60 protein-coding genes, 1 tRNA gene and 2 pseudogenes (2 of these 63 only partly in view) are annotated in these 55,823 nt (G+C 69.3%); 24 read left to right on the top strand and 39 right to left on the bottom strand.

What is annotated here, in order from left to right; all coding sequences use genetic code 11:
* A protein-coding gene (locus QM714_RS11485) for an acyl-CoA dehydrogenase (RefSeq protein WP_415100532.1) crosses the window boundary here: on the bottom strand, positions 1-674 show its 5' end (the start). The gene continues 1,189 nt to the left of window position 1, outside the view; only the first 674 of its 1,863 coding nucleotides appear in the window; its start codon is at positions 672-674; its stop codon lies beyond the left edge, outside the window.
* Positions 675-935: 261 nt separating this feature from the next.
* On the opposite strand from QM714_RS11485, the gene QM714_RS11480 reads away from it, so the two are divergent.
* Entirely contained in the window at positions 936-1,394 is a 459-nt protein-coding gene (locus QM714_RS11480; protein ID WP_415100530.1) for an RrF2 family transcriptional regulator, read from the top strand.
* Here the strand turns inward: QM714_RS11480 and QM714_RS11475 are convergent.
* From QM714_RS11475 to QM714_RS11430, 10 genes are all read right to left on the bottom strand, one after another.
* A complete protein-coding gene (locus tag QM714_RS11475) occupies positions 1,329-1,802 on the bottom strand; it encodes a DUF4268 domain-containing protein (RefSeq protein ID WP_415101072.1) in 474 nt (157 codons plus the stop codon). The genes QM714_RS11480 and QM714_RS11475 overlap by 66 nt on opposite strands.
* A complete protein-coding gene (locus tag QM714_RS11470; protein WP_415100528.1) occupies positions 1,720-1,935 on the bottom strand; it encodes a hypothetical protein in 216 nt (71 codons plus the stop codon). The genes QM714_RS11475 and QM714_RS11470 overlap by 83 nt, the downstream gene beginning before the upstream one ends.
* Before the next feature lie 41 nt (positions 1,936-1,976).
* On the bottom strand, positions 1,977-2,393 hold the full coding sequence (locus tag QM714_RS11465; protein ID WP_415100526.1) for a hypothetical protein: 417 nt from the start codon (positions 2,391-2,393) through the stop codon (positions 1,977-1,979).
* Positions 2,394-2,715: 322 nt separating this feature from the next.
* The gene (locus tag QM714_RS11460) at positions 2,716-2,946 is read right to left on the bottom strand and encodes a hypothetical protein (protein ID WP_415100524.1); all 231 of its coding nucleotides are present in this window, start codon (positions 2,944-2,946) and stop codon (positions 2,716-2,718) included.
* Positions 2,943-3,644 carry a GNAT family N-acetyltransferase gene (locus QM714_RS11455; protein ID WP_415100522.1) on the bottom strand — a complete coding sequence of 234 codons (702 nt, stop codon included), beginning with the start codon at positions 3,642-3,644 and terminating at the stop codon, positions 2,943-2,945. Before QM714_RS11455 ends, QM714_RS11460 begins: the two co-directional genes overlap by 4 nt.
* Positions 3,637-4,263, bottom strand: a complete 627-nt coding sequence (locus QM714_RS11450) for a DUF2461 domain-containing protein (RefSeq protein ID WP_415100520.1) — start codon at positions 4,261-4,263, stop codon at positions 3,637-3,639. The genes QM714_RS11455 and QM714_RS11450 overlap by 8 nt, the downstream gene beginning before the upstream one ends.
* Positions 4,264-4,315: 52 nt before the next feature.
* Positions 4,316-5,443, bottom strand: a complete 1,128-nt coding sequence (locus tag QM714_RS11445) for a hypothetical protein (protein ID WP_415100518.1) — start codon at positions 5,441-5,443, stop codon at positions 4,316-4,318.
* Between the two features lie 2 nt (positions 5,444-5,445).
* The gene (locus tag QM714_RS11440) at positions 5,446-6,747 is read right to left on the bottom strand and encodes a C39 family peptidase (protein ID WP_415100516.1); all 1,302 of its coding nucleotides are present in this window, start codon (positions 6,745-6,747) and stop codon (positions 5,446-5,448) included.
* Between the two features lie 196 nt (positions 6,748-6,943).
* Positions 6,944-7,019: transfer RNA gene (locus QM714_RS11435), tRNA-Gly, on the bottom strand.
* Between the two features lie 67 nt (positions 7,020-7,086).
* A complete protein-coding gene (locus QM714_RS11430) occupies positions 7,087-7,860 on the bottom strand; it encodes an SGNH/GDSL hydrolase family protein (protein ID WP_415100514.1) in 774 nt (257 codons plus the stop codon).
* 19 nt (positions 7,861-7,879) lie between these two features.
* Here QM714_RS11430 and dcd point away from each other — a divergent pair, with 19 nt between their 5' ends.
* A complete protein-coding gene (gene dcd, locus QM714_RS11425; RefSeq protein WP_415100512.1) occupies positions 7,880-8,458 on the top strand; it encodes a dCTP deaminase in 579 nt (192 codons plus the stop codon).
* 48 nt (positions 8,459-8,506) lie between these two features.
* On the opposite strand, the gene QM714_RS11420 is transcribed toward dcd, so the two are convergent.
* Positions 8,507-9,148 carry a VTT domain-containing protein gene (locus QM714_RS11420; RefSeq protein ID WP_415100510.1) on the bottom strand — a complete coding sequence of 214 codons (642 nt, stop codon included), beginning with the start codon at positions 9,146-9,148 and terminating at the stop codon, positions 8,507-8,509.
* 50 nt (positions 9,149-9,198) lie between these two features.
* Here QM714_RS11420 and QM714_RS11415 point away from each other — a divergent pair, with 50 nt between their 5' ends.
* A complete protein-coding gene (locus QM714_RS11415; protein ID WP_415100508.1) occupies positions 9,199-9,894 on the top strand; it encodes a TrmH family RNA methyltransferase in 696 nt (231 codons plus the stop codon).
* 16 nt (positions 9,895-9,910) lie between these two features.
* Here the strand turns inward: QM714_RS11415 and QM714_RS11410 are convergent, their stop codons facing one another.
* Positions 9,911-10,660, bottom strand: a complete 750-nt coding sequence (locus QM714_RS11410) for a septum formation family protein (protein ID WP_415100506.1) — start codon at positions 10,658-10,660, stop codon at positions 9,911-9,913.
* Between the two features lie 240 nt (positions 10,661-10,900).
* Between QM714_RS11410 and fbaA the strand changes: the two genes are divergently transcribed.
* Positions 10,901-11,935, top strand: a complete 1,035-nt coding sequence (gene fbaA, locus QM714_RS11405; RefSeq protein ID WP_415100504.1) for a class II fructose-bisphosphate aldolase — start codon at positions 10,901-10,903, stop codon at positions 11,933-11,935.
* 264 nt (positions 11,936-12,199) lie between these two features.
* A complete protein-coding gene (locus tag QM714_RS11400) occupies positions 12,200-13,222 on the top strand; it encodes a hypothetical protein (protein ID WP_415100502.1) in 1,023 nt (340 codons plus the stop codon).
* 173 nt (positions 13,223-13,395) lie between these two features.
* On the opposite strand, the gene QM714_RS11395 is transcribed toward QM714_RS11400, so the two are convergent.
* Positions 13,396-13,809: a DUF3151 domain-containing protein gene (locus tag QM714_RS11395; protein ID WP_415100500.1), complete on the bottom strand. Its 414-nt coding sequence runs from the start codon at positions 13,807-13,809 to the stop codon at positions 13,396-13,398.
* A 118-nt stretch (positions 13,810-13,927) separates the two neighbouring features.
* Between QM714_RS11395 and QM714_RS11390 the strand changes: the two genes are divergently transcribed.
* Positions 13,928-15,442 carry a DHA2 family efflux MFS transporter permease subunit gene (locus tag QM714_RS11390; protein ID WP_415100498.1) on the top strand — a complete coding sequence of 505 codons (1,515 nt, stop codon included), beginning with the start codon at positions 13,928-13,930 and terminating at the stop codon, positions 15,440-15,442.
* A gap of 13 nt (positions 15,443-15,455) precedes the next feature.
* Here the strand turns inward: QM714_RS11390 and lysS are convergent, their stop codons facing one another.
* Entirely contained in the window at positions 15,456-17,171 is a 1,716-nt protein-coding gene (lysS, locus tag QM714_RS11385; protein WP_415100496.1) for a lysine--tRNA ligase, read from the bottom strand.
* 148 nt (positions 17,172-17,319) lie between these two features.
* On the bottom strand, positions 17,320-18,234 hold the full coding sequence (locus tag QM714_RS11380; RefSeq protein ID WP_415100494.1) for a diacylglycerol/lipid kinase family protein: 915 nt from the start codon (positions 18,232-18,234) through the stop codon (positions 17,320-17,322).
* A gap of 88 nt (positions 18,235-18,322) precedes the next feature.
* Here QM714_RS11380 and QM714_RS11375 point away from each other — a divergent pair, with 88 nt between their 5' ends.
* The 6 genes from QM714_RS11375 (at position 18,323) to QM714_RS11350 (ending at position 24,506) form a co-directional block, all read left to right on the top strand.
* Positions 18,323-19,606, top strand: a complete 1,284-nt coding sequence (locus QM714_RS11375) for an adenylosuccinate synthase (protein WP_415100492.1) — start codon at positions 18,323-18,325, stop codon at positions 19,604-19,606.
* Positions 19,607-19,630: 24 nt separating this feature from the next.
* Positions 19,631-20,869 (top strand): phosphoribosylamine--glycine ligase, encoded by a 1,239-nt coding sequence (purD, locus tag QM714_RS11370; protein ID WP_415100490.1) that lies wholly within the window; start codon positions 19,631-19,633, stop codon positions 20,867-20,869.
* Positions 20,859-21,092, top strand: a complete 234-nt coding sequence (locus QM714_RS11365; RefSeq protein ID WP_415100488.1) for a hypothetical protein — start codon at positions 20,859-20,861, stop codon at positions 21,090-21,092. Before purD ends, QM714_RS11365 begins: the two co-directional genes overlap by 11 nt.
* Positions 21,085-21,843, top strand: a complete 759-nt coding sequence (locus tag QM714_RS11360) for a DUF402 domain-containing protein (protein ID WP_415100486.1) — start codon at positions 21,085-21,087, stop codon at positions 21,841-21,843. The genes QM714_RS11365 and QM714_RS11360 overlap by 8 nt, the downstream gene beginning before the upstream one ends.
* A gap of 130 nt (positions 21,844-21,973) precedes the next feature.
* Entirely contained in the window at positions 21,974-23,392 is a 1,419-nt protein-coding gene (purB, locus tag QM714_RS11355; protein ID WP_415100484.1) for an adenylosuccinate lyase, read from the top strand.
* Positions 23,393-23,489: 97 nt separating this feature from the next.
* Entirely contained in the window at positions 23,490-24,506 is a 1,017-nt protein-coding gene (locus QM714_RS11350) for a pyridoxal-phosphate dependent enzyme (RefSeq protein ID WP_415100482.1), read from the top strand.
* A 158-nt stretch (positions 24,507-24,664) separates the two neighbouring features.
* Here QM714_RS11350 and QM714_RS11345 read toward each other — a convergent pair whose 3' ends face one another.
* Entirely contained in the window at positions 24,665-25,279 is a 615-nt protein-coding gene (locus QM714_RS11345) for a hypothetical protein (RefSeq protein ID WP_415100480.1), read from the bottom strand.
* A 75-nt stretch (positions 25,280-25,354) separates the two neighbouring features.
* Positions 25,355-25,903, bottom strand: coding sequence for a DUF421 domain-containing protein (locus QM714_RS11340; protein WP_415100478.1), 549 nt, complete (start codon positions 25,901-25,903; stop codon positions 25,355-25,357).
* 60 nt (positions 25,904-25,963) lie between these two features.
* On the opposite strand from QM714_RS11340, the gene QM714_RS11335 reads away from it, so the two are divergent.
* On the top strand, positions 25,964-26,860 hold the full coding sequence (locus QM714_RS11335; protein ID WP_415100476.1) for a phosphoribosylaminoimidazolesuccinocarboxamide synthase: 897 nt from the start codon (positions 25,964-25,966) through the stop codon (positions 26,858-26,860).
* A gap of 106 nt (positions 26,861-26,966) precedes the next feature.
* On the opposite strand, the gene QM714_RS11330 is transcribed toward QM714_RS11335, so the two are convergent.
* The 3 genes from QM714_RS11330 to QM714_RS11320 are packed head-to-tail and all read right to left on the bottom strand — an operon-like array spanning position 26,967 to position 28,633.
* Entirely contained in the window at positions 26,967-27,509 is a 543-nt protein-coding gene (locus QM714_RS11330) for an RNA polymerase sigma factor (RefSeq protein ID WP_415100474.1), read from the bottom strand.
* Between the two features lie 22 nt (positions 27,510-27,531).
* The gene (locus QM714_RS11325; protein ID WP_415100472.1) at positions 27,532-28,401 is read right to left on the bottom strand and encodes a hypothetical protein; all 870 of its coding nucleotides are present in this window, start codon (positions 28,399-28,401) and stop codon (positions 27,532-27,534) included.
* A 43-nt stretch (positions 28,402-28,444) separates the two neighbouring features.
* Complete coding sequence (locus tag QM714_RS11320) at positions 28,445-28,633, bottom strand: hypothetical protein (protein WP_415100470.1); 189 nt, start codon at positions 28,631-28,633, stop codon at positions 28,445-28,447.
* 39 nt (positions 28,634-28,672) lie between these two features.
* Here QM714_RS11320 and QM714_RS11315 point away from each other — a divergent pair, with 39 nt between their 5' ends.
* Positions 28,673-30,163 carry an amino acid permease gene (locus tag QM714_RS11315; protein ID WP_415100468.1) on the top strand — a complete coding sequence of 497 codons (1,491 nt, stop codon included), beginning with the start codon at positions 28,673-28,675 and terminating at the stop codon, positions 30,161-30,163.
* A 61-nt stretch (positions 30,164-30,224) separates the two neighbouring features.
* Positions 30,225-31,769, top strand: coding sequence for a long-chain-fatty-acid--CoA ligase (locus QM714_RS11310; RefSeq protein WP_415100466.1), 1,545 nt, complete (start codon positions 30,225-30,227; stop codon positions 31,767-31,769).
* Positions 31,770-32,627: 858 nt separating this feature from the next.
* Here the strand turns inward: QM714_RS11310 and QM714_RS11305 are convergent.
* On the bottom strand, positions 32,628-33,140 hold the full coding sequence (locus QM714_RS11305; protein ID WP_415100464.1) for a general stress protein: 513 nt from the start codon (positions 33,138-33,140) through the stop codon (positions 32,628-32,630).
* A 433-nt stretch (positions 33,141-33,573) separates the two neighbouring features.
* Here QM714_RS11305 and purS point away from each other — a divergent pair.
* Together purS and purQ are read left to right on the top strand one after the other, a co-directional pair.
* Positions 33,574-33,855, top strand: a pseudogene (gene purS, locus QM714_RS11300) (phosphoribosylformylglycinamidine synthase subunit PurS); the annotation flags it as partial.
* A 116-nt stretch (positions 33,856-33,971) separates the two neighbouring features.
* Complete coding sequence (gene purQ / locus QM714_RS11295) at positions 33,972-34,634, top strand: phosphoribosylformylglycinamidine synthase subunit PurQ (protein WP_415100462.1); 663 nt, start codon at positions 33,972-33,974, stop codon at positions 34,632-34,634.
* On the opposite strand, the gene QM714_RS11290 is transcribed toward purQ, so the two are convergent.
* On the bottom strand, positions 34,631-36,037 hold the full coding sequence (locus tag QM714_RS11290) for a glycoside hydrolase domain-containing protein (RefSeq protein WP_415100460.1): 1,407 nt from the start codon (positions 36,035-36,037) through the stop codon (positions 34,631-34,633). The genes purQ and QM714_RS11290 overlap by 4 nt on opposite strands.
* A gap of 247 nt (positions 36,038-36,284) precedes the next feature.
* Here QM714_RS11290 and purL point away from each other — a divergent pair.
* The 6 genes and pseudogenes from purL to QM714_RS11260 all read left to right on the top strand — a co-directional run bounded on the left by purL (position 36,285) and on the right by QM714_RS11260 (position 42,139).
* Positions 36,285-38,529, top strand: a pseudogene (gene purL, locus QM714_RS11285) (phosphoribosylformylglycinamidine synthase subunit PurL).
* Between the two features lie 14 nt (positions 38,530-38,543).
* Complete coding sequence (locus QM714_RS11280) at positions 38,544-39,290, top strand: alpha/beta hydrolase (RefSeq protein ID WP_415100458.1); 747 nt, start codon at positions 38,544-38,546, stop codon at positions 39,288-39,290.
* A gap of 97 nt (positions 39,291-39,387) precedes the next feature.
* Entirely contained in the window at positions 39,388-39,636 is a 249-nt protein-coding gene (locus tag QM714_RS11275; RefSeq protein ID WP_415100456.1) for a hypothetical protein, read from the top strand.
* A 22-nt stretch (positions 39,637-39,658) separates the two neighbouring features.
* On the top strand, positions 39,659-40,540 hold the full coding sequence (locus QM714_RS11270) for an AAA family ATPase (RefSeq protein WP_415100454.1): 882 nt from the start codon (positions 39,659-39,661) through the stop codon (positions 40,538-40,540).
* Entirely contained in the window at positions 40,533-41,693 is a 1,161-nt protein-coding gene (locus QM714_RS11265; protein WP_415100452.1) for a vWA domain-containing protein, read from the top strand. The genes QM714_RS11270 and QM714_RS11265 overlap by 8 nt, the downstream gene beginning before the upstream one ends.
* Positions 41,690-42,139: a hypothetical protein gene (locus QM714_RS11260; RefSeq protein ID WP_415100450.1), complete on the top strand. Its 450-nt coding sequence runs from the start codon at positions 41,690-41,692 to the stop codon at positions 42,137-42,139. The genes QM714_RS11265 and QM714_RS11260 overlap by 4 nt, the downstream gene beginning before the upstream one ends.
* A gap of 5 nt (positions 42,140-42,144) precedes the next feature.
* Here QM714_RS11260 and QM714_RS11255 read toward each other — a convergent pair whose 3' ends face one another.
* From QM714_RS11255 to QM714_RS11180, 16 genes are all read right to left on the bottom strand, one after another.
* Positions 42,145-42,507: a hypothetical protein gene (locus QM714_RS11255; RefSeq protein ID WP_415100448.1), complete on the bottom strand. Its 363-nt coding sequence runs from the start codon at positions 42,505-42,507 to the stop codon at positions 42,145-42,147.
* On the bottom strand, positions 42,504-42,800 hold the full coding sequence (locus tag QM714_RS11250) for a hypothetical protein (protein WP_415100446.1): 297 nt from the start codon (positions 42,798-42,800) through the stop codon (positions 42,504-42,506). Before QM714_RS11250 ends, QM714_RS11255 begins: the two co-directional genes overlap by 4 nt.
* A 1-nt stretch (position 42,801) precedes the next feature.
* A complete protein-coding gene (locus QM714_RS11245; RefSeq protein ID WP_415100444.1) occupies positions 42,802-43,068 on the bottom strand; it encodes a hypothetical protein in 267 nt (88 codons plus the stop codon).
* A 2-nt stretch (positions 43,069-43,070) separates the two neighbouring features.
* Positions 43,071-43,298 carry a hypothetical protein gene (locus QM714_RS11240; protein WP_415100442.1) on the bottom strand — a complete coding sequence of 76 codons (228 nt, stop codon included), beginning with the start codon at positions 43,296-43,298 and terminating at the stop codon, positions 43,071-43,073.
* Between the two features lie 11 nt (positions 43,299-43,309).
* Positions 43,310-43,561 (bottom strand): hypothetical protein, encoded by a 252-nt coding sequence (locus QM714_RS11235; RefSeq protein WP_415100440.1) that lies wholly within the window; start codon positions 43,559-43,561, stop codon positions 43,310-43,312.
* Positions 43,562-43,571: 10 nt separating this feature from the next.
* The gene (locus QM714_RS11230) at positions 43,572-44,153 is read right to left on the bottom strand and encodes an SRPBCC family protein (RefSeq protein ID WP_415100438.1); all 582 of its coding nucleotides are present in this window, start codon (positions 44,151-44,153) and stop codon (positions 43,572-43,574) included.
* Positions 44,153-45,166: an XdhC family protein gene (locus QM714_RS11225; protein WP_415100436.1), complete on the bottom strand. Its 1,014-nt coding sequence runs from the start codon at positions 45,164-45,166 to the stop codon at positions 44,153-44,155. Before QM714_RS11225 ends, QM714_RS11230 begins: the two co-directional genes overlap by 1 nt.
* Positions 45,166-47,583 carry an aerobic carbon-monoxide dehydrogenase large subunit gene (locus tag QM714_RS11220; RefSeq protein WP_415100434.1) on the bottom strand — a complete coding sequence of 806 codons (2,418 nt, stop codon included), beginning with the start codon at positions 47,581-47,583 and terminating at the stop codon, positions 45,166-45,168. The genes QM714_RS11225 and QM714_RS11220 overlap by 1 nt, the downstream gene beginning before the upstream one ends.
* Entirely contained in the window at positions 47,580-48,146 is a 567-nt protein-coding gene (locus QM714_RS11215; protein WP_415100432.1) for a (2Fe-2S)-binding protein, read from the bottom strand. Before QM714_RS11215 ends, QM714_RS11220 begins: the two co-directional genes overlap by 4 nt.
* Before the next feature lie 52 nt (positions 48,147-48,198).
* Positions 48,199-49,074 carry an FAD binding domain-containing protein gene (locus QM714_RS11210; protein ID WP_415100430.1) on the bottom strand — a complete coding sequence of 292 codons (876 nt, stop codon included), beginning with the start codon at positions 49,072-49,074 and terminating at the stop codon, positions 48,199-48,201.
* 3 nt (positions 49,075-49,077) lie between these two features.
* Positions 49,078-49,374, bottom strand: coding sequence for a hypothetical protein (locus tag QM714_RS11205; protein WP_415100428.1), 297 nt, complete (start codon positions 49,372-49,374; stop codon positions 49,078-49,080).
* A gap of 233 nt (positions 49,375-49,607) precedes the next feature.
* Positions 49,608-50,567 (bottom strand): LysR family transcriptional regulator, encoded by a 960-nt coding sequence (locus QM714_RS11200; protein ID WP_415100426.1) that lies wholly within the window; start codon positions 50,565-50,567, stop codon positions 49,608-49,610.
* A 15-nt stretch (positions 50,568-50,582) separates the two neighbouring features.
* Positions 50,583-52,958: an aerobic carbon-monoxide dehydrogenase large subunit gene (locus QM714_RS11195; RefSeq protein WP_415100424.1), complete on the bottom strand. Its 2,376-nt coding sequence runs from the start codon at positions 52,956-52,958 to the stop codon at positions 50,583-50,585.
* Positions 52,955-53,434, bottom strand: a complete 480-nt coding sequence (locus QM714_RS11190; RefSeq protein ID WP_415100422.1) for a (2Fe-2S)-binding protein — start codon at positions 53,432-53,434, stop codon at positions 52,955-52,957. Before QM714_RS11190 ends, QM714_RS11195 begins: the two co-directional genes overlap by 4 nt.
* A gap of 30 nt (positions 53,435-53,464) precedes the next feature.
* Positions 53,465-54,346: an FAD binding domain-containing protein gene (locus QM714_RS11185; RefSeq protein ID WP_415100420.1), complete on the bottom strand. Its 882-nt coding sequence runs from the start codon at positions 54,344-54,346 to the stop codon at positions 53,465-53,467.
* A 79-nt stretch (positions 54,347-54,425) separates the two neighbouring features.
* Entirely contained in the window at positions 54,426-55,691 is a 1,266-nt protein-coding gene (locus QM714_RS11180; RefSeq protein WP_415100418.1) for an MFS transporter, read from the bottom strand.
* A 68-nt stretch (positions 55,692-55,759) separates the two neighbouring features.
* Between QM714_RS11180 and QM714_RS11175 the strand changes: the two genes are divergently transcribed.
* A protein-coding gene (locus QM714_RS11175) for a helix-turn-helix domain-containing protein (protein WP_415100416.1) crosses the window boundary here: on the top strand, positions 55,760-55,823 show its 5' end (the start). 551 nt of this gene lie beyond the right edge of the window; the window shows 64 of its 615 coding nt (coding positions 1-64); it begins with the start codon at positions 55,760-55,762; the stop codon falls past the right edge of the window.

Below are 55,823 nucleotides of genomic sequence, written 5' to 3'. Positions count from 1 at the left end.
GGACCACCGGCGCCCTCGATGCCGACCGGACGCGCCAGCACCAGGTGGACGATGTTCTCGGCCATGTCGTGCTCACCTGAGGTGATGAAGCGCTTGACGCCCTCGATGTTCCACGAGCCGTCCTCGTTGAGCGTCGCCTTCGCACGGCCGGCGCCGACGTCGGAGCCGGCGTCCGGCTCGGTCAGCACCATGGTGGCGCCCCACTGACGCTCGACCATGATCTGGGCGATCCGCTTGTCGCGCTCGTTGCCGTTGGCGTGCACGATGCCGGCGAAGCTGGGGCCGCAGGCATACATCCACACCGGTGCGTTCGCGCCGAGCACCAACTCGCCGACGGCCCAGTTCAGGCTGGGTGGAGCCGGCGTGCCGCCGAGGTCCTCGACGATCCCGAGTCGCCAGTACTCCGCGTCCATCCAGGCCTGGTAGCTCGCCTTGAACGACTCCGGCATCGGTGCGGTCCCGGTCGCCGCGTCGAAGACAGGCGGGTGGCGGTCGGCTTCGACGTACGACGACGCAAGGTCCTCCCTGGCCAGCCGGTCGACCTCGGCCAGGATCTCCCGGGCGGTCTCCGGGTCGATCTCACCGAACGGCCCCTCGCCGAGGATCTCGTCGCGGCCGAGCACCTCGAAGAGGTTGAACTCGATGTCGCGCAGGTTGCTCTTGTAGTGGCTCACTGGTCTGCCCTCTCGGGATCGGTGTGCCGGCCGCGCGGCGGGCGGCGGTTACCGGCGGGTGTTACTAGTCAGTAACATAATTCTCTCTCGGCCACCGCCGTCTGGCAAGCCGAATGAGAAAGTTCACGCCGCGCGCTCGGCGGACGTCATGCTCTGGACTCGCCGGGGCGACCGATCGGTATGACGTCCCGCGGGACGCCGGGACGCCCCGCCACGTGTCTTGTGCACTTTCCCGATGCGATTACCTGACACACTGTCCTCATGCGCGTCTCCACCAAGTCCGACTACGCCTTGCGCGCGCTCATCGAGATGGCTGCGCAGGCGGACTCGGCACCGGTCTCCGCGGAGGAGCTCGGCCGGCGCCAGGAGATCCCGCACGGATTCCTCCAGGCGATCCTGGCCGACCTGCGCCGGGCGAGCATCGTGCTCTCCCAGCGCGGCCAGTCGGGCGGCTGGCGGTTGGCGCGCGACCCGGCCGAGGTGAGTGTCGCGGACGTGATCCGGGCGGTGGACGGTCCGCTGGTGTCGGTCTACGGGCTCCGGCCCGAGTCGGTCTCCTACAACGACTCCGCCCAGGTGCTCCAGCTGGTCTGGATTGCCGCCCGCTCCTCGCTGCGGGAGGTCTTCGAAGAGGTCTCGATCGCCAACCTCGCCTCAGGTCAGCTGCCGCCATCCGTCGCCGAGCGCACGGCCGACGACGACGCCTGGCAGCCCCACTGAAGTCCCACAGCTTTGGTCCCTGCTGAGCCCGGCGGGCAGCGGTATTCCGCCCCCGGCGGCGAGCGCGGTCCGCATCCGCTCGCCGGTGGTGATGAGCCACTCGATCCACCCGTCCCAGCGCTCTTCCTGGGCGACATCAGCAACGTCTGTGTACGCCGCGACTTTGCTTGACTTCAGGCCTTCTCGTGTCTCCCACGCCAGTGGCGCGCCGAAAGCGGCCTCGACCTCTGCCTTGCGAGTGGCAAGAGCCTCGAGGCGCGCGACGTTGAGGTCACGGTCGGACTTCTCGAAGACGAGTTGGACGCTGAGACCGGACTGGCTGAAGCTAGATCCAGTTGACGCCGGACAGGCCTGCGGACATCCCGAACCACGACGACTTCGTGGACATCGATGCTCGTGTCCAAGCAGGATGCTCGGCCAACACGCGGAGGCGGTACTTCTCCCAAAACTCCAGGTACAAGCGCTCGCGCTCGGAGACTCCGCCGGCGTTGGCGGCCGCCGTGGCCTTCACCTGCTTGGCCCAGTCATTTGGTTGTGCCACAAGCTTGAACGCGGGGGCTGGCTGTGAGGATCCAATCCGAATCACTTCAATTTGGACCGCGAAGAACCTGGTGTGCTCGTCGGTCCGATCGTTGAGCCATGCCAGTGCTTCACGGTGTTCCGGACGAATCCGGTGGCGACCCACACAATGGTCGTCGGGTCCGTGCCGGCCGCATAGGTCAGGATCTGACCGAGGTGAAGGTGGTCGGAGATCTCGAGTTGGTTCTCGACGATGACGACCTCGCCGGTGCTCTCGTCCTTGCCGATCAGGTCGAGGCTGAAGTCGCCGACCGTGTGTTCGGCCTCGTCGAGCACGAGGTGCCCCATTCCCAAGAGGTCGGAGAGCACGTCGACGTTCTGGAGCAGCCAGGGTGTGAAGTCATGTGCCTCGTGGGGCCAGATCTGTCGGGGTGGAACGATCTGAATGCGGCCAAGGTCGGCGCTGTTCGTGCTCGTCATGGTGCTTCTCCCGTCAGGCTCGCGTTGAACGACTGTCCCATGAGACCGGCACCCCAGTCTCTGCGTGATCCACTCACGCGTGGTGGGCGAGCCTTTGGCTTTGCCACGGTGTGGTCATTCGTCGCTTGATCGACTCCGCGCATGGCTAGGGTGCTGAGTATGACCGGTCGCGAGCCGCGCGTGGCGATCTACATCGACTTCGGCAGCGACTTGAGGCAGAGGCGGAGAAAGAAGACGGCAGGCCGCCGCGAAATGGGACTTCGCCCCCCCCGAGGTAGGGGCGCGGCAAGTGCGCAGGCCTTATGCGCTGATCCTTGAAGCACTACGAGGTTTGGACGCGCAGCACCCAGATCGTGAGTGGCACGGCCTTGGTGCGCTGAAGAACCAGATTCTGAGGATTGAGCCAGCCTTCCGAGAGCGCGACCACAGCGCTGCAAGCTTCAGCGAGCTGGTCGGGCGTTACGGTGGCCAGGTCGAGGTCAAAGAATCGAGCTAGATTGCGACCGTCGGCTGCTGCTTCCTCGAGCCCTCCATAGGGCTCGCGAATCGTCAAGAATCGTTGGACTCGGCCGGGGGTTGGCCACCGTAGTCAACGGCAGTATCTTCAGCGTTGTCGCGATCCTCGCCGGACCGTAACCACGGGCAGATCCGGTCGCGGGTGCGCAGGTCGGAGCGGTCGGGGTCGGCCAGCACCTCGTGCAGCCGCTCGCCGGGCTCCTCCTCGGCCAGCGAGTGCCCGGTCGGGACCAGGTCGACCTCGACGTCGAGGATGCCCAGACCTGTCTCGTAGGTGCGGGTGCGGCCGAGTCGATGCAGCATGGCCAGCGAGGCCGGATTGTCGGCGGCCACCTCGGTGAGCAGATGGGTGACCCCTTCGGGGCGCCGCCGCATCAGCACGTCCAGCAACGCCGTTGCCACTCCGCGGCCCTGCCAGTCGTCCTTGACGGTGACGGCGATGTCGGCGGCGTCGGGCTGATGGGGGTAGCGCACACAGCGCGCGATGCCCGCTGGCACGACGTCGTCACCCGACTCGGCCATCAGGACCAGTGCGACATGGTCCACACCGTCCACGTCGTCGACGAGGTGCTTGAGCATCGCGTCGCTGAGGTGGACCACTGGGCCGAGGAAGCGCCGCCGCCGCGACTCCGGTGACAGGCTCTCGAACTCCGCGGTCAGTGCGTTGCGGTCGGTCGGCAGCAGCGGCCACACCCAGCAGCGAGTGCCGTCGCGGAGATGCACCTCCTCAGCCATGCTCGCCCACCCAGTCCAGCACGGGGCGCAGCTCGCGCCAGTCACGCCGTACGGCGTCGGCCAGCTCGGGGGTGTGGATCAGCGGCTCGAAGCCGTAGGAGCGGGTCAACGTCAGGGACTTGTGCCGGAGCAGGTCGATGCGCGGGTGGTCTGCCGGGTAGCCGCGCGGTGACGTCTTGAGCTGCTCGCCGCCGAGCTCCCAGCCGGCTCGGGTGAGCTTGTTGACGATCCGCCGCAGCTGTCGGCCGGTGCGGTCGTCGTCGATGGCCTCTCGCAGCGCACCCAGTCGCTCGGCATCGGCGGCGTAGAAGCCGCCGCCCGTGCTCACGCCGCGTGCCGCGATCTGGACGTACCACCCGGTGGCCGGGCCGGTGGCCACGTAGGCACCCTGGTGCGTCTTGTAGGGGGCCTTGTCCTTCGCGAAACGCACGTCTCGGTAGGGCCGGAAGACCTTGGCCTCGCCGAACTCGGCCGCCAGCCCGGCGCACAATGCCTCCAGCGGTGCGCGCACCGCCTCCTGGTAGACGGCCTTGTGGGCCTCCCAGAACGACTTGGTGTTGTCCATCTCAAGGTCGTCGTAGAAGTCCAACGCCGCCACGGGAAAACCCCGGAACTCCACCCCTCGACCCTAGAACATGCGGTTGCGGACGACGGTGGCCGGGCGAGACGCGCTAGGAGGTCGCCGCCGTGACCTGGCTGTCGCCCTTGCTGGTCAGCGCGGTCACCGTGAGGTGGTGACCACCGCAGCGCGCCGTGCCCGACACGAACGCCTCGCCGCCGGTCTCGGTCGCATACACCACACTCAGCCGCCCGTCCGTCGTCCAGCGGAGCACCTGGGCGGGATCGCGGTCGCGCTCGGGCGCCCGGTTGAAGTACGCCGCTCCGTCGCAGGTGGTCAGAGTCCCGGAGTCGCCCATCCCCAGGTCGAAGTAGCCGTCACCGACCGAGGCGTAGAAGTGGGCGCGCTCGATGCGACGCTCGTTCGGGATGACCGACCACACCCGGCCGCCGTCGAGGGCCACTCCCTCCCAGCCGGTGCACTCGGTGACGCCCGGGAAGGGAGTCAGCTCGCCATCGGTGACCTCGGCCACGGTGCGGCACGAGGGCCGGGCGTCGTCGAAGGCCATCAGGCTGACCCCACCCGGGCCAACCTGCACGTGGGTGAACCCGGTGCGTGCGGGCGCGCACCAGCCGACGTCCGACGACTGCGTGGCCAGGTCGACGGTCGCCAGACAGTAGGCCCGTTTGGGCCCGAGGGTCGGATGCTCGAGCTGCCCGTTGCCCAGTGCCCAGCTGCCGCCGTTGACGGTGGCAGCCTCCGAGTCACCGTCGACCACGAACTGGTTGCCGCTGGCCAGGTCGACGACCGTCGCGCGGGCGGGCTTCTGCTCTTGCCGGTCACCGGTGACGACGACGGCGTAACTGTCGTTCATCAGGGCATCGGTGACCCGGAAGCCGGCATCCGCGTCGACCGTGGCCGACTGGTCACCGGCGAGGGTGGCCCGGCTGGCGTCCGCGGTGACGGTCAGGGTGCCGTGGTCGCCGACCGTGATCGTGTCGGTGACCGCCCCAGGTGCCTTCTTCCACCGGAGCGGATCGTCTTGCGGGGTGACCTTCGCCGGCTGGTCTGCCGTGCCACCGCTGGGCGTGCTGGTGGGGTTGGACTCGCTCGGGCTCTGGCTGTCGCTCGCGGTCCCGCTCTGGGTCGCAGGCGACCCGCCATCGCGCGGCGTACCGCCGGAGCATGCGGCCAGTAGGCCACACGAGAGTACGGCGACCAGCGCCGTTGCCGCCCGCACGGTCAGACCCCGATGTTGTGGTACGGGTGGGCCTGGTTGGCCCGGTAGGACTGGTAGGCGGAGTGCCACTGAACGCGCTTGATGAACGGCTCGGACGGGTCGAACCGCTGCTGGTTCCACGGCTCGAAGTAGCTGACCAGGTTGGCCTTCTTCCCGCGCTTGTCGTAGCCGCGACCCACCTGATAGTGCCCCGATCCGTCGTCGTCGAGGTAGGAGAAGTACTTCTTCAGCAGGATCGGGTGCATCACGATGGGCGCCTTGTAGTCGTGGATGTGGCGCATGATCAGCAGATACCACTTGGCGTAGCTGTACTTGCCGATGTCGAGGGTGATGTAGGGGCCGGCGTAGTCGGCGCGGTCCCAGCCGGTGTGCTTGTTGATGACCGAGACGATCGACCCGATCGCGGTGCCCGAGGACGTGGTGCCGAGCTCGTTGGCCCAGTGCTGCTGGCTCTGCCGGTTGTGCTTCCAGCCCCACACGATCATCTGCGTCGAGGTCGGGCCGCACCAGTAGGTCCGGGTCTGCTCGGCGACCTGGGTCGGGTTGAGCACCTTGCTCTTGCGCGGGTAGTCGCGCGCGGTCTTGACCGTGGGCTTGGAGCTCGGGCTGGCCGACGCCTTGGGCGACTTGGTCTTGGTGGGCGTCGCCGATGGCGAGGAGCTCTTGGCTTGACTCGTGGTGTCGTCGGCCGCACCGTTGGCGAGCAGTGCCTGCGCCTCCGGGTGGCGGGCGAGGAAGCCGGCCGGGTAGGGGATCCCCTCGATCTCGTGACGGATCACCCAGACCTTCGCCACCGACCGGGCGGCCTCTGTCAGCTCGGCTCGCTCCTGGTTCGCCCGGCGTTGCGGGCTCAGTGCGGCGTGCTCGCGCAGTTCCGCCGCCGGGTCGAGGTCGCCGGTGTTCAGTCGACGGGCGCTGCTCTTGGCGGAGATCGTGTCGGCCCGCGCTGCGCGGGCCACCTCGGTGGCTGCCTGCTCGGGTGTGCTCTCGGTCCAGCCGAGGTCGAGGCAGTAGGTGAGCCCTTCGAAGTCGGCACAGCGCACCTGCTGCGTCGCGAGCCGACCCAACGCGGTGGCCGGAGCGAGCTTGGGTTGGCGCAGGCCCGCATCGACGACGCGGTCGATCTCTTGCCGCATCGCCGGCGTCACCGTGCCGTAGGCGTTGGCTGCCGATGGCATGCGACTCGCTGCCTTGCCGTCGGTGGGCGTGAGCGCGTCCTCGGGACCGTGGGCGCGGGGCAGGAAAGGAGCTGCGGCAACCAGCATCGCCAAGGCGACGATGGCGACCGTGCGGCGGCGGGGCATGGGGAAGACCTCAATCGCAGGGGGCGTCAAGCACTCCTTCAACGATAACCCCATTAGTCACATTCGTCACAACCGTTGCCGGAAGGGCGTGGCAGAAAGGGATGGCCGTCCGCCGAGCGGGTCACGAAGAAAGTAGGAGGTTCCGCCAAGAGGGGCTGAACCTCTAACGGGGGTTCGTCGAAGGTGGATCACCAGGTGGAGCGGATGACGAGGCTCGAACTCGCGACATCGACCTTGGGAAGGTCGCGCTCTACCAACTGAGCTACATCCGCAGTGCCGCCCGTGGCCGGACGGCGGATGCGATGCTACCAACCGCTGCGGCCGTGGCCGAACCCTCGTCTAGTCGACGGGCGCCAGAGTGGGCCGCTTGGGGCTGACCAGGTCGCCGGAGCTCCGGCCGGTGACGCGACGCCGCACCCACGGCACCGCGTGCTCCTTGGCCCAGCGCAGGTTCTCCCGGCGGGCCTCCGCCTTGGTCAGCACCAGCCGGGTCGGCAGCTCCGGCTCCGCGAGCCCGTGGTCGATGCCGAGCCGGTCGAGCACGGCGCGCGCGATGTGGCTGTGACCGTAGGAGTTCAGGTGCATCCGGTCGTCGTCCCAGATCGCCCAGGGCGGAGCGTCGCGCATCCGCCACATGTCGGTGATCAGCGCGCCGTGGCGATCCGCGATCTCCCGGACGCCCTCGTTGTAGATCGCCATCCGGCCACGAACCGGGCGGAAGACCGCCGAGATGCCGGGGTCGTAGGCGGTGAACATCGTCACCGTCGCGCCGCTGTCGGCCAGGCGGCCGATCGCGACGTCGTACGACGCCAGCAGCGCGTCGATGTCGACCTTGGGCCGGAGGATGTCGTTGGCGCCGGCATAGATGGAGACCAGATCGGGCTCCATCGCCACGGCCGGAGCCACCTGCTCGGCAAGGATCGCGGCGAGCTTGCGACCACGGATGGCGAGGTTGGCGTAGCCGAACTCGCCCGGACCGAGACCCGGCTGCTTGGCCAGCACCTCGGCCACCCGGTCGGCCCAGCCGCGCAGGCCGTTGGGGCGCTCGGGATCGGGGTCGCCGACGCCCTCGGTGAAGGAGTCGCCGAGCGCGACGTACCGACGAAAGACCATGACCGGTAGGTTACGACCCGTGCTGCTGTCCGATCGCGACATCCTCGGTGAGATCGACCACGGCCGGATCGAGTTGAATCCGTGGGATCCCGCGATGCTTCAGCCGTCGAGCATCGACGTCCGGCTGGACCGGTTCTTCCGGGTCTTCGAGAACCATCGCTATCCCCATATCGACCCGGCCGAGGACCAGTCCGAGCTGACCCGCGAGGTGATCGTCGAGGGGACCGAGGATCCGTTCATCCTGCACCCAGGTGAGTTTGCCCTCGGCTCGACCTACGAGGTCGTCTCCCTGCCCGACGACGTCGCCGCGCGAGTGGAGGGCAAGTCCTCGCTCGGCCGGCTCGGCCTGCTCACCCATGCCACGGCCGGCTTCATCGACCCCGGCTTCACCGGACACGTCACCTTGGAGCTGGCCAACGTCGCCACCTTGCCGATCAAGCTGTGGCCAGGGATGAAGATCGGTCAGCTCTGCTTCTTCCGGCTCACCTCGCCCGCCGAGCATCCCTACGGGTCGGAGAAGTACGGCTCCCGCTACCAGGGTCAGCGCGGCCCCACGCCGTCTCGGAGCTTCCAGAACTTCCACCGCACCCGCATCTGACTTGTTGCGGTTTGGGCCCAAACGGCGCACATCAGCGACGTCCCGCGGTCAGGAAGTGACGCGACGGCGGCGGCGCCACCACTCCCAGATCATCGGGAGCAGCGACATGCCGACCAGGATGATCGCGGCGATCTCGAGGTTGTCGCGGATCACCGCGACGCCGCCGAGGTAGTAGCCCATCAGTGTGATCGTCACCACCCAGAGCACGGCGCCGACCAGGCTCCACAGCAAGAAGTGGCGCCGATCCATCCGAGTGACGCCGGCGATCACGGTGACGAAGGTCCGCACTACCGGAACGAAACGGCCCAGGATCAGTGCACGGGCGCCGTGCCGCTCGAAGAACTCGTGGGTCTTGTCGATGTACTCCCGTTTGAGGAGCCGCCCGTCGCGTTCGTAGAGCGCCGGTCCGATCGCACGGCCGATCTCGTAGCCCACCACGTTGCCGGCGAACGCCGCCGTCACCAGCGCCAGCATCGCCACGGGGAGCGAGACCGGGATGTTGTCGCCGGCGATGAACAGTCCCATCGCGAAGAGCAGCGAGTCACCCGGCAGGATCGGGAAGAAGAGCCCGCACTCGACGAAGACGATCACCAGGCTGATCCAGAAGAACTCGCTCCCGAACCGGTCCAGCCACCATTGCGGGTCCATCCAACTGATCCCGAACAGCATCAGCGACAGGAACGGGCTCACGGCGGCGACCCTATCGGGGCACACCGAATCCGCCCGACGAACCTCCGGCGATGGGCACTACTGTGCACCCGATGGACCAGCGCGCGCCGTACGACCCGATGCCGCACGGCCCCACCGAGGTCGGCGTCGGCCCGTGGGTGGGGGAGTGGCCCACGGGCGAGGAGTACGACGTCCGGTTGTTGGCCGAGGGCGACCGGCGCAACGTGGTCGATCGCTACCGCTACTGGACGATGGAGGCGATTCGCGCCGATCTCGACACCCGGCGCCACGACTTCCACATCGCGATCGAGAACTGGCAGCACGACTTCAACATCGGCACCATCGTGCGGACCGCGAACGCCTTCCTGGCCGCCGAGGTCCACATCGTCGGCAACCGTCGGTGGAACCGTCGCGGTGCGATGGTGACCGATCGCTACCAGCATGTGCGGCACCACCCGGACGTGTCGGCGCTGGCTGACTACCTGGGCGGGCTGCCCTCGGGTGTGATGCCGTTGCTGGGCATCGACAACCTGCCCGGCTCGGCGCACCTGGAGACGATGAGGATGCCGCGTCGGGTGTGCTTCTTGTTCGGCCAGGAGGGGCCGGGGCTGTCGCAGGCTGCGCGGGCCGCGTGCGACCAGACGTTCTCGATCGCTCAGTTCGGGTCGACGCGGTCGATCAACGCCTCCGCCGCCGCCGCGATCACCATGCACGGCTGGATCCGCGAGCATGCGGACCTTTCCGGCGAGGCTGCCTGGCGGGGGTGAGGCTGGGCGGGCCTCGTCAGTGCTTGGTCTTGGAGTAGCAGACGACGACGTGGTCGCCAGTCTTCCAACGGTCGTCGAACGGCCAGCTGAAGCGGTAGTCCTCGGACGACACCAGATTGCGGCAGCGCTTGGTCCCGGCTTTGATGAACTTCTTCCTGCTGGGGTACTTCTTCGTCTTCATCACGAACGTGCCCGTGGCGCGGAACTGGTGGCGCTTGTTGCAGGTGGTCCAGATGAAGTTCTTCCCGACCAGGCACCGGGCGAGGTCGTCGGGGAGTGGAGGCGAGGGAAGCATCGGCACGATGTCGGTCGGCAGTGTGGCGAGCTTGTTGCCCTGGTAGCGGATGAGGTCACAGCGGATCCACCGTGCCCCCTTCCTCTTCTCCGCTTTGGTAGGCACGTACCACCCGCTGGTGTAGGTCGTCAGGTCCCGCAGGCGCATGGAGCCGCCGAGCGCCGCATCCCAGGCCGGATAGCACTTCCGATAGAGGATCTCGTTCACCTCGGGCATGGTGATCGTCGCCCAGGTGTACCTCTTCGGCAGCGTCACGACGGAGAGCACCTTGGCCGTGTGCCTGCCGGCGCAGTCGACGGTCGGTGAGGTGCTCGACTGCTGAAAGAGCTCCGCCATGTCGTAGTTGCGGCACTCGCCAACCGTCGGCCGGTGGTAGTCGGGGTCGCCAGCCGCAGCGGTAGCGGCGTGGCTGACTGCCGGGACGAGGCTGAGGGTGAGGCCGGCGATCAGGGCCGCGGCGAGGTGCTTCACGTCGTGCTCCTGTGATCCGAGGGTCGGGGGCGTACGGCGCGGGGCTCGCGGGCACGGCTGCCGCATCGTACGGCCCTGTCGGGCGGTCCCGCACCCGACATGGTGAGTCGGTGATCGAACCGTGACCGATGAGATCGGGCGTCTCGGCGAGGACTAGGGTGGAGCCACCGGTGCTGGGGCCCCGACACCCAGGGGAGGATCCCGGACCGTCTGCCCGGATCGTGCGCTAGGAGAACCCCGATGCCCATCGCGACCCCTGAGGTCTATGCCCAAATGCTCGACACGGCCAAGGAGAAGGGCTTCGCCTTCCCGGCCATCAACGTAACCTCCTCCCAGACGCTGAACGCGGCCCTGCAGGGCTTTGCCGAGGCCGGCTCCGACGGCATCGTGCAGGTCTCGACGGGCGGCGCGGAGTACTTCTCCGGACCCACGATCAAGAACATGGTCTCCGGCTCGGTTGCGTTCGCGGCGTACGCCGCCGAGGTCGCGAAGTCCTACCCGATCAACATCGCGCTGCACACCGACCACTGCCCCGAGCCGAAGCTGGACGGCTTCGTCCGGCCGCTGCTCGACATCTCCGCCGAGCGGGTGCAACGCGGCGAGGCTCCTCTCTTCCAGTCGCACATGTGGGACGGGTCCGCCGTACCTCTCACCCAGAACCTCGAGATCGCCCAGGAGCTGCTCGCCAAGGCCGCCGCGGCGCACATCATCTTGGAGATCGAGGTCGGCGTCGTGGGCGGCGAGGAGGACGGCATCGTCGGCGCCATCGACGACAAGCTCTACAGCACCCCCGAGGACGCGCTCGCCACCGTCGCCGCGCTGGGCATCGGCGAGAACGGCCGCTACATGACCGCTCTGACCTTCGGCAACGTGCACGGTGTCTACAAGCCCGGCAACGTCAAGCTGCGCCCGGAGGTGCTCAAGGCGGCCCAGGAGGCGGTCACCGCCAAGCTCGGCCTGCCCGAGGGCTCCCGCCCGTTCGACCTGGTCTTCCACGGTGGCTCCGGCTCGCTGCCGGAGGAGATCGCGGCCGCGGTCGACTACGGCGTGGTGAAGATGAACGTCGACACCGACACGCAGTACGCCTTCACCCGTCCGGTCGCCGACCACATGCTCAAGAACTACGACGGCGTGTTGAAGATCGACGGCGAGGTCGGCAACAAGAAGATCTACGACCCGCGTGCCTGGGGCAAGGCCGCCGAGGCTGGCATGGCCGCCCGCGTCGTCGAGGCGTGTGAGAACCTCCGCTCCGTGGGCCACTCCCTCGGCGCCTGAGCCTCCCGTCTGCTGGTTGGTCGTCTGTCGCGGGTCTGTGGTTGCGGTCCCCCGTCTGCCGCGGTGCTGTGGTGGGCAAACCGGGGTGAATCGGCCTTCGGAGCCACCACAGGACCGCGGCAGACAACCGAGCACCGCGGCAGACGAGGAGGCTGCGGGAGTTGGTGGACCAGATACCGTCCACAGGGGCCAACTCCGGGTGCCTGTCCACAGCCCGAGGGCTGTGGTCATCCGCGGCTCGCCCGTTCGGCGCACCGTGGTGGCATGTCAGACGAAGACATTCGAGGTGCGACTGGCCTTGCGGCGCAGTGGGGGCTCATCACCCGCAGACAGGCGCTGGACAGTGGCCACTCTCCGCAACAGGTGCGCACGCGTGCCGGCCCACGCGGTCCGTGGATCAGCGTGCGACGGGGTGTGTACGCCGTCCGTGAGAGGTGGGACGCCGCCAGCGACTCCGAGCGTGCCTTGATGGCGGATGTGGCTGCCCACCTTTCGATGAGGTTGCCCCATGCGTTGAGCCACGACTCGGCGGCGCGGGCGATGGACTTGCCCCTCCTGCGTCCCATGCGCCCGCTGATTCACGTCACCCGACAGGGCGTGCTCGGGACGCGCACCGAGTGGGGGGTCAAGCATCACCTCGGGCGGGAGTCCCCGGCCCAGATCAATGACCTGGACGGCGTCTTGGTCACAGGGCTGGCACGAACCTCTCTCGATCTTGCGCGTGAACACGGATTCCCCGCTGGCGTGGTCGCGATCGATGCGGCTCGGCGTCGCGGTGCGACTCCACGCGAGTATGAGCACGAGCTCGCCCGGATGAAGCACTGGCCGTTCGTCACGGTCGCCCGGCGCGCATTGCACTTCTCGGACCCCGGGGCCGAGAGTCCGGCGGAATCGCTGGGCCGGATCCTTGTCGATGAGCTTGGGCTCGGGGAGGTGCAGTCTCAGTTCGCGGTCCGGCTCGGGGACAGAACCGTGTGGTGCGACCTGCGTGTGGGCTGCCATGTGTTCGAAGTAGACGGCCGAGTGAAGTATCGCCGGGTGGAGGACGGCGGCCTTGCCGAGGATCCGAGCGAGGTCATCTGGGCGGAAAAGCTGCGCGAGCGCGACATCTGCTCGGTCGGCTTGGGCATGTCTCGCATCGTCTGGTCAGACTTCTGGGGTGAGCAGCGCGACCTCGCCATCGCCCGCCTCCGCCGAGAGTACGCGCTAACCCGGCAGCGGTTCGGCGACCGTCTTCCCGAGCACTTGGAGCGGTTCGCCAGGAGCCACCCACGGTCCGTCCGGTGAGGTCTACCGCTCGGTGGGCGCCCTGTCTGCCGCGGTGTTACGACGTCTGCCGCGGTGTTACGACGTCTGCCGCGGTGCAGTGGTGGCTCCGGGGGCCATTTCAGGCCGATTTGCCCACCACAGGACCGCGGCAGACGGGAAGACGGCCAGCACCGGGCCGCCAGCAGCGGGAGTCAGCCCAGCAGCTCGTCGTACGCCGCGGGGCTGGAGTCGCGGAGGAACTCCGAGCAGCGCTCCCACTCGTCGGTCTCGCCGATGGCGCGGGCGGAGGTGGCCAGGAGGGCGAGGCTACGCAGGAAACCGCGGTTGGGCTCGTGCTCCCAGGGGACCGGGCCGTGCCCCTTCCAGCCGTTGCGGCGCAGCACGTCCAGCGAGCGGTGGTAGCCGACCCGGGCATAGGCGTAGACCGTGACGTCGTCGGCGCCGGCCTCCTTCGCCTGCGTCGCGAGGGCGGCCCAGGCGGCGGGTGAGGCCGGACGGCGACGTACGACGGCAGCGGGCGGCTCGCCTGCCGCCAACTCGTCGTCGGCAGGATCGGCGGGCAGCAGCGTCGGTGGGGGACCGGCGAGCAGGTCGACATGGCTCATGTCGGACAGCCTCTCACCCCAGCGATCGAGCCGCCGACACCCCGGAAACAAGAACGTTCGAACTCGAACGTTCTCCGCGGGAGGAACAGTTGTCGGTGCCGAGGTGTTGAGTGGAGTCGTGACCCAGACGACCCAGCATGTCCAGGCCCGCACCGCGGCCCACGACAACCCGTGGCCAGCGCTGTTCGCGCTCTGCCTCGGCTTCTTCATGATCCTGGTCGACATGACCATCGTGTCAGTCGCGACGCCCGCGCTCATCGAGAACCTGCAGGCAGACGTCAACGACGTCGTGTGGGTGACCAGTGCCTACCTGTTGGCCTACGCCGGCCCGGTGCTGATCACCGGCAGGCTGGGAGACCGATTCGGGCAGAAACGGCTCTACCTGGTCGGCCTGGCCGTCTTCACGCTCTCCTCACTGTGGTGTGGGCTGACCGGCTCGGTCGGCATGCTGATCCTGGCGCGGGTGTTCCAAGGGCTGGGTGCGGCGATGATGACGCCGCAGACGATGGCGATCATCACCCGGATCTTCCCGGCCGACTCGCGCGGTCGGGCGATGTCGCTGTGGGGAGCGACCGCGGGCGTGGCGACGCTGGTCGGCCCGCTGCTGGGTGGTGTGCTGGTCGACGCACTCGGCTGGGAGTGGATCTTCTTCATCAACGTGCCGGTCGGCGTGCTCGGGTTCGTGCTCGCCTGGCGGTTGGTGCCGCACCTGGAGACCCACCCGCACAAGTTCGACTGGCTGGGGGTCGCACTGAGCGGCATCGGCATGGTGGCGCTGGTGTTCGGGATCCAGGAGGGTCATCAGTACGACTGGTCCACCATCACGGGCTGGATCTCGGTGCCGCTGCTGATCGGGCTGGGTCTGGTCCTCCTGATCGCCTTCGTGATCTGGCAGAGGTTCAACCGCAACGAGCCGCTGGTGCCGCTGAGCCTCTTCCGCGACCGCAACTTCTCGCTGGCCAACCTGGCTATCTCGAGCATGGGCTGTGCGGTGACTGCGCTGGGCTTCCCGCTGATGCTCTATGCCCAGCTCGTGCGCGGGCTCTCGCCGACCAAGGCTGCGCTGTTGATGGTGCCGATGGCGATCATGTCGATCGTGCTGGCGCCCGGCGTCGGGAAGCTCACCGACCGGGTGCATCCTCGGCTGCTCACCGTCTTCGGCTTCGCAGCGGTGATCGCCTCGCTGCTGTGGCTCGCCGCGGTGATGACACCGGACTCGGCGACCTGGGAGATCCTGCTGCCGATGGCGCTGCTCGGCACCGGCAGCGCCTTCGTCTGGGCGCCGACCAGCGCCACCGCCAACCGCAACCTGCCGATGCACCAGGCGGGTGCGGGTGCGGGTGTCTACAACGCGACCCGCCAGGTGGGTGCCGTGCTCGGCTCGGCGGCTATCGCGGTGTTGATCGACTCCCGGTTGGCAGCCAACGGCCTCGACTTCTCACCCAGCGAGGCCGGTGCTGCCGCAGGTGGTCTGCCGGCCGCTGTCCTCGACCCGTTCAGCAAGGCGATGGCAGAGGCCACCTTGCTGCCCGCGCTGGTCCTAGTGGTCGGGCTGGTCGCGTCGATGTTCTACGAACAGGCCAGACACCTGGCCGCTGCCGAGGCCACACCAGCGGCTGCGACAGCCGACTGACCGACCAAAGGGGTCAGCGGGCGAGCAGCGACCGGACCCGGTCGGTGCCCAGCGCCATGATCAGCGTGGGCAGCCGAGGGCCGCGCTCGGCACCGACCAGCAGCCGATAGAGCAGGCGGAAGAACTCCTTCTGGTCCGCCTTCACCTCGTCGGTGGGGGCGGCATCCACGGCCAGCCCGCGGGCGAGCTTCGGAACGCCGTACACCAGCGCCGTCACCGACTCCAGGTCCCCCGCCTCGCTAAGCCCCTCGCCCAGCAGATCCAGCCACTGTGACTCCCGCTCGGACAACCCGGCCAGCAGCTCGCTGTCCGGGGCGTCCCGCACCAGGGTGCGCTCCTCGGCGGGCACATAGCCGGCGACCCAGTTCATCGCCCGGCTCAACCGCGGCTCCAACTGGGCGACGCTGTCGTGGGCGTGGCCGACCTCGGAGACGATCCGGCTGATCTGCTCGGCCGACCCCGCGGTGACGTCGGCGACCGAGGAGAGCACCCGGAAGGGTACGACGACCTCGGGCGTCGGCAGCCGACCGGCCGCGGCGGTCGCGGACGCGCGCTCCCAGGCAAGCACCTGGACGTCACGCTTGGCCGGATCGGCGGCCTTGCGAGTCAGCGCGTCCCACTCGTCGTAGAGCCGCACCACCTCGGGCCCGAAGTCGATGTCGAAGGCCTGCTTGGGTTGTCGGCGCACGTAGAGCCAGCGCAGCAGCGGCGCCTCGAGCACCTCCAGCGCATCGGCGGCAGTCGGCACCCCGCCCTTCGAGGACGACATCTTGGTCATCCCGGCGAAGCCGACGAAGGAGTAGCGGAACCAGGTCGGCCGCGGCCACGCCCAGATCTTCTCGACCAGCTCGTGGCCGACAGTGAAGGACGACCCGGGGCTGGCATGGTCCGCGCCGGCGGGCTCGAAGTCGACCTTCTCGTAGGCCCACCGCATCGGCCAGTCGATCTTCCAGACCAGCTTGCCCTCGAACTGCGTGGACAGGTTCGTCACACCGCTGAAGTCGCAGGCGCGACAGACGTAGGCAAGATCGGTGGTCTCGTCGTCGTACGACGTGAGCGTGACCAGGTCGCGCTGACACTGGCGGCAGTAGGGCTTGTAGGGGAAGTTCCGCAGATCGTCTGCGGCGTCGTCTTCGCCCGCATCGCCGGCGTCGTCTTCGTCGAAGGCGACCGAGTCGGCGTACGCGGCGGCCTCCTCGTCGCTGTCGGTGCTGATCGCCTTCTTGGTGCGGTAGCGGTCCAGCACCTCGTCGATCTCGTGTCGACGGGCGACCACCTCGAGCACCTGGTCGCGATAGGCACCGGAGGTGTACATCTCGGCCTGGTCGATCTCGACCATCGTGCAGCCGAGCTCTCGCAGCGCATCGCGCAACGGCGCCTTGAAGTGCTCGGCCCAGCTGGGGTGGCACTCCCAAGGATCCGGCACGGCGGACAGCGGGCGGCCGATGTGGTCGTTCCAGGACTCGTCGACGCCGTGCGGCACCTTGCGGAAGCGGTCGAAGTCGTCCCAGCTCTGTAGATGCCGCACCGGCACGCCGCGGCGCTGGATCTCGTCGGCGACGAAGTGCACCGACAAGAACTCCCTCAAGTTGCCCAGGTGGATCGGACCGGACGGTGAGATGCCGGAGGCGCAGGTGACCAGGTTGCCCTCGCCCGCGTGCCGGATGGCGTCGTCCGCGGCGCGGGTGACCCAGTCGGTCGGGTCGCCACTGGATCCGCGTCGGGCCATCGGTCTGCTCCCGGTCTACTGGTAGGTCTGCTGGTGGTGGTCTGCTGGTCTGGATGCGACCCGCAACGCTAACAACCCTGTCTGGCCGCCCTCCACGGGGTTTCGCTGCGCGAGCAGAGCCGATGCGAAACCGGGCGAGTGGTGGCCCTCAGGCGGGGACGACCATGGAGTACGCCGCCGGCTCGACCCGCCAGGTCCGCTGCCGCTCGGGCCCGTAGACCTCGCCGTCCGCGGAGCACCAGAACTCCGCGCCGGACACCGAGACCTGCTCACCTCGGAGCGTGAGGACGTCGTCACGCTCGGCGTGGCGACGCACCAGCACTTGGGCGGAGTAGGCGACCCGGGCCACCGGGCCTACGGCCCGGGACACCAGCACGTCCACGCGGCCGTCGGTGGCGTCGGCTGCCGGCGTCAGGTCGGCGCCGCCACCCACCGAGCTGCCGTTGCCGATCGCGACCATCAGCACGGGTTGGTCGAGATCGTTGACCACCTCGCCGTCGACCTCGACTCGGAGTCGCAGGGTGGGTGGCATCACGATGGCCTGCACGACGCCGATGGGATAGCCGAGGCGGCCCAGGTCGACCCCGCCGATGCCGACCGAGCCGAGCCGTTCCTTCCAGCCCGCGCCCTTGGTCGCTGCCTCGGCGCCCACCCCCACGTGGACGTTGTTGACGACCACGTCGCCGACCTCGTCGACGATCAGGTCGATCGGTCGCACCGTCCCGTGCAGGACCACCCGGGCGGCCTCCTCCACGTCGAGCGGGACGTCGAGGTGCCGGGCGAAGTCGTTGCCGGTGCCGAGTGGCAGCAACCCGAGCACGGCTCGCTTGAGGTCGTGGCGGCGGTAGAGCGCGGCGATGACCGCATGCAGACTGCCGTCGCCGCCGGCGACCACGATCCGCCGCGACCCGGCACGGTGAAGCACGCCGTCGAACTCGCTGGGGCTGGAGGTGCTGGCCAACTCGACGGACGCCTCGGACCGGAGCACGGCCAGTCCGCGCTCCAGGGCCTCTTGGTCGGCCGTCCCGGCGTCGCTGTTGCTGATCACCAGCAGTGGGTCCACCATGCGGACGATACCTGGGCACGTTCTTGGTAGCGTGCCTTGCGCAACCCGATCGGTGGGCCAAGCAGACGAGGTGGAGGAGGGCGCGATGCCCGCGATCGTGATCCTAGGCGCCCAATGGGGCGACGAAGGCAAGGGCAAGGCCACCGACCTTCTGGCGACGACGGAGACCATCCACTACGTCGTGCGGACCTCGGGTGGGCACAACGCCGGACACACGATCGTCGTGGACGGCCAGAAGTTCGCGACCCATCTGCTGCCGTCGGGGATCCTCACCCCGGGGACCACCTCGGTGATCGGCAACGGGGTCGTGGTCTCGCCCGAGGCGCTCTTCGCCGAGCTCGACGCCTTGCGCGACCAAGGGGTGGAGATCTCCCCTCTCATCGTGTCGGCGAACGCCCACGTCATCGCGTCGTACCACTCCACGATCGACAAGGTGACCGAGCGCTTCCTCGGCGCCAACCGGATCGGCACCACCGGGCGCGGCATCGGTCCGGCGTACTCCGACAAGGTCAACCGTCTCGGCATCCGCGTCGCAGACCTCTTCGACGAGGGCATCTTGCGGCAGAAGGTGGAGTCGTCGCTGGAGGTCAAGAACCACCTGCTGGCCAAGGTCTACAACCGCCGGGCGATCGAGCCGGAGGCAATCGTCGAGGAGTTGCTGGGGTATGTCGACCGCTTGCGCCCGCTGGTCGCCGACACCTCGTTGCTGCTCAACCGGGCCCTCGACGACGGCCAGACGGTGCTGTTCGAGGGAGCCCAGGCGACCATGCTCGACGTCGACCACGGGACCTACCCGTTCGTGACCTCCTCCTCGCCGGTGGCCGGCGGCGTCTGCATCGGTGCCGGGGTCGGCCCGACCCGGATCGACCGGGTGATCGGGGTCATCAAGGCCTACACCACGCGGGTCGGCGCCGGCCCGTTCCCCACCGAGCTGTTCGACGAGGACGGCGAGAAGCTCTGGAAGATCGGCGGCGAGGTCGGCGTCTCGACGGGCCGCAACCGCCGGTGCGGGTGGTACGACGCCGTGGTCGCCCGCTATGCCTCCCGGATCAACGGGCTGACGGACCTGTTCCTCACCAAGCTCGACGTGCTCTCGTCGTGGGAGCGGGTGCCGGTCTGTGTGGCCTACGACGTCGACGGCGAGCGCCACGACGAGATGCCGATGACGCAGACCGAGTTCCACCACGCTCGCCCGATCTACGAGTTTCTCCCGGGCTGGTGGGAGGACATCTCCGGCTGCCGCTCCTTCGCCGACTTGCCGCCCAACGCCCAGCGCTATGTCGAGACGCTCGAGGAGATCTCGGGCACCCCGATCTGGGGTGTCGGTGTCGGCCCCGGCCGTGAGCAGACGCTGCTCGTCCGGGACTGAGCGACGCTACTAGGATCGACGCCCGTGAGGACCCTGGTGATCGGGACGGGCGGGCGCGAGCATGCGCTGGCATGGGCGCTGAGTCGCGACCCGGGCGTGAGCGAGGTGCACGCGGCGCCGGGCAACCCGGGCATCGCCGAGGTTGCGACGCTGCACGACGTCGACCCGATGGACGGGGCGGCGGTGGCTGACTTGGCTCGGGAGCTGGGCATCGATCTGGTCGTCGTCGGCCCGGAGGCGCCGCTGGTCGCGGGTGTCGCGGATGCGGTGCGTGCGGCTGGGATCGCCTGCTTCGGCCCGACCCGGCAGGCGGCTCAGCTGGAGGGTTCGAAGGCGTTCGCCAAGGACGTCATGCAGGTTGCCGGAGTCCCCACCGCGAGTGCTCGCGTCTGCGAGACGGCGGAGGAGGCGGCTGCTGCGCTCGACGATCTCGGGGCGCCGTACGTCGTCAAGGACGACGGTCTCGCCGCCGGCAAGGGCGTCGTCGTGACCGAGGACCGCCAAGCGGCGCTGGACCACGCCGCGGCCTGTGGCCGCGTGGTCATCGAGGAGTACCTCGACGGTCCCGAGGTCTCCCTCTTCGCCCTCACCGACGGACGCACCGTCTACCCACTTCAGCCGGCCCAGGACTTCAAGCGCATCGGAGACGGCGACCAGGGACCCAACACCGGCGGGATGGGCGCCTACACGCCCCTGCCCTGGGCGCCGGACGACCTGGTCGACGACGTGTTGCGCACCGTGCTGCAGCCGACCGTCGACGAGATGACGCGCCGCGGCACGCCGTTCGCGGGTCTCCTCTACGCGGGCCTTGCCCTGACCTCGCGCGGCGTCCGTGTCATCGAGTTCAACGCCCGCTTCGGTGACCCCGAGACGCAGCCGCTGATGGCCCTGCTCGACTCGCCGCTCTCACCGCTGCTGTACGCCGCCGCGACGGGCACCCTCGCCGCCGTGCCCCCGCCGGCGTGGAAGCCCGGTGCGGCCGTGGCCGTGGTGATGGCCAGCAAGGGCTACCCGGAGTCTTCCTCGAGTGGTGACGTGATCGACGGCGTGGAGAGCCTGGCCGGTCGCGACGACGTGCACGTCCTGCACGCGGGGACGGCGCGCGACGCCGGGGGCCATCTCGTCACCGCCGGCGGTCGGGTGCTCGCCGTGACCGCCGTCGGCGCCGACATCGCCGACGCTCGCGCGAAGGCCTACCACGGGATCGAGGCCATCAGCTTCCCCGGCGCCCAGTGGCGCACCGACATCGCCAATGGCCGCTGAGCCCTTCGCGCCGGGGACGCGGATCGTCGTCCGTGAAGTGCTGCACGGGTTGCCATGGTTGGAGTTCTCGGAGCGAGTTGTCTCCGACGACGGCTCCGTCTTGGCGAGCGTGCTGACCGAGGGCAGTCCGCTTGTACTCGACGACGCGGCTGACGTCGCTGCATTGCTGGAGCGCGATGACCGGTGGTGGAGGCCCCGGGGCGACTGGACTCCGCGTGGCTGAGGAGAAGCTGTCCGAGAGCGGCGGGACGATGCGCAGGCTGACGGGACTCGCCGCGGACCCGGGTGCGGTGGACCAGTCGGGGCTTGAGCCGCTGCGGCTGCCGGTCGACGGGCCTCCGGCCCGCCTGGCGGGCGACTCGCCATACCTCGTCGAGGGAACTGTCATCACCTGGCACTACGCCCTCGGCGTCGACCCGCTACGTGTCGTGCGTGACGACTCCCGTGGGCTGGTGGCCTGGCTGTCAGCTGGCTCCCAGCGGATCGCCGCGGTGCCGAACGACGGTCTCGGCCTGCGCGACCGCTCGCTGGAAGAGCGGGCGGAGCTGGTCTTGAAGGGTGCCTACGAACACAGGCTCTCGACCTGGCAGGGCGACGGCATCTTGAGGATCGCGCCGACCGGCGTGCCGTGGTCGCTCTGGTACTTCTGGGACAGTGACGCGTTCGCCGGCCACTACATCAATCTCGAGCTGGTCCACCACCGAGCCGATCGACGGGTGATCACTCGCGACCTGACCCTCGATCTGTGGCTCGACGCGGCCGGTGAGCTGTGGCTCAAGGACGAAGACGAGCTGGCGGCATTCACCCGGGCCGGTGGACTTACCGCGGAGCAGTCCGCGGTCATTACTGCCCTCGCCGATGTCTGTCGTCGCGACCTCATCGAGCCGCGCGCCTGGCCACTCGACGAGGGCTGGGAGTCGTGGCGACCGCCGGCCGGGTGGGACGAGCCGCTGAACCTCCCGACCAGCCCATGAGGCCAGTCGGACAGGCAAACGACGCCTACGGGTGCTCCGCCCCGTGTGGTCGATCGCCGCAGAGGCCCGTTTGCCTGTCCGACTGGCCGCCGAGCGGTCGTCGTACTCCCGGCGCCGTAGCATTCCACCCGTGAGTGTCCCCAACGTGCTGGCCAACCGCTATGCCTCGGCCGAGCTCCGCGACATCTGGTCCCCCGAGCACAAGATCGTGCTCGAGCGGCGGCTGTGGCTGGCGGTGCTGACGGCGCAGCGCGACCTGGGCGTGGATGTCCCCGAGGGCGTGATCGCGGACTACGAGAAGGTCGTCGACCAGGTCGACCTCGACTCCATTGCCGCGCGTGAACGGGTGACGCGGCACGACGTGAAGGCACGCATCGAGGAGTTCAGCGCGCTCGCCGGCCACGAGCACATCCACAAGGGAATGACCTCGCGCGACCTGACCGAGAACGTCGAGCAGCTGCAGGTGCGACAGTCCCTGGCGCTGCTGCGTGATCGCGCCGTCGCCGCCCTCGCGCGACTGGCCCGGCTGGCCGCCGAGCACGAGACCACGGTGATGGCTGGTCGAAGTCACAACGTGGCTGCTCAGGCGACCACGCTCGGCAAGCGGTTCGCCACGGTGGCTGACGAGCTGCTGGTCGCGGTGCAGCGGGCGGAGGAACTGCTCGCGCGCTATCCGCTCCGTGGCATCAAGGGGCCGATGGGCACCAGCCAGGACATGCTGGACCTGCTCGACGGCGACGCCGACAAGCTCGCCGAGCTCGAGCGTCGAGTGGCCACCCACCTCGGCTTCGACCACACCCTGACCAGCGTCGGTCAGGTCTACCCCCGCAGCCTCGACTTCGACGCCCTCGCCGCCCTGGTCCAGCTGGTGGCGGCGCCGTCCAACCTGGCCACCACGATCCGGCTGATGGCCGGGCTAGAGCTGGTTACCGAGGGGTTCCAGGAGGGTCAGGTCGGCTCGTCGGCGATGCCGCACAAGATGAACACCCGGTCCTGCGAGCGGGTCAACGGCCTGGCCGTCGTGCTGCGCGGCTACCTGTCGATGGTCGGCGAGCTGGCCGGTGATCAGTGGAACGAAGGCGACGTCTCCTGCTCGGTCGTACGCCGGGTCGCGCTGCCCGACGCGTTCTTCGCCGCGGACGGCCTGTTCCAGACCTTCCTCACCGTCCTCGACGAGTTCGGTGCGTTCCCCGCGGTGATCCAGCGCGAGCTGGACCGCTATCTGCCGTTCTTGGCCACCACCAAGGTGTTGATGGCGGCCGTGCGCGCGGGGGTCGGCCGAGAGGCCGGTCACGAGGCGATCAAGGACGCAGCGGTCGGTGTCGCTCTGGACATGCGACAGGGCCAGGCCGAGAACGACGTCTTCGACCGGCTGGCCGACGACTCCCGGCTGCCGCTGAACCGCGAGCAGATCGACGAGCTGGTGGCCAAGCCGATCGCCTTCACCGGCGCGGCTGTCGCCCAGACCGAGGAGGTCTGCCGCAAGGTCGCCGCCGTGGTCGCAAACCATCCCGGTGCGGCGGCGTACTCACCCGGCGCGATCCTCTAGCGACCAGCGGGCCGGGCCGGGCGACACTGGTGTGGATGAGCAGCGGTCGACGGCTTTGCCTGCCGGTTGAGCCGCCTCGACCTCAGGAGGCCCGACCATGACCGGTGATGCTCCAGACCAGACAGCGTTGTCGTCCCTGGCGAGCACAGTGGCGGAGATGTCGGCACTCGTCGCCGATGAGATCGCCGACCACGTCGTCCGCACGCCGTTGGTGCACTACGCCGCGGCCAGCGAGCTCTGTGGGGCGAGGTTGCTGGTCAAGAGCGAGCATCAGCAGCGGACCGGTTCGTTCAAGGTCCGTGGCGCGCTGGCGAAGATCCTCAGCCTGTCGCCGGAGGACAGGACCGCTGGCGTCGTGACGGCCTCCAGCGGCAACCACGGACTCGGCGTCGCGCAGGCCCTGCAATCGCTCGGTGGCGCCGGGATCATCTGCGTCCCGGAGAGGGCATCGACGGCGAAGGTCGCAGCGCTGCGACGGTACGACGACGTGGAGGTCCGCTTCCTCGGTCGGGAGGCCGGCGAGACCGAAGGACTCGCCCGGACGCTGGCCACGGAGCTCGGCATGACCTATGTCAGCCCCTACAACGATCTCGACGTGATCGCGGGGCAGGGCACCGTCGGGCGCGAGATCGTCGAGCAGCTCGGGTCAGACCCGGTCGATGCCGTCGTCGTCGCGGTGGGTGGGGGCGGACTGATCTCCGGCGTCGCGGCCGCGATCAAGAGTGCCTTCCCGGAGACCTGGGTCATCGGCGCCTCCCCGGCCAACGACGCCGCCATGGCCGCCTCTGTCAAGGCCGAGCGCGTGGTCGACGTCGACGCGCAGCCCACGATCAGCGACGGCACGGCGGGCGGCATCGAGTCGGGAGCCGTCACGCTCCCCCTGTGCCGCGAGCTGGTCGACGAATGGATGCTGGTGACCGAGGGGCAGATCCACGAGGCGCTGCAACTGGTCATCGACACCGAGCACCAGCTCGTCGAGGGCGCGGCTGCCACCGCGATCGCCGCGGCCCTCCAGGCGGGGCCGTTGCGACCCGGGCAGACGATTGCTGTCGTCTCCTGTGGCGCGAACATCTCGACTTCGACGCTGCGCGTGGCCCTCGGTCCGGCGGCCTGACGCGTGCCGGAGCTGACGACGGGGCTCTAGGGTGATGTTGTCGTGACAACTCCGTCCCGCAGCCACGACGACCTGATGGCTCGCGACGGCACCTACGCCGAGCTCTACCGCATCCAGGCGGCCAGCTACGCGTAGTAGACACGCGCTCCACCAGCTGGCTACACCAGCGCGAAACCGTCGTGGTTGGCGAGCTTGGTCGCGACGGCCCGGAGGTCGGCGCGCCAGACCTCCTCGGGCGGCGGAGGCAGCATCTCGTCCCACTCGGCCGCGAAGGAGCCCAGCACGGGGGAGAGTCGCGCCGTGCGGGCGAGGAACCAGGTGTGCAGGTGCTCCGACCCGTCGCCCCATCGGCAGACATGGACCCGGCCGATGTGGGGCATCCGCTCGATGATCCGGCACAGCCACACCGACAGGCGGCCATATTCGGCGGCCAGGTCGTCGCCCATGTCGGCGAAGTCGAGATGCTCCTTGCTGTGCAGCCACAGCACCAGTGGCAGCCCGGTCGGAGCCGGCGGATGGGTGACCTTCCAGCGGTCGTTCTCCCAGATCCGGATAGCGTTGCCGTCGCCGACACAGCTGAAGCAGCCCACTCCGTCGGCACCGGCGCGGGGTGGCTCGGCCTCGATCACCTCGACCACCTTCGGCACCAGCTCACCGTCGATCAGCTCCCAGGGGAAGATCTCCCATTCGTGCACCGGCGGCATCGGCAGTCGACCGCCCTCGCCGACCGCGGTCTGGATGCGCGCCTGGACCTCTTCGGCTGACTCCGGCATTCCCCCAGCCTGCCAGAGCCGTGCGACCGGCGTACGGTGACCCCGCACCGCCGTACGCCGCCGGCCGGTGAGCCCTCAGGCCTGCCGCAGCAGCCGGTCGAGCTTCGCCTCGAGCCTGGCGATGTCGCCTCGCGTCGCGCCCTGTTCGGACTCCCGTAGGGAGGCGACAATGGACCCGCTGGGTTCGAGACGCACATCGTCGACCTCGGCCACGCTGTTGGCGCCCTGCCGACGCAGCGCTGCCTCGACGTCGGCCAGCCGCAAACCCTCCTGCTTCAGCGCCTCAGGCAGCCACTTCCCGTCCTCGGCCAGCGTCGTCGGGGCGCCTTCGATGATGCGCGCGGCGCGGTCGTTGGAGCGCACCACCCGCACGATCACGGCGTTGACGGCCAGCAAGGTCACCGCGCCGATCAGGCCACCGAGGAGGGAGTTGTCGGGGCCGATGATCGCGTTCTGCACCACGTTGGAGAGCAGCAGCATCACCACCAGGTCCATCGTGTTGAGCTGGGCCAGGTCGCGCTTGCCCGCCAGCCGGAGCAGGACGGAGACGGCGACATAGACCGCGATCGTCCGCACCAGCTTGTCGGGGACTGAGGTTCCGATGTCCATCAGGTCGTTCCACATGGGGACATCGTGGCGGACTCGCCTGTCGCCGAACAGCCTGTCGCCGAATAGGCTGACGCCATGGCGGAGCTGAACATCCCAGACGCGCCCGCGATCAGCGGCACCACTCATGTCCACTCCGGGAAGGTGCGTGACCTCTACCGCATCGACGAGGGCGAGCATGCCGGCCGACTGCTGATGGTGGCCAGCGACCGGATCTCCGCGTTCGACTTCATCCTCGACACCCGCATCCCCGACAAGGGCGAGATCCTCACCCGCATGTCGCTGTGGTGGTTCGACCAGCTCGCCGACCTGGTGCCCAACCACGTCGTGTCCACCGACGTCCCGACCGAGGTGAAGGGCCGGGCGGTGATCTGCGAGGCGCTCGAGATGTACGCCGTCGAATGCGTCGCTCGCGGGTATCTCACCGGGTCGGGTCTGCTCGACTACGACGCCAGGGGTGAGGTGTGCGGGATCCCGCTGCCGGCCGGACTCCTCGACGGGTCGCGACTGCCGGAGCCGATCTTCACCCCCGCCACCAAAGCCGAGCTGGGCGACCACGACGAGAACGTGTCCTATGCCGCCGTCGTCGGCAGCGTCGGCGACGCGACGGCTGCGGAGCTGCGCAAGCTGACCCTGGCCGTCTATGGCCGGGCCGAGCAGATCGCCCGGAAGCGCGGCATCATCCTCGCCGACACCAAGCTCGAGTTCGGTCGCCGCGACGACCACACGATGGTGCTCGCCGACGAGGTGCTGACTCCCGACTCCAGCCGGTTCTGGCCCGCCGACGAGTGGCAGCCGGGCCGCGCCCAGCCGTCGTACGACAAGCAGATCGTGCGCAACTGGCTGCTCTCGCCGGAGTCCGGCTGGGACCGCGCCGGTGGCACGCCGCCGCCCCCGCTGCCCACCGAGGTCGTCGAGCGCACCCGCTCTCGCTATCTCGAAGCGTTCCAGCGGCTCACCGGCCAGCAGTTCTGACCCGTCGACCACAGGGTTATGAGCCCAGCGAGCTACCGAGCTGCTCCACCCCGCGTCGGCTGGCCCCTACTAGCGGACCACTGGACTGCGCCGCTTGAACGGGCCCTTAGTCGTGTGGGGCGATCACGGCCATTCTCACCGGAGGCGGGTGCTCTCGGACGAGCTCGCGCATCGTGGGGTCGGCCGCGAGGGCCTGCCGAGCTCGGTGCAGGCGCATCCGGGCTGCGCCCGGCTTGATGCCGAGCACTACGGCGACCTCGGCCGGGGTCATCCGCTCCCACTCCACCAGCAAGATCAGCTCGCGGTCCTCGGGAGACAGCCGCAACAGCGCCGTCGCGACTGCCTCCTCCAGCCGATGGTCCGGCCCCTGCGCCGCCACGTCGAGCGGCACCGGGTACCCGGCGTGCTCTTCCTCCCGGCCACGACGTCGCGACTCGGCTAGGAGGAGCCGGCGGGCCGTGCCGAAGAGCCAGGCCCGCCTCAGGACGGGTCCCGGAAGATCCGCGCGACGCCGCCACGCGACGGCGTAGACCTCGGCAACCAGGTTCTCCGGGTCGGCGTCGGTCCGTCGTCTCATATAGCCGAACAGTTCAGGCGCGGTCGTCCGGTAGAACTGCTCGAACTCCTCGGTCGTGATCGTGCGTGCCATGTTCAGTCCCACCCGGTCCTGGTCAGTCCCGCGGCAGCGGGAGTGCCTGCAGGTAGGCCACGGCGCGGTCGGTGTCGAGCGCCTGCGGGAAGTCCGGCATCTGCGCGGCGGTGCAGGGTCCCCAGACACCGAGCACGGCAGCCATGGCGTCGCGATCGTTATCCTGGGCGGCCTTGCGGACCAGCGGGAAGTAGCCGGCCGGGGTGTTCTCCACCCAAACCGTCCGCGTCACTCGCTGCCCCGTTCTCGGGTCGAGGATCCGCTTGCGCCGGTACTCGATCCGCTGCTCGGGGTCGACGTCGGTGACCGCCGGCCAGGCCGTGGCGCCCTCCAGCATCTCAGCGGCTCGGGTCTGGCCGGTGGCGTCGCCGGAGGCCATTGCTGCGGACCAGCTGTTGGCCCAGGAGCAGACCGCGTCGCGGGCAACCCAGTAGCGCATCGCGCCGGTGGTCGCGTCGCCGCTGTGCTCGTTCTCGGCATCACGCCGCTCGTCGGCCACCAGCGCCCGCAGCGCGATCGCGCGGGTGGCCTTGCTGGGGAACGGGATGTCGTCGGTCACCTCATCGATCACCGAGGGGAAGTCCGGCGCGGTGGCGTCGAGGTACTCGCCCGGCCCACCCAGCTCAAGGTCCTCAGCGTCCGCTGGGTAGCGGCCGGTGTGGGCGGACAGCACCGCCGCAGTGGCGACGCCACCCACTCCCAGGATCGCCGCGACGACTGCGGCTCCGATGGCGACCCGCGGCCGGCGACGACGCGGCACCTCGGCGGTCGGCAGGTCCTCCCGGACCCTGGCCCAAGTCCGGTCCAGCTCCGTCTCGGATGCCGTCAGCACCGGTGGCGCAGCGGCGGTGATCGTCCGAGAGTGCTCGTCAGTCCATCGCGGCGTGTGCATGCTTCCTCCAGGAAGTGGGTTATCAGCCTTCACCATGGATGTGTCAGGCCGTCACAGAGGCCCGCAGCAGTTGGCACTGCTTCCTCCCAGATGTGCGGAGATCCTGCTTGGCAGCCTTCACGGTCGTTCCCGTGGCGCGGATCTTGCGGACCTCGCCGTCCCAGTCGCGGAAGCGTGCTTCGGCGCGAACGGTGCCAGCCTCGGTCGAGATGGTGCTGATGTCGCCGGCCACACCACCGCATTACTCCGAGGTAGGGCATAGCGTCGAGTCATGGACGTTCTGCGCACGAAGTCGATCGAGCAGTCCCTGGCCGACACCGAGGATCCGGAGTTCCAGCTCAAGCGGCGACTGACCGCTCTGGACCTCACCGTCTTCGGCGTCGGTGTGATCATCGGGGCCGGCATCTTCACTCTCACCGGTCGGGTCGCCCAGGCCTATGCCGGGCCTGCGGTGGTCTTCTCGTTCGTGCTCGCGGCGGTCTGCTGTGGCCTGGCGGCGCTGTGCTACGCCGAGTTCTCCTCGACGGTGCCGGTGTCGGGGTCGGCCTACACGTTCTCCTACGCCACCCTCGGCGAGATCGTCGCTTGGATCATCGGCTGGGACCTGCTCTTGGAGATGATGCTGGGCGCGTCGGTCGTCGCGCAGGGGTGGGCGTCGTACTTCGAGACCTTCCTCAACCAGATCGGCGTGGCGTGGCCAGAGCACCTCGGCTACGGCGACCGGTTCAACCTGGCCGCGTTCTTGCTGGTGGCACTGCTGACCGCGCTAGTGGCCTACGGCATCAAGGAGTCGCTGCGGGTCAACCTGGTCCTGGTCGGGGTCAAGCTCTTCATCGTCTTGTTCGTGATCGTCGCCGGGATCGGCTTCATCAACAAGGACAACTACCACCCGTTCGTCCCGAAGGGGCAGCCGATCGAGGGCAACGAGAAGGTCCTGCACACGCCGCTGCTGCAACTGATCACCGGCAGCCCGCAGGCGTACGGCGTCGCCGGGATCATGTTCGCCGCCTCTCTCGTCTTCTTCGCCTACATCGGCTTCGACGTGGTGGCCACCACCGCGGAGGAGGCGGCGAACCCGCAGCGGGATCTGCCGCGCGGCATCATCGGCTCGCTGGTGATCTGCACGATCCTCTACGTCGCGGTGGCGCTGGTGATCACCGGGATGGTCAAGTACTCCGACATCAACCCCGACGCCGCCCTCGCCTCGGCCTTCATCGATCGGGGCAAGGACGGCTATGCGACGTTGATCTCGGCCGGTGCCGTCGCCGGTCTGACGACAGTCGTGATGACCCTGATGATCGGTGCGGTCCGAGTCACCTTCGCGATGAGTCGTGACAACCTGCTGCCCACCGCGATCGCCCGGACCTCGCCGAAGACCGGAACGCCGGTGCTGCTCAGTGTCGCCATCGGCGCCGTGGTCGCGGTGGTCGCCTCGGTGACCCCGGTCGGCAAGCTGGAGGAGATGGTGAACATCGGGACTCTCACCGCGTTCTTCCTGGTCTCCCTCTCCGTGCCGGTCCTGCGCCGCAACCGAGGGGACCTCGCGCGCTCCTTCCGGGTGCCCTGGTCGCCGTGGCTGCCCTGGCTGTCCGCACTGATCTGCCTGTTCTTGATGATCAACCTGACCGTCGAGACCTGGCTGCGGTTCCTGATCTGGATGGTGATCGGCTTCGTCATCTACTTCGCCTACGGCTACCGGCACTCCCGGGTCGGCCGAGGGATCGGGATCCCCGCGCGGGACTACTCTCGCCACGACGAGTGAGCCGGGCTGGGCTGGCCCAGCCCGGGGAGACGGCGGGCCGCTTCGCGGCTAGATTCAGGTCATGTTGAACCTGTCGATCTTCCTCGAGGACTCCGCCCGCAAGTACCCCTCGCGCACCGCGCTGGTGCTCGGCGAGATGCAGTTGACCTACGCCCAGGTCGACGCGATGGCCAGCCAGGTGGCGGGCTATCTGGTCTCCCAGGGGGTCGGACCAGGTGATCGGGTCGCGCTGAGCTGCCCCAACCTGCCCTACTTCCCGGTCGTCTACTACGGGATCCTCAAGGCCGGCGCTGTCGTCGTACCCCTCAATGTGCTCAACAAGGGCCGCGAGAACACCTACTACCTCGACGACTCCGGCGCCAAGGTCTACTTCTGCTTCGAGGGCACCCCCGAGCTCGCCATGGGCGAAGAGGGGTACGCCGGCTTCCAGGCCGCCGCTGGGTGCGACCAGTTCGTGATGATGACCGCGCAGCTCGGCGCTCCCTCGCCGATCGAGGGCGTGCCGACCCTCGCCGAGGTCCTGGGTGGTCAGCCGCCGACCTGCGAGACCGTAGTGCGAGAGGAGACCGACACCGCGGTCATCCTCTACACCAGCGGCACCACCGGCCAGCCCAAGGGTGCGGAGCTCACCCACGCGAACCTGGTGCTGAACGCGCTCACCTGCAACCGGCTGTTCTCCTCCCAACCGGCCACCGACACCCATCTGGTCACCCTGCCGCTGTTCCACTCCTTCGGCTCGACGGTGCAGATGAACGCCGGCTTCTCGGTGGCCGCCACCTTGGTGCTGCTGCCGCGCTTCGAACCGGCCGCCGCGGTGGCGCTGATGGATCAGCACGAGGTGAGCTACTTCGCCGGCGTCCCGACGATGTGGTGGGGCCTGCTCGGTGCGCTCGAGGGCGCCAACGTCGAGAAGATCGCAGGCAACCTGCGGATGGCGGTCTCCGGTGGGGCCAGCCTGCCCGTGGAGATCATCAAGGAGGTCAAGGCCCGGCTCGGCGTGCAGGTCCTGGAGGGCTACGGCCTGTCGGAGACCTCGCCGGTCGCGACCTTCTCCGACCCCGATCGCGATCCCCGGCCGGGCTCGATCGGCGTCCCGATCTGGGGCGTCGAGGTGAAGCTGATCGACGCCGACTGGAACACCGTCGACGAGGTGGGGGAGATCGGCGAGATCGCGATCCGCGGCCACAACATCATGCGCGGCTACCTGAACCGCCCCGAGGCCACGGCCGAGGTCATCCGCAACGGCTGGTTCCGCACCGGTGACCTGGCCCGCCGCGACGAGGACGGGTTCTACTACATCGTCGACCGGTCCAAGGACATGATCATCCGCGGTGGCTACAACGTGTATCCCCGCGAGATCGAGGAAGTCCTGATGACCCACCCCGGTGTCTCGCTCGCCGCCGTCATCGGCGTCCCCGACGAGGTCCACGGCGAGGAGATCAAGGCCGTCGTCATCCGTCAGCCCGGCTCCTCGCTCACCGAGCAGGAGTTGGTCGCCTGGGGCAAGGAGCAGATGGCGGCCTACAAGTACCCCCGCAGCGTCGAGTTCGTCGACTCCCTCCCGATGACCGCCACCGGGAAGATCCTCAAGCGCGAGCTGAAGTAGCGCGGACTGTGGCCGGGTTGCTGGCCGGCGGGGGTGCTCGCCGATAGGGCGGCTACCGGGGAAGCAGTCCTCGGGTTCCGGCTGCTGGCCGGGTTGCTGGTCGCCTCCGGTTGCGACCGACAGGGCAGCTACCGGGAGAGCAGTCCTTGTGTTCTGGCTGCTGGCCGGGTCACGGTCGTCTTCGGCTTCATCGTTTGGGCTGAAACTGCAGGCCGGCTGCCTCCCGGAGCCCGTCTGCTGTTGTTTCGGAACAATCGGCGTGCTGTTTCGGTCCAAACGCCGTGATCCCATGGCTTCTCGGGCGGATGGGTGCATCGATTGTTCCAAAACAACATCCCACACGCCGTTTTCGATGTCGTTTGCGCCCAATCGACGAGGTCTCGGCCCTAGGTCGGGTGAGAGTGCGTCGTTTGTTCCGAAACAGCACACCGAATGGACCGAAACCACATCCCGCCCCATCTGGTGCGGTGCTGTGGTGCCTGGAGACCCGGTATACCGGGCACTTTGCCACCACAAGACCGCAGCAGACGCAAGAAGACCGCAGCAGACACCCACCCCCGCCACGAGAACCCGGGCAACACCAGCCACCCGGCCAACAACCCGAACCACGGGACTCTCCCGGCTTAGCTGCCCCGTCGGTCGCCACCACAGATCACCAGCGACCCGGCCAGCGAGCAAGGACCACGAGCGGCGCTGATCCGTCGTAGGTGCCTTTCGGTGGTCACCACCAACGACCAGCAACCCGGCAGCGGCCCGAGCCCACGGCGGCACTCCCCGGCGTAGCTGCCCGTCGATCGCCACCACCAGCAACCCGCCAACGCACGGCTCCACCGTGGTGTGCCGTCCGCGGATCCAGGCTCAGGCGAAGGGGTCGGGCAGGGCGCCGGGGAGGCCGGCCAGCAGTTCGCGAGCCTGGGCGGCGTGCTTGTGCTCGACGAGGACTTCGTACTTCGTGGCGACCACCGTGCTGATCGAGGAGAAGTCGCGCTGGCCGCGGGTGGCGGCGTAGCCCGCCAGCGCCCAGATCAGGCCGAAGACGGCGCCGAACGCTGCCGTGCCGATCACTTCGCCGACGCCCCAGGACTTGCTGAAGAGCAGGAAGATCACGCCGATGAAGAGTCCGAGCCAGACGCCGGACAGAATGCCGCCGGCGGCGATCTTGCCCCAGGTCAGTCGTCCGGTGATCCGCTCGATCTGCTTCAGCTCGGTGCCGACGATCATGCAGTTCTGGACCGGGAACTCCTTGTCGGACAGGAAGTCGACGGTGCGCTGAGCTTCGGGATAGGTCGGATAGACGGCCAGCGACTGCGGGAACTCCAACTGGAGGTGTTGCATCGCGCTACGAAGCGGGCCGGGCTGTGAGGTTGCCATGGCTCCAGTGTGCCCGGTTCGGGGGCGCCGTCGGACACCGCGTCGGCGAGACGGGTGGCGAGCCTGCCTGGGCCGAGCTCAGTGCTGAGCGAGTTGGCCGACCTGGGTCAGCCAGGGGATCATGGCAGCCAGGCCGAGCAGCATGGCGATCATGACGTTGTCGATGTTCTCGAACATGGGGTCGACGCTAGGTCCGGGCCGTGGTGCCCCGTGGCGGAATGGCGAAACACGTGCAGTCTTTACCGTTCGGGAGCTGGCCGGGCCGCGTCGGAGCGGCGGCGCCATACGACGGAGGGCTAGTGGTCTAGGCCAGGGACGGCGCCATCGGATGGTCGGCGGTTCGGGCCGTGCGGCTTCACCTCCTGATCCCCGACCCTGCTCCACCGATAGACTCGGGACCAACCTCTGCCGCTCGAAGTCAGGAGCCCCCACTGTGGCGCGATACGTCGTCGACGTGATGCCCAAGCCAGAGATTCTCGACCCGCAGGGCAAAGCCGTCCTCGGGGCGCTGCCTCGGCTGGGATTCGAGGGCGTGACCGACGTGCGGCAGGGCAAGAGGTTCGAGCTGGAGCTCGACGGCGACGCGAGCCCGGAGCGCCTCAAGGAAGTCCGCAAGATGGCGGAGACGCTGCTGTCGAACCCGGTCATCGAGGACTTCGAGGTCCACGTCGCCGACCAGCCGGTCGCCGTCGTGGAGGAGGTCGAGGAGTCCGCCCCGGTCGAGGAGCCGACCGACGAAGCGGTCGAAGAGTCGGCTGCTGGTGAAGCGGCCCCGGAGGTCGAGCCGGCTCCGGACGTCGAGGCGACCGCGGACCGGGAGCCGGTGCAGGAATGAAGGTCGGGGTCGTCACCTTCCCGGGCTCACTGGACGACGTCGACGCCGCGCGCGCCGTACGCACCGGTGGCCACGAGGCCGTCGCGCTCTGGCACGGCGATGCCGACCTGCACGGGGTGGACGCGGTGGTCCTCCCCGGCGGCTTCTCCTACGGCGACTACCTGCGTTGCGGCGCCATCTCGCGATTCGCTCCGGTGATGGGCGAGGTGATCGCAGCGGCCGGGCGGGGGATGCCGGTGCTCGGCATCTGCAACGGCTTCCAGATCCTGTGCGAGTCGCACCTCTTGCCCGGCGCCTTGATCCGCAACGACCACCGCAAGTTCGTCTGTCGCGACCAGCGGATCCGGGTCGAGAACAACCGCACGGCTTGGACCTCGGCCTACGCCGAGGGCGCCGAGATCACCATCCCGCTCAAGAACGGCGAGGGTGGCTTCGTTGCCGACCAGGCCACCTTGGACATGCTCGAGGGGGAGGGGCGGGTCGTCTTCCGCTACCTCGACGACAACCCCAACGGGTCACTGCACGACATCGCCGGCATCACCAACGCCGCAGGCAACGTCGTCGGCCTGATGCCGCACCCCGAGCACGCCATCGAGTCGCTGTGCGGCCCGGGCACCGACGGCCTCGGCTTCTTCGCCGGTTTGGCGGCCGTGTCCTAACCAGAAGTGGCACCTTGCGCAACCACGAGTGGCAGCTCGTGGATCAGTGGACGCCCTTCTGGAAGCTTGCGCCACTGGCGGGGGGAGAGGACGCCGGTCACCTTGACATCGGCGTCGTCCTGCCAGGCGCGCAGGGCGGAGATGGTGGTGGTGTTGGCCACGCCGGTGAGCCGGAGGCGTGCGCCGGTCCCGGCATTCAGGGCGCGCTGCAGCCGGCGGACCTGCGAGCCGGCTGAGCCGACCTTCACCACCGGACGGGGACCCGCGGCGAGCAAGGTCATCCAGGCCTTGACCGTCCAGGTGTCGGAGACGGCCAGACCGTGGTCGGCCTGCCAGGCATGGACGGCGTCGAGCAGTCGGCTGTTGAAGGTGCCGTTGACCTTGCCGGCGTAGCTGCCGGACTCCTGGAGCAGGCACTGCAGTGTGGTGACCTTCTTGGCCCGAGCCGTGTCCGGGCTGAGCGCGGGGTACTCGCGCCAGTTGACCCGGACGCCGTCGCAATGGGTCTCGGCGGGGGCGACCGAGCCCTTGCCCAGGTCGAGGTAGTTGCGGTCGATGTTGATCCGCACGCCGCCCCAGACCTCGTCGTGGCCACCCTGGTACTGCTTCATCCGGCCGCCTGGCAGCCAGCCGTCGGAGCGGATGTACGACGTCGAGGTGTTCGCGAGGCCGTCCCAGCGGGCGATCCAGATCCGGTCGGGCAGGTTGAAGGCGCTCGGGCGAGTCACCCGAGCGTCGTCGAGCATCTTGATGCCCGAGCCGGCGCTGGAGTAGACCCCGGAGACGTAGTCGAGCTTGTGCAGGGAGTAGGTCCAGCCGCTCAGGAACGCCAGCGCGGACTCCCGGCAGCGGGTCTGGCCGGAGTCGAAGCCCTCGAGGTCATACCACAGCGTGCTGCCCGACACGATGCCGAGCGCCTTGGCTGCCGCCACCGCCGTGCCGGCCTCACGGCGCCCCTGCTTGCGGGCCTTCTTGTACTTCCCGCTCTTGCCGGGCTTGCCGTTGATCACCTTGTCGTCGGAGTAGCGCGGGAATCGCGGGTTGCAGAACGCCTGCGGCCCGAGCGTGATCGGCAGCAGCCGCCAGCCCTTGGTGAGCTGGGTCCGAACCCAGGTCGGCGACAGGTTGGGCTGGGTGCGGCAGCCGCGGGAGTCGCCGGAGATGTAGATGCCCACCGCCAGGAACGGTGAGTAGTTCAGCCAGCGATCCATCGCCTTCTGCGTCGGCGCGACGCATTGGTCGAAGCCGTAGCCGGTGAAGTTGCCCGGCGTCACCGGGTTGGCCGCGGCCGAGGGCGAGGCCCCGGCGGCGACCATCAACGAGGCGATCGTGAGGGTGAGCGTCAGGGTCGCGGCGACCGTGCGAGCGGTCGCTCGACGGGCCAGGCGACGGGGGAAGAACATGCGTGGCTCCACACCGAGTTGGGGTCGGGAGCCGCCACCATAACCTCATCAGTCACACCAGTAACACCCGTTCGGGAGAACTACAACGCTGTAGTTCTCCACAGCCCTCTCCACAGGCTGTGGACCCTGACCGACGGCGTTGCCCAGCCCCGTCCCGGCGGTGCGGCACCACGGCGTACGACGACCCGCGGGTAGATTGACGCCCGTGACCCACCCCCCTCTCACTGGGCCCCCCGCGACACCGCACGTGGACACCGTCGCGGTCGCCCAGACCGACCCCGAGCGTGAGCAGCCGTGGGCGGACCTGGGCCTCAAGGACGACGAGTACTCCCGCATCCGCGAGATCCTCGGCCGGCGACCGACCAGCTCGGAGCTGGCGATGTACTCCGTGATGTGGAGCGAGCACTGCTCCTACAAGTCCAGCAAGGTCCACCTCAAGCAGTTCAGCGAGATCCCCCAAGAGACCGCGCTCGGCAAGACGCTCGCCGGCATCGGGGAGAACGCCGGCGTGATCGACATCGGCCAGGGCTATGCCGTCACGTTCAAGATCGAGAGCCACAACCACCCGTCGTACGTCGAGCCCTATCAGGGCGCCGCGACCGGTGTCGGCGGGATCGTCCGCGACATCCTCGCCATGGGCGCGCGCCCGGTAGCGGTGATGGACCCACTGCGGTTCGGCCCGCTCGACGCCGACGACACCCATCGGGTGCTGCCGGGGATCGTGGCCGGCGTGGGCGGCTATGGCAACTGCCTCGGGCTGCCCAACATCGGCGGCGAGGCGGTCTTCGACGAGGCCTATCTCGGCAACCCTCTGGTCAACGCGCTGTGCGTGGGTGTGCTCCGGCACGAGGACTTGCACCTGGCGAAGGCGTCCGGGGTGGGCAACAAGGTGATCCTCTACGGCGCTCGCACCGGCGGCGACGGGATCGGCGGGGTCTCGGTGCTGGCCTCGGAGACCTTCGACGCCGAAGGTCCGGCCAAGCGACCCAGCGTGCAGGTCGGCGACCCGTTCATGGAGAAGCTCCTCATCGAGTGCACGCTGGAGCTCTTCGCGGCCGGACTGGTCGCCGGCATCCAAGACCTCGGTGGTGCGGGCTTGTCCTGTGCGACCTCCGAGCTGGCTTCGGCCGGCGACGGCGGCATGCACGTCGAGTTGGACGTCGTCCCGCTCCGTGACTCCACCCTCGCTCCCGAAGAGATCTTGATGAGCGAGTCCCAGGAGCGGATGATGGCCGTGGTCGAGCCGGCCGACGTCGAGCAGTTCCTGGCCATCTGCGCGAAGTGGGACGTGGACGCGACCGCGATCGGCGAGGTCACCGACACCGGCCGGCTGCAGATCGACTGGCACGGCGAGCGGGTGGTAGACGTGCCTCCCCGCTCGGTCGCCCACGACGGACCGACCTATCAGCGTCCCTTCGCTCGGCCCGACTGGCAGGACGCTCTGCAGGAGGATGGAGCCGAGAAGCTGCCTCGGCCCCCGCACGGTGACGAGCTCCGCGCGACCCTGCTGCGGCTGGTGGGCTCGCCGAACCTCTGCGACAAGTCCTGGATCACCGACCAGTACGACCGCTACGTGCGCGGCAACACCGTGCTTGCGCAGCCGGCGGACAGCGGCATGATCCGAGTCGACGAGGAGACCAATCTCGGGGTGGCGGTCTCGACCGACGCCAACGGGCGCTTCGCGAAGCTCGACCCCTACGCCGGCGCGCAGTTGGCGCTCGCCGAGGCCTACCGCAACGTGGCCGCCGGTGGGGCCACACCGCTGGCCGTCTCCGATTGCCTGAACTTCGGCTCGCCCGAGGACCCCGCCGTGATGTGGCAGTTCGCCGAGGCCTGCCGCGGCCTCAAGGACGGTTGCCTGACCCTGGGCGTCCCGGTCACCGGCGGCAACGTCAGCCTCTACAACTCGACCGCCGAGACGGCGATCCTGCCGACGCCGGTGGTCGCCGTGCTCGGCGTCATCGAGGACGTCACCCGCCGCACCCCGACCGGCTTCGTGACCGCGGGGGAGCAGGTGCTGCATCTCGGTCAGACCCGCGAGGAGCTTCTCCGGCTCGGAGTGGGCGCATGTGGTGCACGGCCACCTTGGCGGCCGTCCGCCCCGGGTGGACCTGGTCGACGAGAAGAACCTCGGCCGGCTCCTCGTCGACGCCGCCCGCTCGGGTCTGCTCACCAGTGCGCACGACCTCTCCGACGGCGGCCTGGCCCAGGCCCTGGCTGAGTCCTGTCTGGCGCACGGCATCGGGGTGAGCGTCACGCTCGAGGGTGACCCGTTCGTCGGCCTGTTCTCCGAGTCCGCCGGTCGCGCCATCGTCACGGTCCGCGACCGGGACGTGGCCGCGTTCACCGCGATGGCCGACGGTCTCGGCGTCCCCTGCGGTGCCATCGGCCGCACCGGCGGCGGCGAGCTGATCGTCGAGGGGCAGCTCGGCATCCCGCTCGGCGAGCTGCGCGAGGCCTGGGCCTCGACCCTGCCCGCCGCGCTGGGCTGAGGGCCGCGGCGCCGGTGTCCCGCGAGGTGGTGCGCTACGGCACCGATCCTGCTCAGCGGGGAAGCTTGCATCGGCCGGACTGCGCCTCGCAGGGCCTAGTGGTGGTGATCCACGGCGGCTTCTGGAAGGCGGAGTACGACGCCGCGCTGGGCGAGCCGCTCGCCGAACGGCTGGCCGAGTCGGGCTGGACGGCGTGGAACCTGGAGTATCGCCGGGTCGGCAACGGCGGCGGCTTCCCGACCACCCTGGACGATGTCGCCGCCGGGATCGACGCGCTGGCCGGCCTCGATCTCGGAGCCGACCTCGGCGCCGGGGTCGTCACGTTGGGTCACTCGGCGGGCGGCCACCTCGCGGTGTGGGCCGCCGCGCGGGGACGCTTCGAGCGCTGGTCGCCGGTAGCCGTGCCGGTCACCGCAGTGATCTCCCAGGCCGGGGTGGTCGACCTCGCCGGTGCCTTCGCCGCGGACCTCGGTAGCGGCGCGGTGGGGCGGTTCATGGGCGGCGGGCCCGACGCGTCGTCGTACGCCTCGGCCGACCCGACCCGCCAGCTGCCGCTCGACGTGCCGGTCTGGTGCGTCCACGCCCGCGACGACGAGGACGTTCCCTTCGCACAGTCGGAGGCCTATGTCGCCAAGGCCCGCGCGGCAGGGGCGACGGCCGAGTTGGTGGAGGTGCCCGGCGGTCACTTCGGCGTCGTCGAGCTCGGCTCACCGGCTTGGGCGCGGATCGAGCAGATCCTCGCGACGATCCGCACGCCCTGACGCCGAGGCCTCGGGGCAAGGATTCCCTTAACCGACCCTCCCGCGACGGCCCGCGCAGACCTACAGTGGAGGCGTCAGCGCTGTGGAGGGAGGCATCATGAGCGACGAGCAGACCGGGGTCCTGCACGCGGTGTGGTCCGCCGACGAAGCCACCGAGGCCGCGCTCGAACTCGACGGCTCCACTCCGGCCAAGGTCTGCAAGCGGATGCGTGGCGTGACCTTCGACGGCATGGCCGAGCCCGGCACCGATCTGGGCACCGCCTGGCGCGAGCTGCTCCAGCGCGAGGGGAAGTACGACCCTTCCGGCGTCACCATCCGTGACCTCGTGCTCGGCCCGGACGACTGATCCGGCCCGCGCGAGCACGTCGATGTCCCGACCCGAGAGCGTTGCCGAGCTCACCGACCTGCTCCGCGGCGGCGGCTATCTGGCCGATCGGGGGCTGGCGACCGCGGCCTACGTCGGTCTCCGGCTGGACCGGCCGCTGCTGCTCGAGGGTGAGGTCGGGGTCGGCAAGACCGAGATCGGCAAGACGTTGGCCGAGGTGCTCGGTCGGCGGCTGATCAGGCTGCAGTGCTACGAGGGGATCGACACCCATCAGGCGCTCTACGAGTGGGACTACGCCCGTCAGCTGCTGCAGATCCGGGCGCTGTCGGAGCGGTCGTTGGACGACGACGCGGCCGTGGACGCACTGTTCGGGCCGAAGTTCCTGATCGAGCGGCCGCTGCTCGACGCCGTCCGCGCCGGAGACGGCGCGGTGCTGCTGGTCGACGAGGTCGACCGTGCCGACGACGAGTTCGAGGCGTTTCTGCTCGAGCTTCTCTCGGAGTTCCAGATCACCATCCCCGAGCTCGGCACCGTCAAGGCCGAGCGGCCACCGCTGGTGGTGCTCACTTCCAACCGGACGCGAGAGCTGCACGACGCGCTGAAGCGACGCTGCCTCTACCACTGGGTCGACTACCCCAGCGCGGAGCGTGAGCTCGAGATCGTGCTGGTCCGCGAGCCGCAGGTCACCGAGACGCTGGCCCGCAAGGTCGTCGCCGCGGTGCATCGGCTGCGCGAGCTTGACCTGGTCAAGGCGCCCGGCGTCGCCGAGACGATCGACTGGGTGCGCACCCTCGACGCGGTCGGCGTGCACGACCCGGACGGCCTCGACGTCGAAGCGCTTGAGGACACCCTCGGCGCCGCGATCAAGGACCGCGACGACCTCGACGTCGTCCGCGAGCACCTCCACGAGCTCGCCCGTGGCTGAGCCGTCCGACCCGCCCGCCGACGGGCGGGACGGTCAGGGCGAGGAGTTCGTGGCGTCGCTGGTCGGCTTCGGCCGGGCGCTACGCGAGGCCGGCCTGCCGGTCGGGACCGGCGAGGTGCTGACCTACTGCGCGGCGATGGAGCCCCTCGACCCGACCGACCTGCTCGACCTCTACTGGGCGGGCCGCAGCACGCTGGTCTCCCGGCGAGAGCACATCCCGATCTATCACGACGTGTTCCAGGAGTGGTTCCTCGGCGCTCCCGGTGAGTCCGCGGAGGAGCAGCACGCCGCTGCTCCGGAGCGTGCCGAGGCCTGGGCGGATCTGCAGCTCCCCGAGCCGGAGCAGAGTGGAGAAGAGCGCGAGGAGCAGGAGCAGGGCCGGATGGGGCTGATCGGCTCCGACGTCGCGACCCTGCGGACCAGGTCGTTCGGCGACTGCACGCCTGACGAGCTGGCCTCGCTGCGACGGATCATGCGCACCGTGCGGCTGGCCCCACCGCGTCGCCGGTCGAGGCGCACCACGCCGGCCGTCGACGGCACTCGCCCCGACCTGCGTCGGACCGTCCGGGCCGCGCTGCGCACTCACGAGGACCCAGCCGAGCTGCACTGGCAGGCTCGTCGACTGCGGCCACGCCCGCTGGTGCTCGTCCTCGACGTGTCGGGGTCGATGGCTGACTACTCCCGCGCGCTCCTGCAGTGGGCGCACGGGACGGCGCGGGCCGGCCGACGGGTCGAGGTCTTCTGCTTCGGCACCAGGCTGACCCGGATCACTCGCCAGCTGGAGCGTCGGCGCACCGACGACGCTCTGGCCAGGGCGGCCGAGGCAGTCGTGGACTGGGAGGGCGGCACCCGGATCGGTGCCTCGCTGGACGTGTTCGTGCGTGACTGGGGCCGTCGGGGCATCGCCCGTGGGGGGATCGTGGTGATCTGCTCCGACGGCCTCGACCGCGGCGACCCGACCATGCTGGAGCAGGCGATGCAGCGGCTCGCCCGGCAGTCTCACCGGATCGTCTGGCTCGACCCCCATGCCGGCAACGGTGCACCACTCTCGTTGGGGATGACCGTCGTGACGCCGTACGTCGACTCGGTGCTGTCGGCGCGCGACCTGGCCGGCCTCGAGGTGTTCGCGCAGACGCTGGCGGCGATGGGATGATCCGGCTCGGCTCGCTCGCGGGCTACCCCTTCGACGGCCCCCGAGTGCTCGCGGCCTGGACGCCGCCCGCGGCCGCCGGGGTCTACGTGGTGCTCTACCGGCCCGACCCGGACATCGCCCCCGAGCGTCACGCGGTGATCTACGTCGGCCATAGCGAGGACCTCACCACCGAGGGCTTCCCGTTCCGCCACCCGGCGGCGCCGTGCTGGATCCGCCGTGCCGGCGGGAGGTACGACGTCCGCGTGGCGACCTACCAGATCCCCGGCGGGCAGGTCGGGCATCGACAGCAGGTCGCCGACGAGCTGATCGCCGTCTATCGGCCCCAGTGCAACAGCCAGCAGGTGGACTCGGCCTGGCAGGACCACTGGATCGGCTCCTATGACGCGCCGACCACGGGTCCCCTCACCACCGGCCGGTCTCCCGAGGGTGGCGAGCGGAAGCCCTAGCTTCGCTAGCTGACCGGCTCGTAGCCCACGGTCTCGTGCAGACGCGAGCGACGCCGCCCGGACGCGGGTCGAGCGGGTGGCCGCTCGTCGGACTCCGGCGGCTGATAGGTGGCGCCGACCACGATCTCCTCGGCCATGCCGTAGAGCAGCGGGAGCGCGCCGGCGACGATCCCGCCGGTCCGGTTGATGTGCCGCAGACCGGGCATGATCGGCTCGGCGTTGTCGACGATGCGGTCGACGATCTCGCCGCACTCCTCCAGGTTAGCGGCGATCCGGTTGAGCTGGGAGCCGACCACGTAGAGGTAGAACGCGAGCCCTGCGATGAGCAGCAGGATGTCGATGACGGTGAAGACGACGAGCGTGGTCACATCCGCACCTTTCCGAGAACCCGGCCGAGGAAGAGGTGGTGCTCGAGCCCTTCGCCGAGCACTGCGTCCACCCCGGCCGCCGTCTGTCCGATGAGCGCGGTGTCGTCGGTGTTCTGCTCGGCCTGGAGCAGCGTTGCCTTGACCGTCGCCACGCGTTGGTCGATGGTGCGCACCAGCAGGACCAGGATCGTGAGCAGCGCGGCGACGGCCAACACGACGACGAACCCGGCGATGATCGCGACCCACCACAGCGACCGCTGGGTGTCGGTGAGCAAGAGCTCGATGCCGGTCATCTCAGCCTCCCAACCGAGTGCGGCCGCGGTGCAGTCCCGCGACGATCACCTCGGCACTGTCGATGGTGGTCTGCAACCCGGCCAGACCGGCGGTGTTGGTCACCGACTGCTGCAGCGAGTCGTCGATGGCCTGAGCCTGCGTGCCGATCCGGCGGGCGAGCAAGAGGATCGGCACGACCAGGGCCACGACCACCAACACGACGACGATGCCGATCGTGTAGCCGATCGTCCATCCGGTCGACATCAACGTGGACAGCAAGACGGTCATGGCTAGACCCCCTCACAGAAGTCGCGGACCGGCTTGAGGCTGGCATTGACGGCGTCGACCGAGGCGGGCACGGTGGCGGTCCGGTCGGCGACCACCCCGACTCCCGCGATCACTCCGTTCAGAGTGCGGGTCACCGCGAGGAGGTGGCCGATCACCCGGATCAGGCCGAGTGCGGCGGCGGCGATGATGAGCGTCGCGAGCACGACGGTCACCCAGGCGACAGCAGGCATCTCACATCACCTCAACCCAACAGCTTCGCGACGGAGCCGGCATAGCGGACGGCGCCTTGGGAGACGGCCTCGACGGTCGCGCCCGTCTCGGCGAGGGTCTCGGGCACGTTCTCGAACTCACCGGCGAGCGCGCCGCCTCCCGCCAGGATGTGGTCGGAGGCTGCTCTGATCCGCTCCAACGCGGCGAGCACGCGGTTGAGCAGCGCCACCAGGACGGGTACGACGACCACCAGCAGCACGATGTTGCCGATCCACCACAGCATCGAGGCCTCCTCAACTCGCGTCGGGTTGGTAGGGCAGGAAGAAACGGCGCAAGACGCGCATCAGCGCCATCCGGACGGCCTGCAGGCCGATCGCCAGTCCGCTCGCGGGCTTGGCGGCGAGATCGTCGACCGACTCGCCCCACTCGAGCGCGGCGATCCGCCGCTGGGCGTTGTCGGCGAACTGGCCCATCAGCACCGTGCTGACATCGGTGATCATGCCGCGGCCATACTGGGCGGCTGCGCCGGACAGTTGCAGGTCCTGGCCCATCTGCACGCGCGTGCCGGACCCGACCGAGGCCAGCGCGGCGGTGATCTTCATCGCCGCCTGGCCGCGGCCCTTGAGGTCGGAGCCGGTCGCGTCGATGACCATCTGCTTGGTGGCGTCGTCACGCTCGAGGACCGTGGCCTGGCCGGCGAACTCCAACTTCACCGGGCCCATCCGGATGCCGACCGTGCCGGCGTAGGTGTCGTCGCCGAGCTGCTCGGTGAGGTCGGCGCCGGGGAGACAGGCGGCGACACCGGGGATGTCGCCGAAGAACTCCCACACCTTCTCGATCGGCTGCGCGACCTCGAACTCGTTGTTGATCAGCATCAGTCCGCACCTCCACAGCTCTGAGTGGCGCCGGCCAGGAACCGCTCCGGGTCATCCGCGAAGGCATCGCGACAGCCGACGCAACAGAAGTGGTACGTCGTGCCAGCGTGCTCGTGCGGGTAGTGCGCGTCGTCGGCCGGCACCGTCATCCCACACACCGGATCGAGCGCCGTGGTGGGCTGCAGCACGGGCAGCTCGATGCGGCCGTCTGTTGCCGGTGCTGTCGCCTGCTCTGACGCGGGCTCCTCGGTGAGTTCTCCTGCGAGCTCGCCGGCGGCCCGGAGCTGGACCAGCTCGGCCAGGATGGACACGGCGATCTCGCTGTGGGTCGTGCTGCCGAGGTCGAGGCCGATCGGCGCATGCACCCGCTCCAGCAGATGTGCCGGCACGCCTCGGTCGGCGAGGTAGCCGAGCACGGCGTCGGCACGTTTGCGCGAGGCGACCATGCCGACGTACGCCGGCATGGCGGAGACCGCATCTCGCAGCACGTCCTCGTCGCCGTGGCCCTGAGTAGCGACCACGACCACCGACTGCCGGTCGACCTCGGCGGAGCTGAAGTCGGCGCCCGCGATCAGCTCGGCGCGCCAGCCGAGCACGGTGGCCAGCTCGGTGAGGTGGCGGGCCATCGGAGAGTGGCCGATCACGATCAGGCGGACCGGCGGCAGCATGGGCTCGATGTAGATCTGCAAGGCACCCTCGCTCTGGCACGACATCGGGATCGAGGTCACTCCGTCGGGGAGCATCAGCTCTTCGCTCGCGCCGAGGAAGAACAGCTGGGCTTCTCCGCTCCGGATCACGCGTTGCGCCTCTCGGATCACGGTCGGCTCCGCGCAGGCGCCGCCGATCCAGCCGTGCAGCTGGCCGTCGCCGGTGATGATCGCGCGGGACCCGATCTGTCCCGACGACGGCGCTTGTCGCCAGACGACGGTTGCGACGGCGTACTCCTGGCCGCGTCGCTCCAGATCGCGGCTGACGGCGTCGAGGTCGTCGCTGCCGTTTGCACCGGTAGTCATCACGAGTCCGTCCTGATCGGCGGGGCGCCGGAGACGTCGGCGCCGGTCGTGATCGCCTGCCGCACCCGGTCGGGCAGGAGAGGCATGTCGACGTTGCGGACGCCGTACCCCTTGAGGGCGTCCATCACGGCGTTGACGAAGGCGGCGGGGCCGCCGACGGTCGCGCACTCGCCGATGCCCTTGGCTCCGATCGGGTGGTGCGGGCAGGGGGTGACGACCTCGTGCAGCTCGTAGCCGGGCGTCTCCCACGCGGTCGGCAGCAGGTAGTCCATGAAGTTCGAGCCGATGCAGTTGCCCTCGGCGTCGAAGGTGATGAACTGCATGCTGGACATCGCATAGGCCTCGGTCAGCCCGCCCATGATCTGGCCCTCGACGATCATCGGGTTGATCCGCACCCCGCAGTCGTCGACGGCCACGACCCGCAACACGTCCCAGACGCCGGTGAGCGGGTCGACCTCGACGGTGACGATGTAGCAGCCGAACGGCCAGGTGAGGTTCGGCGGGTCGTAGTAGGCGTTGGCCTCCAGGCCAGGCTCGAGGCCGTCGGGCATGTTGGAGTACGCCGCCATCGCGCACTCCTGGATGGTCACGCCACGGTCCGGGGCGGAGCGGACGTAGAACCGGCCGAGCTCCCACTCGACGTCCTCCTCGGAGACCTCGAGCAAGTGTGCGGCGAGTTTGCGGGCCTTGGCCCGCACCTTGCGGGCGGCCATCGCGACGGCGGCGCCGGCCACCGGCGTGCTCCGGGAGGCGTAGGTGCCCATCCCGAACGGTGCCGTGTCGGTGTCGCCCTCCTCGACGACGATGTCGTCGGCAGGCAGACCCAGCTCGTGGGCGACGATCTGCGCCCAGGTCGTCTCGTGGCCCTGGCCCTGCGTCTTGGCGCCGGTGCGCAGGATCGCCTTGCCGGTCATGTGCACGCGCAGCTCGGCGGAGTCGAACATCTTGATGCCGAGGATGTCGTACTCCCGGCTGTTGCCGGCGCCGAGTGGCTCGGTCATGCAGGAGATGCCGATCCCGAGCAGCCGGCCGTTCTTGGCGGCTTCGGCCTGCTCCTTGCGGAAGCCCTCGTAGTCGATCGCGTCGAGACCGACCTGTAGGCACTTGGCATATTGACCGGAGTCGGTGAGGAACCCGAACGGGGTGCGGTGCGGGAAGTCGTCGTCGCGCACGAAGTTCATCCTGCGGAACTCGGCCTGGTCGAGGCCCAGCTCCTCCGCGGCGGCCTGCATCATCCGCTCCTGGAAGAACATCGCCTCGGTCACCCGGAACGAGCAGCGGTAGGCGACCCCGCCCGGCGCCTTGTTGGTGTAGACGCCGCGCGCGGTCAGGTGTGCCGTCGGAATGTCGTAACAGGAGAACGTCGAGTGCAGCAGGCCGATCTTGAACTTGCTCGGCTGCGCGTCGCCGAAGAAGGCGCCGTGGTCGGAGTCGGTGTGCATCCGCACCGCGAGGATCTTGCCGTCCTTGCGCAGCGCCAGCTCGCCCTTGAGGTAGACGTCGCGGCCGAACCCGGTGGAGATCAGGTTGCTGGTGCGGTCCTCGATCCACTTGACCGGACGCTCGGTGAGGATCGAGGCGACGATCGAGACGACGTAGCCGGGGTAGACCGGCACCTTGTTGCCGAAGCCGCCGCCGAGGTCGGGGCTGACGATCCGGATCATGTGCTCGGGCAGCTCGGCGATCAGCGCGACCGCGGCGCGGACGATGTGCGGCGCCTGCGTGGTCATGTAGACGGTGAGCTTGCCGGTGGCGCGATCGAAGTCGGCCACCGAGCCGCACGTCTCTAGCGGCGACGGGTGCGAGCGGGGGTAGTGCATCTCGATCGTCGACACGTGGTCGGCCTCGGCGAAGGCCCGGTCGGTGCCGTCCTTGTCGCCGACCTGCCAGGTGAAGCAGACGTTGTCGGGCTGGTTCTCCTTGTCGTCCCGGATGATCGGAGCGTCGTCGGCGAGCGCCTGGGTCGGATTGACGATCACCGGCAGCGGCTCGTAGTCCACCACGATCGCCTCGCAGGCGTCCTTGGCGATGTAGGGGTCGTCGGCGATGACTGCTGCGACCTCCTGGCCTTGGAAGCGGACCTTGTCGGTAGCCAGCACGGCCTGGGTGTCGTAGCTCAGCGTCGGCATCCAGGCGAGGTTGCGAGTAGCCAACATCTCACCGGTCAGCACGAGGCGTACGCCGGGGATGTCCCAGGCCGCGCTGGTGTCAATGGAGCGGATCCGGGCATGGGCGACCGGACTGCGCAGGATCTCCATGTGCAACATCCCGGGCAGCACCACGTCGTCGATGTAGTGCCCCTTGCCGCGGATGAAGCGGTTGTCCTCGACCCGGCGGCGGCTGGCGCCCATGCCGCCGATCTTGATCTCGTCGAGCGCGCGGGAGACCGGCTCGACGGTCGGCTCGGTGGTGGTCATGCGCCCGCACCGTCCTCTGCTCCCTCGTGGCCTTCTCCCGGTGTCTCGCCGCGCATCTTCGCAGCGGCCCACAGCACCGCCTTGACGATGTTCTGATAGCCCGTGCAGCGGCACAGGTTGCCCGAGAGGGCGAAGCGGACCTCGTCCTCGGTGGGGTCGGGGTTCTCCGCCAGCAGGGCCTTCGCGGCGAGCATCATGCCCGGTGTGCAGAATCCGCACTGCAGGCCGTGCTCGTCCTTGAAGCCTTCTTGCAGTGGGTGCAGCTCGCTCGGCCCGGCCAGACCTTCGACGGTGGTCACCGCGTGGCCGTCGGCCTGGACGGCCAGCATCGTGCAGCTCTTCACCGGCAGACCGTCCACCAGCACGGTGCAGGCGCCGCAGTTGGTGGTGTCGCAGCCGGTGTGGGTGCCGGTCAGCTTGAACCCCTGCCGGAGCAGATGCGCCAACAGCAGCCGCGGCTCGACGTCGGCCGCTCGTCGCTCACCGTTGAGGGTGATGGTCACTCGCCTGATGGGTACGCCGGCGTCGGCGCCCGCCGGGACCTCTTCGAAGAGCGTGCTCATTCGGGGTCCCCGCGGAAGCGCGAGCGAAGCGAGTGGTTTCGTGGGGTGTTCACTATGCTGCCCTCTCGCTCGTCGTCGTGATCCGGGTCAGGATCCGGGTGACGAAGGTGTGGATCACGTGGCGCTTGTACTCCGCACTGCCACGGTGATCCGAATTCGGCTGCGCGTCCGCGGCGGCCAGGTCGGCGGCGCGGGCGATGGTGTCCGCGGTCAGCGGCTGCCCCACCAGGGTCGCCGCCGCGTCGCTGGCATTGATGGTCCGGCTGCCCACTCCGGTCAGGGCGATGCCCGCTCGCACGACCCGGTCGCCGTCGAGGTCGAGCGCGACCGCCGTACCCGCCGTGGCGAAGTCGCCCACACGGCGTTCCAGCTTGAGGAAGCCGCCGACCGGGGTGCCCTGGGGCGCGGGCATGACGGCCTCGACCGCGATCTCGTCGAAGGCCAGCACGTTCTGGAACGGTCCGGTCACGAAGTCGGAGATCGGGATGCTCCGGCGGCCGCGCGGGCCTTGGGCGACCACGTGCCCACCGACCGCGGTGACGGCCGCCGCCCAGTCGCCTTGGGGGTCGGCGTGGCACAGCGAGCCGACCAGGGTGCCGCGGGTGCGGACGATCGGGTCGGCGATCAGTGGCGCGGCAGCGGCCATCACCGGCTGGGCGGTGGTGAGGGCGGACGCCCGCTCGAGGTCGCGGTGTCGAACCAGCGCGCCGACCCGGATGGCGCCGCTCGGCGCGACCTCCAGGTGGTCGAGTCCGGGCAGGTTGTTGATGTCGACCAGCAGGTCGGGCGAGGCGAACCGGAGCTTGAGCAGCGGGACCAGGCTCTGCCCGCCCGCGAGCACCTTCGCCTCGCCGGCACCGCGCGCCAGCAGGTCGATGGCCTCGTCGAGGGTGCGCGGGGCCTCGTAGGCGAATCGGGAGGGATACACGCCTCAGCCCTCCTGCCCTTGCTCGTCGGCTTGGGTGGGTCGACCGCTGTCGGGGGCGAGCGGGGTCGGCGCCTCGGGGTCGGGCACCGCGACCGGCAGCGCCTCGACATCGGTGGGATCCGGCCGGGGCTGCTGATGGGGCGGCCAGGGCCCCTGCATCGGCTGGCCAGCGACCTTGAGGAACTCCACGAACTGCGGGAACGCCCACACGGTGGGACTCTTGCCGGTCTGGGGAGCGTTCTCGATCAGCTCGTACATGCGTGGGTTGCCGCGGCTGTGTCCATCCGACTCGATCGGCACGCGCACCTCCTTGCGGTCTTCTGGGTGCACCTCCGGTGCACGCCCGCGGAGCACGCTCTGCCCCACGGTGCTGCCCACACTGTGACCCCGTCTCGCCCCGTGGACAACACCGAATCAATAGATCGCTTAGCCGGCCCCCAAGCAGCTAGTTCGGTCCCGTTTGGGGCTCCCGACCCCGTCTCAACCCCCATTCGGGACCGGATAACGCTCCAGGGTCGGTGAGAGGGGGCCGGTCAGCTCCAGAGGGTGACGTGGATGGCGGGCTTGAAGCGGCCGTGGGTGACGCTGCGGCCGCGGAGCATGGCCTGGGTGGCGCGGGGCGTGGTGACGAAGCGGGCCATCTCCTCGGCGGCGGAAGGTGCCTGTTTGCCGGCGAGGATGGAGATGTTCCACGAGCCCTGGCCCTGGACGGCGCGGCCCGGCACCTTGGCGAGCGTGCCCGCGGCCAGGTCCTGGGCGACGGCGAAGGAGACGGCCAGCGAGACGCCGGTGCCCCGCTTGGCCTCCTCGACGGCTGCGGCGTGGCTCTGGAAGATCTGCTGGCGCTCCTCGGGAACCCCGATACGCCGCAGCATCTGCGGGATCACTCCGGCGTCGCCCGCCGCCGCGGGGCCGAGCAGCCAGGTCTGGCTGCGCAGGAGGGCGGCCCCGGGTTGGCCGGTATGCGTCAACGGGTGATCGGGAGCGACGACCGCCAGGATCTGGTAGTTCAAGAACAGGGTGGTGCTCACCCCGGGCTCGGTCGTGGCCGGTCGAGGGCCGATGGTCGCGTCGACCGAGCGGGTGAGCAGGAGCGATTCGAAGTCGCGGGACCGGTGCACACTCAGCTCCACGTCGAGATCGCGTGCACGGTCGGCGAAGAACTCGATCAATCCCGGAGCGGCGTACTCAGCGAACAGGGACGTGGTGGCCAGCCGCAGCAGTCGTCGGCCGGCGCCGGCCGCGCGGACCTCCAGCACGGTGCGGTCCTGCAGGCCGAGCAGCTCGACCGCGCGGCTGGCGAGTCGCAGCCCGCCGGGGGTGAAGGCGAGTCCAGAGGAGGTGCGGGTGAACAGCTTGTCGCCCAACTCCTTGCGCAGCTGGCCGACGTGCAACGACACCGCTGCCTCGGTGACGCCGAGGTCGGCGGCGGCAGCCTTCACCGAGCCGAGCCGCACGACGCTGGCGAAGGCGCGCAGCTGGGTCGGGGTCATCGGGCGGATCCGGGCTCAGAAGGGAGGAGTGGCACGGCCCTGCATCGCCTCCCAGACTCGTGACGGGGTCAGTGGCATGTCGATGTGCCGCACACCGTACGGCGCGAGCGCGTCGACCACCGCGTTGACCACCGCGGGCGGCGAGCCAACGGTGGCCGACTCGCCCACGCCCTTGGCCCCGATGGGGTGGTGCGGCGACGGCGTCACGGTCATCCCGCACTCCCAGTCGGGGACCTCGAGGGCGGTCGGGATCAGGTAGTCCATCAAGGACCCGCCGAGACAGTTGCCGTGCTCGTCGAATCCGATGAACTGCATCAGCGCCATCCCGACCCCGTCGGTCAGGCCACCTTGGATCTGGCCCTCGACGATCATCTCGTTGATCCGGGTGCCGCAGTCGTCGACGGCGATGAAGCGACGGACCTTGACCACCGCCGTACCCGGGTCGACGTCGACCACGCAGATGTAGGCGCCATAGGGATAGGTGAGGTTCTCGGGGTTGTAGGACACCTGCGCGTCCAGGCCGCCCTCGACGCCGGGAGGCAGGTCGACCGCTCCGTGCGCCTGCATCGCGACCTCCTGAATGGTCACCCCCGCGCCGGGCACCCCGCGGACGTCGAACCGACCCTTGGTCCACTCCAGGTCGTCGGGCGCGACCTCCAACATCCCGGCCGCGATCAGCCGCGCCTTCTCCCGCACTCGGCGAGCGGCCAGCACGGCGGCGGCGCCGGAGACGGGAGTCGAGCGGGAGCCGTAGGTGCCCAGGCCGTACGGCGTGTTGTCGGTGTCGCCGTGGACGACCTCGACGTCGTCGGGATGGATGCCGAGCTCCTCGCCGACGAGTTGGGCGAAGGTGGTCTCGTGGCCCTGTCCCTGGGTCTGTACGGCGATGCGCACGACGGCCGACCCGGTGGGATGGACCCGCACCTCGCAGCCGTCGGCCATGCCGAGGCCGAGCATGTCCATCTCCTTGCGCGGACCCGCGCCGACCGCCTCGGTGAAGAAGGAGATGCCGATCCCCATCAGCTCGCCGCGTTCACGGCGCTCGGCCTGCTCGGTGCGCAGGTCGTCGTACCCCGCCATCCGGAGCGCCTCGTCCAGGGTGGCGGCATAGTCGCCGGAGTCGTAGACCCAGCCGGTGCGGCTGGTGTAGGGGAACTGGTCGGGGCGGATGAAGTTCTGTCGACGCAGGTCGACCGGGTCGCGACCGAGCTCGCCGGCGAGCAGGTCGACCATCCGCTCGACGAGGTAGACCGCCTCGGCGATCCGGAACGAGCAGGCGTAGGCGACGCCGCCCGGGGCCTTGTTGGTGTGCACCGCGGTCATCGAGCAGTAGGCCGCCTCGAGGTCGTAGCTGCCGGTGAAGACCCCGAAGAAGCCGCCAGGGAACTTGCGCGGCGCCGCGGTGCCGTTGAACGCGCCGTGGTCGGCGAGGACATGACTGCGCAGGGCCAGGATCCGGCCGTCGCGACTGGCGGCGATCTCGCCGTGCATCACGTAGTCCCGCGCGAAGCCCGAGGCGATCAGGTTCTCGGTGCGGTCCTCGGCCCACTTCACCGGACGGTCGGTGAGCATCGACCCGACGATCGCGCAGACATAGCCGGGATAGATGGGCACCTTGTTGCCGAAGCCGCCGCCGATGTCGGGGGAGATCACCCTGATCCGGTGCTCGGGCAGGCCGGAGAACATCGCGAGCATGGTCCGGTGCGCGTGCGGCGCCTGCGTAGTGGACCACAAGGTGAGCTTCTCCTCGACCCGGTCGAAGGACGCCACCGCGCCACACGTCTCCATCGGGGCGGGGTGCACGCGGGGGAAGACCAGCTCTTGACGCAGCACCACCTCGGCGCGGTCGAACACCGCGTCGGTGGCCGCCGCGTCGCCGGTCTCCCAGTCGAAACAGTGGTTGTCGGTCTTGCCGTCGAGGTCGTCGCGGATCACCGGAGCGTCCGCATCGAGGGCGTGGCGTACGTCGACCACGGGCGGCAGCTCGTCGTACTCCACGTCGATCAGCTCCAGCGCGTCGCGCGCGGAGTAGCGGTCCTCGGCGACGACGAAGGCGATCTCCTGGCCCTGGAAGCGGACCTTGTCGGTGGCCAGCACGGCCTGCTGGTCGCCGGAGAGGGTCGGCATCCAGGCCAGCCCGCGCTCGGCCAGCATCGCGCCGGTGACGACGGCCTTGACCTTGGGGTGCGCCTCGGCGGCCAGGGTGTCGACGGAGACGATCCGGGCGTGCGCGACCGGGCTGCGCAGGATGGCCAGGTGCAGCATGCCGGGCAGGGTGAGGTCGTCGAGGTAGCGGCCGCGGCCGCGCACGAAGCGGCGGTCTTCTTTGCGCAGCATCCGGCCGTGCCCGAGCGGGTGCTGGTCGTTGTCGACGAACTCCTGGACGCTCACTGGTCCTCCTCCTTCCCGAAGGGGTGCGCGGCAGCCCACTGGATCGACCGGACGATCGCGGCATAGCCGGTGCATCGGCAGATCTGCCCCGAGATCGCCTCCCGGATGGTGTGCTCGTCCGGGTCGGGATCGCGGTCCAACAGAGCACGCGCCGACATCAGCATCCCGGGCGTGCAGAAGCCGCACTGCAGCCCGTGGCACTGCATGAAACCCTGCTGGACGGGGTCGAGCTCGCCCTCCCACTCCAGGCTCTCGACGGTGCGTACGTCGTGGCCCGCGGCCATCGCGGTCAACACGGTGCAGGACTTCACCGGCTCGTCGTCGTAGAGCACTACGCAGGTCCCGCAGTTGCTGGTGTCGCAGCCCCAGTGCGTGCCGGTCAGCCCGAGCTCGTCGCGCAGGAAGTGCACCAGCAACAGCCGAGCCTCCACCTCGCCGGTGACCTGCTCGCCGTTGACCGTCAGGCTGACCTCCATCAGACGACCGTCCTCATCGGGTGATCGCTCTCATCGGTTGGCCTCGGCGATCCGCTGCCAGGCGACCCGCAGCGTCCGGCGGGTCAGCTCACCGGCCAGGTGGCGCTTGTAGTCCGCCGACCCACGGCTGTCGGTGACCGGCCGGCAGCGCTCCTCGGCGATGTGTGCCGCGGCCTCCCAGGCCTGCTCGCCGGGTGCCTGCCCGTGCAGGGTGGCCGACACCTCGGGGATGCCGGTGGTGTTAGGGCCAACGGCGGCGAGGCCCACCCTGGCGTCGGCGATGGTGCCGTCCTCGTTGAGCCAGAGCGCCGCTCCGGCCGCGGTCACGGCCCAGTCGCCCGCACGCCGGTCGACCTTGGCGTAGGCGCTGCTGCCTCGCGGGCGGATCGGGATGCGCACCTCGGTCAGCATCTCGGCGTGGTCGACGACGGTCTCGTAGGGCCCGAGGTGGAACTCGTCCATCGACACCACCCGCTCGCCGCGCTGGCCGGTGATCACGCAGCTCGCGTCCAACGTGGTGCACACCGAGGACAGGTCCTCCGACGGATCCGCCTGGCACAGGGCGCCGCCCAACGTCCCGCGGTTGCGCACCGGCGGGTCGGCGATCACTCGCTCTGCGTCACGGAAGATCGGGCACACCTGGGCCAGGTCGTCGGATTCCAGCAGCTCCCGGTGCCTGGTCATCGCGCCGATCCGCACCTCGGTGGGCGTGATCTTGATGTAGCCGAGCTCGGTGTGCAGGTCGTTGATGTCGACGAGGTACTCCGGGTTGGCCAGCCGCAGTTTCATCATCGGAAGCAGGCTGTGTCCACCCGCGATCAACCGGGCCTCCTCGCCCAGTCGATCGAGGAGTCCGATCGCGTGCTCCACGCTGGTCGCCCGCTCGTATTCGATCGGAGCTGGCACCTGCACGCTGGCCCTCCCACTGCCTCGACCGGCCTCGACGTGACCCCCGTCACGGTGGATGCTACGTCGCCTGCCGGTTCCAGGCTCAGGGCACGGGCGCCAGCTCGGGTGCCGAGGACTCGGGGGAGGTGGGCCAGTGCTGGGGGCGGGGGACCGAGCGGATGCTGCGGCTCCCGGTGAGGTAGCAGGCGAGGAGCGTGCTGGCGACCAACAGGGCGGCGACGGCTGCGGGACCGCCGTACCGGTGCAGGAGCCAGCCGCCGACCAGCGGGGAGAGCGGCATGATCGACATCGACAAGAACTGCGAGGTGGCCGCGACCCGGCCCTGCAGGTCGGCGGGGGTGATCGCGACGCGGTAGGCGCCGATGCCGGCGTTGCCGGCGGGGTTGATCAGGAGCAGCACGAACGAGGAGACCAGCGCCGTCATCGGCGTCATCGACCTCAGCAGCGGCACCAGGGGCAGTGCGCACATCCAGGCGACGGCGAGGGTGAGTCGGCCGGTCGGTAGGCGGTCGATGAGGTACGGCGCGGCGAGGGCGCCGAGGATCCCGCCCAGCCCGGCCGCGGTCTCGATAAGGCCGATCTGGCTCGCGGGGTAGCCCTGCTCGACCAGCCGCATGATCACCACGAAGAAGATGGCGTTGGTGACCAGGTTGGTCAGTGGCGCCCAGCTCATCAGCACCCGTAGGAACGGCTGGCTCCACACGAACCGCATCCCGTCGGCGAGCTTGCGCCGCATCGTCGGTCGATCGGCGCGACGGGGCGGTGCGGACAGGTCGGTGCGAATGCGGGACAGGGTCAGGCAGGAGACGGCGTAGGTCACCGCGTCCGCGGCGAAGGGGAGCCACCGGGTGATGCCGTACAACAGGCCGCCGAGGGGTGCGCCGAGCAGGCCAGCAACGTGCTGGCGTGCCTGGTTCTGCGACAGCGCGGTAGGCAGGTCCTCGGTCGGCGCCACGGTCCGGATGGCCGAGATCTGGGCTGGCGCGAAGACGCCGGCCGCAGCCCCGGTGACGGCTGCGACGACGCCTAGGTGGATCAACGTCAACTGTCCGAGCGCTCCGGCGATCGCGAGGGAGCCATAGGCGACGAGTCCGGTGACGCTCGCTCCGATCATCAATCGGCGCCGGTCCACGGTGTCGGCCCAGACTCCGGCCGGGAGCAGTGTGGCGGCCAGCCCGAGCAGATAGGTCGCCTCGATCACCGCGGCGACCAGGGTCGAGCCCGAGAGGGCATAGGCGATCAGCGGATAGACGAAGACCGACATCCGCGAGCCGAGCTCGTTGACGGTCTCCCCGATCCACAACACGGTGAAGTCGCGGTTCTTGGCGAGGGTGCGATAGCTGGACATAACCCGCAACATATCTTGCGCAATGATAGTTGCGCAAGACTTCGTGCGGAATTTGCTAGGATGGCGCCGTGACCGACTCCGCAGACCAGACGAACGATCCAGCGACGGATTCAGCGACAGACCCCGGCGCCG

Source organism: Nocardioides sp. (genome assembly GCF_047602075.1).
Classification (GTDB): domain Bacteria; phylum Actinomycetota; class Actinomycetes; order Propionibacteriales; family Nocardioidaceae; genus Nocardioides.
This window is presented reverse-complemented; position numbering and strand designations above follow the sequence as displayed.

Bases quoted from the DNA above. Each gene is read 5' to 3' on its own strand.
- QM714_RS11480 (WP_415100530.1), top strand. From the start codon at position 936: ATGCGCGTCTCCACCAAGTCCGACTACGCCTTGCGCGCGCTCATCGAG.
- QM714_RS11465 (WP_415100526.1), bottom strand. From the start codon at position 2,393: ATGACGAGCACGAACAGCGCCGACCTTGGCCGCATTCAGATCGTTCCA.
- QM714_RS11455 (WP_415100522.1), bottom strand. From the start codon at position 3,644: ATGGCTGAGGAGGTGCATCTCCGCGACGGCACTCGCTGCTGGGTGTGG.
- QM714_RS11440 (WP_415100516.1), bottom strand. From the start codon at position 6,747: ATGCCCCGCCGCCGCACGGTCGCCATCGTCGCCTTGGCGATGCTGGTT.
- QM714_RS11430 (WP_415100514.1), bottom strand. From the start codon at position 7,860: ATGGTCTTTCGTCGGTACGTCGCGCTCGGCGACTCCTTCACCGAGGGC.
- QM714_RS11415 (WP_415100508.1), top strand. From the start codon at position 9,199: ATGGGCACTACTGTGCACCCGATGGACCAGCGCGCGCCGTACGACCCG.
- fbaA (WP_415100504.1), top strand. From the start codon at position 10,901: ATGCCCATCGCGACCCCTGAGGTCTATGCCCAAATGCTCGACACGGCC.
- QM714_RS11400 (WP_415100502.1), top strand. From the start codon at position 12,200: ATGTCAGACGAAGACATTCGAGGTGCGACTGGCCTTGCGGCGCAGTGG.
- QM714_RS11395 (WP_415100500.1), bottom strand. From the start codon at position 13,809: ATGAGCCATGTCGACCTGCTCGCCGGTCCCCCACCGACGCTGCTGCCC.
- lysS (WP_415100496.1), bottom strand. From the start codon at position 17,171: ATGGCCCGACGCGGATCCAGTGGCGACCCGACCGACTGGGTCACCCGC.
- QM714_RS11375 (WP_415100492.1), top strand. From the start codon at position 18,323: ATGCCCGCGATCGTGATCCTAGGCGCCCAATGGGGCGACGAAGGCAAG.
- QM714_RS11365 (WP_415100488.1), top strand. From the start codon at position 20,859: ATGGCCGCTGAGCCCTTCGCGCCGGGGACGCGGATCGTCGTCCGTGAA.
- QM714_RS11350 (WP_415100482.1), top strand. From the start codon at position 23,490: ATGACCGGTGATGCTCCAGACCAGACAGCGTTGTCGTCCCTGGCGAGC.
- QM714_RS11345 (WP_415100480.1), bottom strand. From the start codon at position 25,279: ATGCCGGAGTCAGCCGAAGAGGTCCAGGCGCGCATCCAGACCGCGGTC.
- QM714_RS11340 (WP_415100478.1), bottom strand. From the start codon at position 25,903: ATGTGGAACGACCTGATGGACATCGGAACCTCAGTCCCCGACAAGCTG.
- QM714_RS11335 (WP_415100476.1), top strand. From the start codon at position 25,964: ATGGCGGAGCTGAACATCCCAGACGCGCCCGCGATCAGCGGCACCACT.
- QM714_RS11330 (WP_415100474.1), bottom strand. From the start codon at position 27,509: ATGGCACGCACGATCACGACCGAGGAGTTCGAGCAGTTCTACCGGACG.
- QM714_RS11325 (WP_415100472.1), bottom strand. From the start codon at position 28,401: ATGCACACGCCGCGATGGACTGACGAGCACTCTCGGACGATCACCGCC.
- QM714_RS11315 (WP_415100468.1), top strand. From the start codon at position 28,673: ATGGACGTTCTGCGCACGAAGTCGATCGAGCAGTCCCTGGCCGACACC.
- QM714_RS11310 (WP_415100466.1), top strand. From the start codon at position 30,225: ATGTTGAACCTGTCGATCTTCCTCGAGGACTCCGCCCGCAAGTACCCC.
- QM714_RS11305 (WP_415100464.1), bottom strand. From the start codon at position 33,140: ATGGCAACCTCACAGCCCGGCCCGCTTCGTAGCGCGATGCAACACCTC.
- purQ (WP_415100462.1), top strand. From the start codon at position 33,972: ATGAAGGTCGGGGTCGTCACCTTCCCGGGCTCACTGGACGACGTCGAC.
- QM714_RS11290 (WP_415100460.1), bottom strand. From the start codon at position 36,037: ATGTTCTTCCCCCGTCGCCTGGCCCGTCGAGCGACCGCTCGCACGGTC.
- QM714_RS11275 (WP_415100456.1), top strand. From the start codon at position 39,388: ATGAGCGACGAGCAGACCGGGGTCCTGCACGCGGTGTGGTCCGCCGAC.
- QM714_RS11270 (WP_415100454.1), top strand. From the start codon at position 39,659: ATGTCCCGACCCGAGAGCGTTGCCGAGCTCACCGACCTGCTCCGCGGC.
- QM714_RS11260 (WP_415100450.1), top strand. From the start codon at position 41,690: ATGATCCGGCTCGGCTCGCTCGCGGGCTACCCCTTCGACGGCCCCCGA.
- QM714_RS11250 (WP_415100446.1), bottom strand. From the start codon at position 42,800: ATGACCGGCATCGAGCTCTTGCTCACCGACACCCAGCGGTCGCTGTGG.
- QM714_RS11245 (WP_415100444.1), bottom strand. From the start codon at position 43,068: ATGACCGTCTTGCTGTCCACGTTGATGTCGACCGGATGGACGATCGGC.
- QM714_RS11240 (WP_415100442.1), bottom strand. From the start codon at position 43,298: ATGCCTGCTGTCGCCTGGGTGACCGTCGTGCTCGCGACGCTCATCATC.
- QM714_RS11235 (WP_415100440.1), bottom strand. From the start codon at position 43,561: ATGCTGTGGTGGATCGGCAACATCGTGCTGCTGGTGGTCGTCGTACCC.
- QM714_RS11230 (WP_415100438.1), bottom strand. From the start codon at position 44,153: ATGCTGATCAACAACGAGTTCGAGGTCGCGCAGCCGATCGAGAAGGTG.
- QM714_RS11225 (WP_415100436.1), bottom strand. From the start codon at position 45,166: ATGACTACCGGTGCAAACGGCAGCGACGACCTCGACGCCGTCAGCCGC.
- QM714_RS11220 (WP_415100434.1), bottom strand. From the start codon at position 47,583: ATGACCACCACCGAGCCGACCGTCGAGCCGGTCTCCCGCGCGCTCGAC.
- QM714_RS11215 (WP_415100432.1), bottom strand. From the start codon at position 48,146: ATGAGCACGCTCTTCGAAGAGGTCCCGGCGGGCGCCGACGCCGGCGTA.
- QM714_RS11200 (WP_415100426.1), bottom strand. From the start codon at position 50,567: ATGACCCCGACCCAGCTGCGCGCCTTCGCCAGCGTCGTGCGGCTCGGC.
- QM714_RS11190 (WP_415100422.1), bottom strand. From the start codon at position 53,434: ATGGAGGTCAGCCTGACGGTCAACGGCGAGCAGGTCACCGGCGAGGTG.
- QM714_RS11180 (WP_415100418.1), bottom strand. From the start codon at position 55,691: ATGTCCAGCTATCGCACCCTCGCCAAGAACCGCGACTTCACCGTGTTG.